The 57,671-nt window shown below is 64.4% G+C and carries 41 protein-coding genes (2 of these 41 only partly in view); 19 read left to right on the top strand and 22 right to left on the bottom strand.

Annotated elements, in window-relative coordinates; translation table 11 throughout:
• Positions 1–354, top strand: the end of a protein-coding gene (locus tag NTZ43_11220; protein MCX5767782.1) for an alpha/beta hydrolase. Its footprint begins 798 nt before the window's first position; the window shows 354 of its 1,152 coding nt (coding positions 799–1,152); the start codon falls outside the window, past its left edge; it ends in the stop codon at positions 352–354.
• 16 nt (positions 355–370) lie between these two features.
• Here NTZ43_11220 and NTZ43_11215 read toward each other — a convergent pair whose 3' ends face one another.
• From NTZ43_11215 to NTZ43_11205, 3 genes are read right to left on the bottom strand one after another with little or no spacing between them, the layout of a single operon-like run.
• On the bottom strand, positions 371–3,412 hold the full coding sequence (locus tag NTZ43_11215) for an efflux RND transporter permease subunit (GenBank protein ID MCX5767781.1): 3,042 nt from the start codon (positions 3,410–3,412) through the stop codon (positions 371–373).
• Entirely contained in the window at positions 3,409–4,452 is a 1,044-nt protein-coding gene (locus NTZ43_11210; GenBank protein ID MCX5767780.1) for an efflux RND transporter periplasmic adaptor subunit, read from the bottom strand. The genes NTZ43_11215 and NTZ43_11210 overlap by 4 nt, the downstream gene beginning before the upstream one ends.
• Positions 4,452–5,804 (bottom strand): TolC family protein, encoded by a 1,353-nt coding sequence (locus NTZ43_11205; GenBank protein ID MCX5767779.1) that lies wholly within the window; start codon positions 5,802–5,804, stop codon positions 4,452–4,454. Before NTZ43_11205 ends, NTZ43_11210 begins: the two co-directional genes overlap by 1 nt.
• A gap of 110 nt (positions 5,805–5,914) precedes the next feature.
• On the opposite strand from NTZ43_11205, the gene NTZ43_11200 reads away from it, so the two are divergent.
• The 3 genes from NTZ43_11200 to NTZ43_11190 are packed head-to-tail and all read left to right on the top strand — an operon-like array spanning position 5,915 to position 8,123.
• The gene (locus tag NTZ43_11200; protein ID MCX5767778.1) at positions 5,915–6,697 is read left to right on the top strand and encodes a TetR/AcrR family transcriptional regulator; all 783 of its coding nucleotides are present in this window, start codon (positions 5,915–5,917) and stop codon (positions 6,695–6,697) included.
• Positions 6,698–6,709: 12 nt separating this feature from the next.
• Complete coding sequence (locus tag NTZ43_11195; GenBank protein MCX5767777.1) at positions 6,710–7,375, top strand: high-affinity nickel-transport family protein; 666 nt, start codon at positions 6,710–6,712, stop codon at positions 7,373–7,375.
• A 31-nt stretch (positions 7,376–7,406) separates the two neighbouring features.
• On the top strand, positions 7,407–8,123 hold the full coding sequence (locus tag NTZ43_11190) for a hypothetical protein (protein MCX5767776.1): 717 nt from the start codon (positions 7,407–7,409) through the stop codon (positions 8,121–8,123).
• Positions 8,124–8,221: 98 nt separating this feature from the next.
• Here the strand turns inward: NTZ43_11190 and NTZ43_11185 are convergent, their stop codons facing one another.
• Positions 8,222–9,571 carry a citrate synthase gene (locus NTZ43_11185; protein MCX5767775.1) on the bottom strand — a complete coding sequence of 450 codons (1,350 nt, stop codon included), beginning with the start codon at positions 9,569–9,571 and terminating at the stop codon, positions 8,222–8,224.
• Positions 9,572–9,930: 359 nt separating this feature from the next.
• Here NTZ43_11185 and NTZ43_11180 point away from each other — a divergent pair, with 359 nt between their 5' ends.
• Together NTZ43_11180 and mgtA are read left to right on the top strand one after the other, a co-directional pair.
• Positions 9,931–12,009 (top strand): methyl-accepting chemotaxis protein, encoded by a 2,079-nt coding sequence (locus NTZ43_11180; protein ID MCX5767774.1) that lies wholly within the window; start codon positions 9,931–9,933, stop codon positions 12,007–12,009.
• Between the two features lie 194 nt (positions 12,010–12,203).
• A complete protein-coding gene (gene mgtA / locus NTZ43_11175; GenBank protein ID MCX5767773.1) occupies positions 12,204–14,855 on the top strand; it encodes a magnesium-translocating P-type ATPase in 2,652 nt (883 codons plus the stop codon).
• Between the two features lie 90 nt (positions 14,856–14,945).
• Here mgtA and NTZ43_11170 read toward each other — a convergent pair whose 3' ends face one another.
• Positions 14,946–17,012, bottom strand: coding sequence for a PAS domain S-box protein (locus NTZ43_11170; protein MCX5767772.1), 2,067 nt, complete (start codon positions 17,010–17,012; stop codon positions 14,946–14,948).
• Between the two features lie 224 nt (positions 17,013–17,236).
• Positions 17,237–20,656 (bottom strand): PDZ domain-containing protein, encoded by a 3,420-nt coding sequence (locus tag NTZ43_11165; GenBank protein MCX5767771.1) that lies wholly within the window; start codon positions 20,654–20,656, stop codon positions 17,237–17,239.
• Between the two features lie 249 nt (positions 20,657–20,905).
• Here NTZ43_11165 and NTZ43_11160 point away from each other — a divergent pair, with 249 nt between their 5' ends.
• From NTZ43_11160 to NTZ43_11150, 3 genes are read left to right on the top strand one after another with little or no spacing between them, the layout of a single operon-like run.
• Positions 20,906–24,190, top strand: coding sequence for a glycosyl hydrolase (locus NTZ43_11160; protein MCX5767770.1), 3,285 nt, complete (start codon positions 20,906–20,908; stop codon positions 24,188–24,190).
• A gap of 27 nt (positions 24,191–24,217) precedes the next feature.
• Positions 24,218–26,290, top strand: coding sequence for a PAS domain S-box protein (locus NTZ43_11155; GenBank protein MCX5767769.1), 2,073 nt, complete (start codon positions 24,218–24,220; stop codon positions 26,288–26,290).
• Positions 26,287–28,800 (top strand): ATP-binding protein, encoded by a 2,514-nt coding sequence (locus NTZ43_11150; GenBank protein MCX5767768.1) that lies wholly within the window; start codon positions 26,287–26,289, stop codon positions 28,798–28,800. Before NTZ43_11155 ends, NTZ43_11150 begins: the two co-directional genes overlap by 4 nt.
• Before the next feature lie 14 nt (positions 28,801–28,814).
• On the opposite strand, the gene NTZ43_11145 is transcribed toward NTZ43_11150, so the two are convergent.
• The 4 genes from NTZ43_11145 to NTZ43_11130 all read right to left on the bottom strand — a co-directional run bounded on the left by NTZ43_11145 (position 28,815) and on the right by NTZ43_11130 (position 38,228).
• Positions 28,815–30,221, bottom strand: coding sequence for a hypothetical protein (locus NTZ43_11145; GenBank protein MCX5767767.1), 1,407 nt, complete (start codon positions 30,219–30,221; stop codon positions 28,815–28,817).
• Between the two features lie 47 nt (positions 30,222–30,268).
• The gene (locus NTZ43_11140) at positions 30,269–34,000 is read right to left on the bottom strand and encodes a carboxypeptidase-like regulatory domain-containing protein (protein MCX5767766.1); all 3,732 of its coding nucleotides are present in this window, start codon (positions 33,998–34,000) and stop codon (positions 30,269–30,271) included.
• A 208-nt stretch (positions 34,001–34,208) separates the two neighbouring features.
• On the bottom strand, positions 34,209–37,526 hold the full coding sequence (locus NTZ43_11135) for a sialidase (GenBank protein MCX5767765.1): 3,318 nt from the start codon (positions 37,524–37,526) through the stop codon (positions 34,209–34,211).
• Between the two features lie 141 nt (positions 37,527–37,667).
• Positions 37,668–38,228, bottom strand: a complete 561-nt coding sequence (locus NTZ43_11130) for a hypothetical protein (GenBank protein MCX5767764.1) — start codon at positions 38,226–38,228, stop codon at positions 37,668–37,670.
• Between the two features lie 157 nt (positions 38,229–38,385).
• Here NTZ43_11130 and NTZ43_11125 point away from each other — a divergent pair, with 157 nt between their 5' ends.
• Positions 38,386–39,861 (top strand): pyridoxal-dependent decarboxylase, encoded by a 1,476-nt coding sequence (locus tag NTZ43_11125; GenBank protein MCX5767763.1) that lies wholly within the window; start codon positions 38,386–38,388, stop codon positions 39,859–39,861.
• Positions 39,862–39,928: 67 nt separating this feature from the next.
• Here the strand turns inward: NTZ43_11125 and NTZ43_11120 are convergent, their stop codons facing one another.
• The 6 genes from NTZ43_11120 to NTZ43_11095 all read right to left on the bottom strand — a co-directional run bounded on the left by NTZ43_11120 (position 39,929) and on the right by NTZ43_11095 (position 44,801).
• Complete coding sequence (locus NTZ43_11120; GenBank protein ID MCX5767762.1) at positions 39,929–40,426, bottom strand: EVE domain-containing protein; 498 nt, start codon at positions 40,424–40,426, stop codon at positions 39,929–39,931.
• A gap of 149 nt (positions 40,427–40,575) precedes the next feature.
• Positions 40,576–41,868 carry an aminotransferase class V-fold PLP-dependent enzyme gene (locus NTZ43_11115; protein ID MCX5767761.1) on the bottom strand — a complete coding sequence of 431 codons (1,293 nt, stop codon included), beginning with the start codon at positions 41,866–41,868 and terminating at the stop codon, positions 40,576–40,578.
• Between the two features lie 7 nt (positions 41,869–41,875).
• Positions 41,876–43,015 (bottom strand): glycogen-binding domain-containing protein, encoded by a 1,140-nt coding sequence (locus tag NTZ43_11110; GenBank protein MCX5767760.1) that lies wholly within the window; start codon positions 43,013–43,015, stop codon positions 41,876–41,878.
• A 15-nt stretch (positions 43,016–43,030) separates the two neighbouring features.
• On the bottom strand, positions 43,031–43,669 hold the full coding sequence (locus NTZ43_11105; protein ID MCX5767759.1) for a hypothetical protein: 639 nt from the start codon (positions 43,667–43,669) through the stop codon (positions 43,031–43,033).
• Complete coding sequence (locus NTZ43_11100; protein MCX5767758.1) at positions 43,666–44,262, bottom strand: isoamylase early set domain-containing protein; 597 nt, start codon at positions 44,260–44,262, stop codon at positions 43,666–43,668. Before NTZ43_11100 ends, NTZ43_11105 begins: the two co-directional genes overlap by 4 nt.
• On the bottom strand, positions 44,259–44,801 hold the full coding sequence (locus NTZ43_11095) for an RNA polymerase sigma factor (protein MCX5767757.1): 543 nt from the start codon (positions 44,799–44,801) through the stop codon (positions 44,259–44,261). Before NTZ43_11095 ends, NTZ43_11100 begins: the two co-directional genes overlap by 4 nt.
• A 204-nt stretch (positions 44,802–45,005) precedes the next feature.
• Between NTZ43_11095 and NTZ43_11090 the strand changes: the two genes are divergently transcribed.
• The 3 genes from NTZ43_11090 to NTZ43_11080 are packed head-to-tail and all read left to right on the top strand — an operon-like array spanning position 45,006 to position 47,525.
• On the top strand, positions 45,006–46,625 hold the full coding sequence (locus NTZ43_11090; protein MCX5767756.1) for an aldehyde dehydrogenase family protein: 1,620 nt from the start codon (positions 45,006–45,008) through the stop codon (positions 46,623–46,625).
• A gap of 14 nt (positions 46,626–46,639) precedes the next feature.
• Positions 46,640–47,230, top strand: a complete 591-nt coding sequence (locus tag NTZ43_11085) for a YggT family protein (GenBank protein MCX5767755.1) — start codon at positions 46,640–46,642, stop codon at positions 47,228–47,230.
• 13 nt (positions 47,231–47,243) lie between these two features.
• Entirely contained in the window at positions 47,244–47,525 is a 282-nt protein-coding gene (locus NTZ43_11080; protein ID MCX5767754.1) for a DUF167 domain-containing protein, read from the top strand.
• Positions 47,526–47,644: 119 nt separating this feature from the next.
• On the opposite strand, the gene NTZ43_11075 is transcribed toward NTZ43_11080, so the two are convergent.
• The 4 genes from NTZ43_11075 to NTZ43_11060 all read right to left on the bottom strand — a co-directional run bounded on the left by NTZ43_11075 (position 47,645) and on the right by NTZ43_11060 (position 50,377).
• Positions 47,645–47,830 carry a hypothetical protein gene (locus tag NTZ43_11075; GenBank protein ID MCX5767753.1) on the bottom strand — a complete coding sequence of 62 codons (186 nt, stop codon included), beginning with the start codon at positions 47,828–47,830 and terminating at the stop codon, positions 47,645–47,647.
• Between the two features lie 17 nt (positions 47,831–47,847).
• A complete protein-coding gene (locus tag NTZ43_11070) occupies positions 47,848–48,771 on the bottom strand; it encodes a hypothetical protein (GenBank protein MCX5767752.1) in 924 nt (307 codons plus the stop codon).
• A 53-nt stretch (positions 48,772–48,824) separates the two neighbouring features.
• Positions 48,825–49,469 (bottom strand): CPBP family intramembrane metalloprotease, encoded by a 645-nt coding sequence (locus tag NTZ43_11065; GenBank protein ID MCX5767751.1) that lies wholly within the window; start codon positions 49,467–49,469, stop codon positions 48,825–48,827.
• Positions 49,470–49,714: 245 nt separating this feature from the next.
• On the bottom strand, positions 49,715–50,377 hold the full coding sequence (locus NTZ43_11060) for an HNH endonuclease (GenBank protein MCX5767750.1): 663 nt from the start codon (positions 50,375–50,377) through the stop codon (positions 49,715–49,717).
• A 180-nt stretch (positions 50,378–50,557) separates the two neighbouring features.
• Between NTZ43_11060 and NTZ43_11055 the strand changes: the two genes are divergently transcribed.
• From NTZ43_11055 to NTZ43_11035, 5 genes are all read left to right on the top strand, one after another.
• A complete protein-coding gene (locus NTZ43_11055; protein MCX5767749.1) occupies positions 50,558–51,970 on the top strand; it encodes an amidohydrolase family protein in 1,413 nt (470 codons plus the stop codon).
• 126 nt (positions 51,971–52,096) lie between these two features.
• Positions 52,097–52,522, top strand: a complete 426-nt coding sequence (locus tag NTZ43_11050; protein MCX5767748.1) for a hypothetical protein — start codon at positions 52,097–52,099, stop codon at positions 52,520–52,522.
• A gap of 208 nt (positions 52,523–52,730) precedes the next feature.
• Positions 52,731–53,564: a copper chaperone PCu(A)C gene (locus tag NTZ43_11045; GenBank protein MCX5767747.1), complete on the top strand. Its 834-nt coding sequence runs from the start codon at positions 52,731–52,733 to the stop codon at positions 53,562–53,564.
• Positions 53,561–54,040, top strand: coding sequence for a copper chaperone PCu(A)C (locus NTZ43_11040; protein MCX5767746.1), 480 nt, complete (start codon positions 53,561–53,563; stop codon positions 54,038–54,040). The genes NTZ43_11045 and NTZ43_11040 overlap by 4 nt, the downstream gene beginning before the upstream one ends.
• Positions 54,037–54,639 carry an SCO family protein gene (locus NTZ43_11035; protein ID MCX5767745.1) on the top strand — a complete coding sequence of 201 codons (603 nt, stop codon included), beginning with the start codon at positions 54,037–54,039 and terminating at the stop codon, positions 54,637–54,639. Before NTZ43_11040 ends, NTZ43_11035 begins: the two co-directional genes overlap by 4 nt.
• Before the next feature lie 45 nt (positions 54,640–54,684).
• Here the strand turns inward: NTZ43_11035 and NTZ43_11030 are convergent, their stop codons facing one another.
• Positions 54,685–55,383 carry an ABC transporter ATP-binding protein gene (locus tag NTZ43_11030; protein ID MCX5767744.1) on the bottom strand — a complete coding sequence of 233 codons (699 nt, stop codon included), beginning with the start codon at positions 55,381–55,383 and terminating at the stop codon, positions 54,685–54,687.
• A 25-nt stretch (positions 55,384–55,408) separates the two neighbouring features.
• On the bottom strand, positions 55,409–56,653 hold the full coding sequence (locus NTZ43_11025) for an HlyD family efflux transporter periplasmic adaptor subunit (protein ID MCX5767743.1): 1,245 nt from the start codon (positions 56,651–56,653) through the stop codon (positions 55,409–55,411).
• A gap of 786 nt (positions 56,654–57,439) precedes the next feature.
• Between NTZ43_11025 and NTZ43_11020 the strand changes: the two genes are divergently transcribed.
• Positions 57,440–57,671, top strand: partial view of a TonB-dependent receptor gene (locus NTZ43_11020; protein MCX5767742.1) — the 5' portion only. The gene runs 2,129 nt beyond the window's last position; only the first 232 of its 2,361 coding nucleotides appear in the window; it begins with the start codon at positions 57,440–57,442; its stop codon lies off the right edge, out of view.

The raw sequence follows: 57,671 nt of genomic DNA, 5'->3' as shown, positions 1-57,671 counted from the left end.
GTGTACTCGTCGGCCAGCGATCGCATGCTCGCTATTTCGCACGTCGTAAACCACACGCCGCGCGTCGGTCAAACGGGCACCGCTCGCGTGCTGACGGATGCGGGCGTGGAAGTGGTGGATGTCACGCGCGCCGCTCGCTCGCGGGCGCCGTGGCCGGCGGTGTTCGACCCGCATCATGCCATGCGTCTGTCTGGCACGGCGCTGTACGATTTCTTTTACGGCGTGGTGCGCGGAGAATCTGCCGCCTGCCGTGTGTACGACGGGCTCGCCTCACGCGACGCAAGTGGCGTGTACCGCATGCAACCGGCGGCTGTCCCAACGGCCGCGACCAGCTGCGCCGCGACCGGACTGTAACGGACTCGGCGTGCCGCTAGGCTTCGCCTAAGGACGGCGGCATCAGCTTGTACATCACCGGCGTGACCACACGCGCCAGCAATGTTGAGCTCACCAGACCACCGATGATCACCCAGGCCATCGGGGAGTAGAGGCCTGACCCCTGCAACGCCAGCGGTAGCAGGCCGCCGATTGCCGTGCAGGTGGTGAGCACCACCGGCAGAAAGCGAATCTTTCCGGCTCGCTCCACGGCGTCGTCTACGCTGAGCCCTTGCTCGCGGAGCTGATTGGTGAAATCGACCAGCAAGATCGAATTCTTAATTTCGATGCCGACCAGCGCTACGAACCCAATCATCGCGGTGAACGAGAGCGTGTAGCCGCTCGCCAGCAACGCCGTTAATCCGCCCACGACGCCAAGCGGAATAACGCTCGCCACAATCAACATGCCGCGGAACGTCTTAAACTCGAGCACGAGAATGGCGAGAATACCAAAGATCGCAATGAGAATGGCGGTACCGAGTCCGCCAAAACTCCGGCGTCGACTCTCCACTTCGCCCGACGCCCGCCAGGTATACCCCACCGGCAACTTCCACTGCTCGAGCTTGGCGAGCAACGCCTGCGTCACACGATCGGTGTTGAACCCCGTGCGGGTCTGCGCCGTCACGGTAACGGAACGCTCGCCATCGTAATGCTGAATAACTGGCGGTGAACTTTCAAAGCGCAACGACGCGATCTGCGAGAGGGGCACGAGATTTCCCGCGACGCTCGTGACGTACGTTTTGGCGAGCGCATCCGCCGTCTGCCGTTCGCCGCGTGGGAGTCGCACCGTGACATCGTATTCTTGCCCATCGCTGTCGCGCAGACGGCCCGCCGAGAGCCCGGCGATGCCGAGGCGCACGGTGCGGTCTACCTCCACCATCGGAATGCCGAGGAGCCCAGCCTTGCCGCGGTCAACGTCCACGCGCAAATCCGTGCGCTTCACGCGCAGTGGGTTGACGACGGTCCGTGTGCCCGTGGTGCTGTCCATCTGGTGCTCGAGCTGTTCCGCCAGCAAGCGCAGGGTGTCGAGATCACGTCCGTGAATCCGAACCGCAATTGGCGCATCAATCGGCGGGCCATTCTCAAATTCCTTGACTTCGATGCGGGCGGACGGATATGCGTCAAACACGGCGCGCAAGGAATCGAGCATCGCCGGCGTCTGTCGTCCATCGTAGCGGTCGAGCAGCACGAACAGGTCGCCCACCGCCGTGTTTTCGTTTTGCGACAGGACGTTGTAGTAGATCACCGGATTGCCGCGTCCGATATTCGCGTATACATGTTGGATGCCGGGCCGACCGTTGAGTGCGCGCTCCACAAACCGGACCGCTGAGTCGGTCGTCGCGAGCGACGCCCCGTCTGGTCCGCGCACCGTCACCATGAACTGCGGCGTGCCCGCTTTGGGAAAGAGCGAAAATCCAATAAACGGCACCATACCCAGTGATGCCACCGCCAAGATCACGGCAGCAAACATCGCGGTTTTCGGCCGTGCAAGCGCGCGATGCAAAAAGCGCGAGTAGGTGAGTTCGATGCCACGGTTCAACAGCTGCAGCGCGCGGTTGCCGTGCGGATCATCTTGCTCACGCAAAATGAAACTCGCCAAGAACGGCACCACGGTCAGCGACACGAGCAGCGACGCGAGAATCGTGAACACCACCGCCGCCGGTAGCCCGCGAATGAACTCCCCCGCCCCCTCCGGCAACATGAGAATGGGGACGAACGCAAATACCAGCGTCGCCGTGGTTCCGAGTACCGCCACGAAAATCTGCTGCGTCGCGGCAATCGCCGCCTCGGCGCGCGAATATCCCTCGCGCAAGAAGCGTGAGATATTCTCCACCACCACAATGGAGTCATCCACTAACAAGCCGAGCGCCACCACGAACCCGCTGATCGAGATCTGGTTGATGCTAAAACCCGTGAGCTTGAGCAGCGTGATGCCGATGGCCAGCGAGAGGGGAATCGAGACCATCACGATGCCCGACGCACGCCATCCCAGTGGTAGCAACGTGATGATGACGAGCAGGATGGCAATGAGAAAGTCTTCACTCAACCGCCCGATGCGCGCGCGCACATTGGCGGACTGGTCGAAGCCGCGCCCCATCGCCATGCCGCGCGGCAAGCGTTTTTCGAACGTCGCGAGCCGCGCGTACACGGAATCGCGCACCGCCAGAATATTCTGCCGATCCTTCATATTCGCGGTGACCCAGACGGCGCGGTGGCCGTCGAAGCGCGCCGACACCGCTTGCTCCTCGTAGTCCCACGTGACCTGCGCCACATCGCCGAGGCGCACCACGGCTCCGCCGCCACCGCCAACGACCGTTTCGCGGACCTGCTCGATCGACCGATAGCTTCCGTTGGTTTTGACGTTGAACTTGCGACCACCGGCGTCGATGCTGCCGCCGGGAATGTTTGCACTCTCGCTGCCGATGGCGTTGAGGACTTGCCCGAGCGCGAGGTGCATCGTGGAGAGGCGACCCAGGTCAATGGCGACGCGCACCTCGCGACGCGGATACGCCCAGACCTGCGAGCGCTTGATGCCCGGCACCTTCTCTAACTCATCGCGCAGCGCGCGCGCTTGCCGGTCGAGATCCGTGTACGAGGCGCTATCGGATACGAGCGCGACTTGCGTGATGTTCACGTCCGACGGATCGAACCGCATCACGTCGAGGCGGGCGAGATCGGGGGGCAGCGACGCGCGCAGGCTATTCACCTCGCGCAGCACTTCGTCGTATTTCTTGTCCGCGTCCACCGAGAAATCGAACTCGATATTTACCAGCCCAGCCCCGTCATTGATAAACGTCTTGACCCGCGCCACATCGTCGAGCGCGCGCAGCCGTTTTTCAATGGGGTCAATAATCAACTGCTCCATGTCCGTGGGACCGGCGCCGGGATACACGGCCACGATCGTATAGTTCGGAAACGGAAACGACGGGTCTTCCGTGCGCGGAATGGTGAGCAGGGCGTTCAGCCCCATTGCCAGCAGGGCGATGAACGCAACGATCGTAAACGGCCGGTTCTTAACCGAAAACTCGGCGATCCTCACGGAGCGGTCTTCCCGGGCATCACCACGCGCTGGCCGTCACGCAGCCAAGCGCCGCCCGCCACGACGACCGTCGCGGTGGTGTCGAGACCGCCGAGCACCGCTACGCGGGCCCCGTCGAGCGCGCCGACGCGAATGCGGCGGCGCTGCGCCGACACGCCGTCGGGCGCGAGCACAAACACGGTCGCCGAGTCACCGTGCGCCTCAAGCAGCGCCTCCACCGGAACGGTGGGCACGAGTCCAGCACGAGGCGGCACGAGCTCCACGCGCCCCACCAGCCCACTCGCCAGCGCGCGCGCGGCGTCCCCGAGCGAGACCTCTACATCGTAGGTTCCCGTTCCCGGTGTGGCCGAGGCCGCGACCTGCGTCACGCGACCGGTGAATGTTTCACCGGGAATCGCCTCAAAGCGCACCGACGCGGCATCGCCCACGCGCACGCGCACCGCTTCGCGATCCGGAAGTCCGGCACGCAGCACCACCCCGCGACGGTTGGAACGAAAGAGCACCACCGGCGCACCGGGCGCCACCAGCTGTCCTGGCTCTGCCATCCGGCGCAACACCACACCTGCGAACGGGGCGCGAACCACCGCATACCGCCGATTGAACTCGGCGATCTTCACATTCTGCTGCCACACGTCGCGCTGCGTGGTGACGTCCTGCAGTTGTTCGAGCGTCGCCACGCTGTCCTTATACAGTGACTTGACGCGCGCAAAGTCGCGATCGGCCTTGGCTGCACCAAGCTTGGCCTTCTCAACTTCGGCGTTGATCTCGGTGTGAGCTAACTGCGCGAGCACCGCACCTTCGTGCACCGTCTGCCCCGGTTCGGCAGACACGGTCTCCACGACGCCGCCAATTTTAAACGCGAGCGGCAATTCTTCTTTGGCGCCGAGCGTTCCGGTGGCAAAGATCGTCGGTGCGGCAGGAGCCATCGCGACGCGCGCCACCGCCACGGATTGCGCGGACGATTGCGGGGGCGGTGCCGCCTCGGTGCGCGTGCACGACGCGAGGGCGAGGAGGGCGAATCCGGGGAGGAGTTTCAGCATCACGGCAGCGTCCTTGGGTACAGTGCGGCGGCGCGGTCGAGTTCGACGCGCCGCGCGAAATAATCGTAGCGGGTGATCAGGCGGTTGAGTTCGGCGGCGGTGAGCGCGGTGCGTACATCGAGAAGATCGATTTGCGGCGCCATGCCTTCTTCGTAGCGCCGGCGCACCAACTCCCACGAGCGGCGGGCGGCCGCGACGCGATCCTCGGCGGTGGTGGTGGCCTGCCGTGATACCAGCGCGGCCTGATGGGCCGTGCGAACCTGCAGTTCAATTTGCCGGTCCACGAGCGCCGACTGATTCCCCAGCCGATCGGCGTCGAATCCCGCCTGATGGGCGCGGGCGGCGTCCTGCGCGCCGTTAAACAGGTTCCAGCTTAGCACGAGCGACGTGGTCGTAAAATCGGCGTCGCGCGCGAACCGATATTTATTGCCCTGAATTCCGTAGTCGAGCGCCACCGCAACGGAGGGGAGAAAACTGGCGAGCGCGAGCCGGCGTGACGCGCGCGCGGCGCCTTGGGCAAAGGCCAGTTGCCGGCGTTCCGCGCGCGCGCTCATGGCGTGCGTGATCGCCGCGTCGAGTGAGGGAAGCGAATCGATACCGAGCGCAGCGTCGTCGAACTCGGGGAGCGGCGCGTCGAGCGGACGCTCCACGAGCAGGTTGAGATATTCCGTCGCGGCAGTGAGTTGACGCGCGGCATCGGCCTGCTGCTGTTGCAGTTCACTGCGCGACGCACGCGCACGGTAGAGGGCGTCTGGCGTTGCCTTGCCCGACTGCACGAGGCGGTCGGCCAGGCGCACGGCTTCTTCGGCGAGCGGGAGTGCCGCCGCATAGATGGCGACGGCCTGCTTGGCTTTTTGCGTGGTGAGGTAGGCGGCGCGTATGTCGTGCGCGGCCTGCCGCGTGGCGGCGTCGCGTTGCGCGAGTTGTGCGTCGCGCAGGCTGGTGGAAATTTGATAGGCCGCGAGGATGGCCGGCTGAAAGATCGGCTGCGCGATGCGCACCGACGTTTCCTGTTTGACCGGAAGCCGCAGGTCGAGGTTGGTGGGAAATTTCTCGGCGTGCATCAATTGATTGAGCGCACCGAACGCCGGATTGATGAGCGATCCAATATCAACGACGTTGCCGGCAACCTGACTGTAGCGCGCGTTGACCGTGGCCGACGGGAGGAACCGCCCGCGCGCTTCATCGACTTGGGCTTCGGCGCGCGCCGTGGCGAGTTGTTCCTGCTTCTGGGTGCGGCTGGCGCGGAGGGCATCGGTCACGAACGCGTCGAGCGATGCCTGCGCCGCCAGTGGGGCGGCGACGGCGGAGGCGACGAGCAGGACCGACGGGAGGTAGGAGTTGCGGAGCATTGGGGGCGTTGCTATTTCTAGAGTGAAAGCTCTACTTTGAAGTTGAAATTAGAGCGCTCGCTCTATTTGTCAATACTAGACCATTCGCTCTACTTCGACTCTGTTTCCCTATGACACCATCCCGCCCGAAAGCCACCCGAACGCCCAGCCCACAGGCCGCTGGTAGCGCCGTGGGCGCACGGTCGCCCCGTCGCGGCCGTACCAAGCCAGCTGGCCACTCGGGCAAGGCGGCCGCCGCCGAGAGCGTGCCAGCCGCCGAACTCGGCGCCCCACGAGCGCCCCAGCAGTCGCGCGGTCAGAAGCGTGTCGAGGAAATCCTCGATGCCGCCGAAGCCGTGATCGCTGAGGTGGGCGTCGAAGGCGCGACCACCAATGCCATTGCCGAACGGGCAGGGTCGTCGGTGGGATCGCTCTATCATTTCTTTCCGAGCCGCGACGCCATCATTCAGGCGCTGGCACGCCGGTTCCAAGGGTATGCCAGCCAGTCGAACGCACAGGCCATGCCGCCCGACGCCATCACGCTCCCGCTGGAGCAGCTGTTCGAACGGATTGTGACGGCGCAGGTGCGGCTCGTGGAAAAGCATCCGTCCTTTCAGATGGTGCATGATGCCGTCTGCCACGACCCGCGCGCCCTCGCCGACTTTCAGGCCATGCGCAACGCCATCATAGGTCAGGTGGAATGGTTTCTCGCTGCGCGCTACCCGCACATGCCCAAGCGTGACCGGCAACCCGTGGCGCGGCTGGCCGTCATCGTCGTGCACCACACCCTCGACGAAGCGCAACTGGTGCCCGTGGAGCTACAGCCGGCCATCCTGCGCGAGTTACAGCGCATGCTCGTGCGCTACTTCGAACCCCTCGATGCCAAGTACGGCGTACCCGCACCACGGCATTAGTTTTCACGCACGATGTTATCTGCTCTCTCCGCCGGCCTGCTCGGATTCCTCCTCGGGCTCAAACACGCCACCGACGCCGATCACGTGGTGGCGGTGACGGCCATTGTCGCGCGGGAGCGGACGTTCCGCCGCGCTGCTTGGATTGGTGGACTCTGGGGGATTGGGCATTCGCTCACGGTGTTTGTGGTGGGTGGCGCCATTGTCGTGTTTCGACTGGTGATTCCGCCACGCGTGGGGCTCGGCCTTGAGTTTGGGGTCGCGCTGATGTTGATCCTCCTCGGCTTCTCGAATTTGCGCGGCTCAAGTGCGGACGCAGCCTCCCACACTCACCCGCACCCGCACCCCTTCAATCCGCGGCGCCCGGTGATGGTTGGCATCGTGCACGGACTCGCGGGTTCGGCAGCGGTGGCGATTCTCGTGCTCACCGCGATCCCCGACACCTGGTGGGCGCTCGCGTACCTCTTGGTGTTTGGGGTGGGGACGATTGTCGGCATGATGGTTGTGACGGGTCTTCTCGCCGCGCCGGCCGTGTACGCGGGGGAACGGATGGTCCAGTTCCAGCGCGGTATCCGCCTTGCGGCAGGGACGCTGAGCGTCGTGTTCGGATTGCTCCTCGCGCGCGAGATCGTGATCAACGGCGGGCTGTTCCGTGCCGTGCCGCAATGGAGTCCGCGCTAGACCACTCCGCACGGCGTTACCTTTCGCCGCGATGCCGCGACGATCTCCTACGCAAAAAAGGACCACGCGACCGGCGGCCGCCGCGCCGACGATTTCGCCCGACGCCGCCCGCGCATTTAGCACCGCGTTGCGACGCTGGTTCCGCCGCAACTCACGCGCGTTACCGTGGCGCGAAACGCGTGATCCGTACCGCGTGCTCGTGTCGGAGCTGATGCTGCAGCAGACACAGGTCTCGCGCGTGGTGGACTTCTATGAACGGTTCCTGACGCGCTTCCCCACCCTGCAGACACTCGCGGACGCGCGTCCGGCCCACGTGATGGAAGCGTGGGAAGGACTCGGCTACTATGCCCGCGCACGCAATCTTCACAAGTTGGCGCGGCACGTCACCCGTGACGGCGCCGACGGCACGTTGCCGAATCACCCCGATGCGCTCGTGTTGCTCCCTGGTGTCGGCCGCTACACGGCGGGCGCAGTGGCGAGCTTCGCGTATGAACGGCGCGCATCGCTCGTGGACACGAACGTGGCTCGGGTGCTGGCGCGTGTCTTTGCGCCGCGCCTCAACCCCAAGCGTCCCCGCGACCTCACACGGCTTTGGGAGATCGCCGAGTCGGTGTTGCCACGCACGGGGAAAGCGGCGTGGACACACAATCAAGCGGTGATGGAGCTCGGCGCGCTGGTGTGTACCGCGCGCGTGAAGCACTGCGGCAAATGTCCGCTGGCGCGCCACTGTAAAAGCGTCGAACGATAAGTGCACGGAAACACACGAAGCGCGCCGGCAGTTGCCGGCGCGCTTCGTGTGTTGCGGTGACGGCGCGAACCGCGAGGAGCGGTTGGCGCGACCTTCGTTTACTTCAGGATCTTGTGCCGGTAGTCGAGATCCGTCTTGTACGGCCGTTCGGCGTTGCCCGTGTAGATCTGGCGGGGGCGGGCGATCTTCTGTTCCTTGTCGAGGAGCAGCTCTTCCCACTGCGACAGCCAGCCCGTGGTGCGGGCGATGGCGAACAGCACCGTGAAATAATCCGTCGGGAAATGCATGGCCCGATAGATCAGCCCGGTGTAGAAGTCCACGTTCGGGTACAGCTTGCGCTTGATGAAGTATTCGTCGCTGAGGGCGATGCGCTCGAGTTCCAGCGCGATCTCCATGTCGCGGCTCATGCCGGTGACCTTGAGCACTTCGTCGCAGAGCTTCTTCACGATCTTGGCGCGCGGATCGTAGCTCTTGTACACGCGGTGACCAAAGCCCATGAGACGGCTCTCGCCCTTGCCGCTCTTCACATTCTCAATGAAGGCTGGGATGTTCTTGACGTCGCCGATCTCCTCGAGCATGCGGAGCACGGCTTCGTTGGCGCCACCGTGCAGCGGGCCATAGAGCGCGGCCACACCAGCCGCGATCGCCGAATACGGATCGACATGCGAGGAACCCACGGCGCGCACCGCGTTGGTGGAGCAGTTCTGCTCGTGGTCCGCGTGCAGGATGAAGAGAATGTCGATCGCCTTGGCGAAGATCGGGTTGGCTTCGTACTTAGGCTCCGACATACGCGCAATCATCGAGAGGTAGTTCTCGGCGTACGGCAGCGAGTTGTCGGGATAGATGAAGGGGAGCCCCTTCACGTGACGATACGCGAACGCGGCGATCGTCGGCATCTTGGCGATCAGGCGCGTGAAGGCAATGTCGCGTTCGTTTTTGTCGTGAATGTTCTTGGCGGTCGGGTAGAACGACGACAGCGCCGCGACACCCGCCGTGAGCATCGACATCGGATGCGCATCGTAGCGGAACCCTTCGAGGAACCGCTTGATGTTTTCGTGCACATACGTGTGATAGGTGATTTCCTGCACCCATTGGTCGTATTCGACCTGCGTCGGCAGCTCGCCGTGACGCAGCAGCCACGCCACCTCGAGGAAGCTCGCCTTTTCGGCCAGCTGTTCAATGGGATAGCCGCGATAGCGGAGAATGCCCCTGTCGCCATCGATGAAGGTGATCGCGCTACGGCACGACGCGGTGTTCATGAACGCCGGGTCGTAGCCCATGATGCCGAAATCATCGGCATTCACTTTGATCTGCTTCAGGTCCGAGGTGCGAATGGTCTCGTCGGTGATCGGCGCGAAATACACTTTGCCGGTGCGCGAGTCTTTGATCTCGAGATGGTCGCCTGCGGGCGCGGTGCCCGCGGCTCCTTTGGTCGCTGATTCAGTCATGGCCGCCATGGTTCGAATGCCCAATGCTACGAGTGATCCAAGTCGGGAACTCGCAACGGTTCATGCGGTTACCGCTTGGACGTGAAAGATACTACGTGCTCGCGGCGGTGGTATCCGGAGAAGCGTAGGGAAGCGGGTCAGGGGTTGGACGATGGAGCGGTCAGGGAAATGCTGGTTACCGTCAAGTCTTTGCGCGACTTGCCGATACGGACGGTATCGAAGCACGGATACCGGCGTCGGCTGCAGGTGCGGTCATAGCTGTGTCCTCATTCGACAGGGTGCCCCGTTTGACCTATCAACGCATCCGCCGACCACGACCAGTAATGAACGCCGGGGCCTGCGGCAGAGGAGAATTGCACATGCAGTGGTTTCTGGATCTCCCGATTTCACGCAAGCTACTCGGCTCGTTTTTGGTGCTCGCCACAGTCGCCGTGGCGACGGGCCTGCTCGGCGTGCGCGGCATCAAAGCCGTGAGCGCCGCCGATGACCTGGTTGAGTCCAAGGTCACGCAGCCGATGAACGACCTCGCCTCACTGGCCAAGCTGCAACAGCGCTCGCGCATCAATGTGCGCGACCTTCTGCTTCCCGGCACTCCCGAGGACGACTCGAGATTCAAGGCTAATCACGAGGCCATCGCCAAGGAAATGGACAGCTTGAATGCGGTGTTCAAAGCCACCTTGATCACGCCGGCGGGAATTGAACAGTTCGCAGAGTACGAGAAGGCGCTGCTGATCAGCCGCAAAACAGAGTTGGAGGTCATCGCGCTGGCCGAAGCAAAGAAGGATCTCGAAGGGATCGCCCTGATGCGCGGCCGCGGGATAGGAGAACAGAAAGCCACTGAAACCGCCATCGACAAACTCCGCGCCTCCAAGCTCGCGGTGGGCAAACAGTACGCAAAGGATGGCGAAGCGGCGGCCACTCAGGCCGAATATTTCATGGCCGGTGCCATCGCGATCGCCTTCATTGCTTCTATTCTCATCGCGTTGTTCATCTCCCGCATCATCGCGGGCGGCATCGCGGAAGTGTCCGAGCGCTCCGAAGCCCTGCGCAGCCGACTGATTGCCGGCCTGACGCGGCTCGGCGACGGACTCGCGCACGGGGACCTCTCGCAAACAGTGAACGAGACGGTCGAGCCGCTGAAGGTCAAGTCAAAGGATGAGATGGGGTCGTTGGCCGTCACGGTCAACGAGATCATCGACGACTCGCAGCACCTCGCGACCTCGTTTGGCGAGGCCACGTTGCGCCTGCGCAACGTGATTACCGAAACGAACCGACTCATCGCAGAAGCCAACGCCGGCCGCCTGACCGTGCGCGCCGATGCCACGCAGCACGAAGGCGTGTACCGCGAAATGCTCGAAGGCACCAATAAGATGCTCGACACCCTCGCGCGTCCATTACAGGAAACCTCGGCCGTCCTCGGCCGGATCGCGGCCAAGGATCTCACGGCAACGCTCGAGGGCGATTACCGGAACGATCTTGCGGACCTCAAGGAAGCGGTCAACCAGGCGGTCGCCAACCTTGACGTGACGATGTCGGAAGTGGCGTCGGGCGCTGAGCAGGTGGCGGCCGCGTCATCGCAGGTGGCCACGGGGAGCCAGTCGTTGGCACAGGGGACGTCGCGTCAGGCCAGCGCGCTCGAAGAAGTGTCGTCGAGTCTCGCCGAAGTGGCGTCGATGAGCCGCTCCAACGCGGCCAACGCCAAGGAAGCCCAGACGATCGCCGATGGCGGGCGCGCCAGCGCCCACAACGGCGTGGAAGGGATGCGCAAACTGACGGAGGCCATGCACCGCATCAAGGGCGCATCGGACGCCACAGCAAAGATTGTAAAAACGATCGACGAGATCGCGTTCCAGACGAACCTCTTGGCGCTCAACGCGGCCGTGGAAGCCGCCCGGGCTGGCGATGCCGGCAAGGGGTTCGCGGTGGTCGCCGAAGAAGTGCGGAGCCTGGCCATGCGTTCGGCCGAGGCCGCTAAGAGCACGTCGGCACTCATTGAGGAGGCGGTTCAGAGCACGGCCACCGGTGTGGCGTTGAACGAAACGGTCCTCAGCGCGCTGAATGACATCGACAAGCAGGTGAACCGCTTGGGTGAGATGATGGCGGAGATTTCCGCCGCGAGCGCGGAACAGACGCAGGGTGTGGATCACATCAGCAAGGCGGTGGGTGACATCAGCCAGCTGACGCAGGAAGCGGCGGCCAACTCCGAGGAATCGGCGGCGGCGTCGGAAGAAATGAGTGCCCAGGCTGCGCAGTTGCAGTCGGTGGTGGGCGAGTTCACGCTGGCATCGTCGCAGGGGAAGAAGCCGGCGCAGGTTCGTCAGGCCGCGCCTCGCCGCAATGCGGCGCAGCCGGCCTCGACGGCTCCGAAGGCGAAGCCACGGGCGCAGGTGGCCACCGCGTTTGCGGCGGCCGATGCTGAGGCGCTCTCCTCGTTCTGAGGTCCGCGCAGGAATCGCTGCACTGACGCAAGATGCGGGACGCGCTGGGTTAGCAGCGACGTCGGCCCCCGTACTCGGAAGAGTACGGGGGCCGACGAGCTAGCGGGCGGTGACCGCGAACTGCGACGGCAGCACGGTTACGTGATTGCGACGTATGCAACGCACGAACGGTGGCAAACTATGTACAATACGGGATGACGAGTATTGGGTCACTTCTGCCCGGCACGCCTGCGCGGAGCGCCGCACCGTCCGGCGATACGCTGCGGCCTTTTGCGTTTCAGTCGGCCGATGACGTGCTCGCCACGCTGGAGAGCCGACGCGCGGGGTTGTCGCCCGACGAAGTCGAACAGCGGCGCGCCCAGTTCGGCCACAACGAAGTGGCGCACGAGAAGCCGCCGTCGTGGTTCGCGCAGTTCTGGCATGCCCTAGCCACGCCGTTCACGCTCGTGCTGCTGGCACTCGCCGGTGTCTCGTGGGCAACCGGTGACCGCGACGCGGCGCTGATTATTGGATCGATGGTCGCCCTCGCCACCATTCTGCGCTTCGCTCAGGAATATCGCTCCAACAAGGCTGCGCTCACGTTGCGCGCGATGGTGCGCACGAGCGCCCTCGTGGAGCGCGAGGAAGTGGACGACGAAGGGGTCTCCAAGGGATCCAAGCGCGTCGAGATGCCGATTGAGGAGTTGGTTCCCGGTGACATTGTGCACCTTGCCGCTGGTGACATGATTCCGGCCGACGTGCGGTTGCTTTCGGCCAAGGACGTGTTCGTCAGTCAGTCCGCCCTCACCGGCGAGGCACTCCCGGTCGAAAAGAGCGACGTGCCTCCCACGGACCTCACCGGCGCGGTCACCGATCTCCCGACGCTGTGCTTAATGGGGACGAGCGTGATCAGCGGAGCCGCCGTTGCCGTCGTGGTGAATACTGGTGGGCGCACCACATTTGGATCGATGGCGCGCGGACTCGTGGGGCAGCGCGTCACCACGGCCTTTGACATTGGCGTCAACAAGGTGAGTTGGCTGCTGATCAAGTTCATGGCGGTGATGGTGCCCATTGTGTTCGTGATCAATGGGCTCACCAAGGGGAACTGGCTTGAGGCGTTCTTGTTCGGCATGGCGGTGGCGGTGGGGCTTACGCCAGAGCTGTTACCGATGATTGTCACCGCCAATCTCGCGAAGGGCGCGGTGGCGATGTCCAAGCGCAAAACGATCGTCAAGCGTCTCAACGCCATTCAGAACTTTGGCGCGATGGACGTGCTCTGTACCGATAAAACGGGCACGCTGACGCAGGACCACATCATCCTCGAGCAGCACCTCAACGTGGTGGGCGAGGAGGATGACTCCGTCCTCGACCTCGCCTACCTCAACAGCTACTACCAAACCGGCCTCCGCAACCTGCTCGACGTGGCCATTCTCGAGCACGGCGAACTGCACGACATCCTCGGCGTCGACAACGTCTGGAAAAAGGTGGACGAGATTCCGTTCGACTTCGTGCGCCGGCGGATGAGTGTGGTGTTGGATCGAAACCGCGAAGTGCACGAGCTCATCTGCAAGGGCGCCGTCGAGGAGATTATTGGGTGCTGCACGCAGGTCCGCGACGAAGACCGCATTGAACCGCTCGACGCCGACGCGATTGAAGCGGCCAAGGAAGTCGCGCGGGAACTGAATGAAGACGGCCTTCGTGTGGTGGCGGTGGCGTACCGCGAGTTCCCGACGCGGCAGCATCCGTTCACGGTGGCCGACGAGTGTGAAATGATCCTCGCCGGCTTCATTGCCTTTCTCGACCCGCCGAAGGAATCCGCACGACCGGCGCTCGAAGCACTCCGCAAGAGCGGCGTGCGCGTGAAGATTCTCACCGGCGACAACGATGCGGTGACGGTCAAGATCTGCCACGACGTGGGGCTCGAGGCGGGCGAGGTGGTGCTCGGCACCGTAGTCAGCGCCACAAGCGATGTGGAACTGGAAGCGCTCGCCGATCGCACGACCGTCTTTGCGAAACTCTCGCCGCAGGATAAAACGCGCATTGTGCAAGCGCTACGGCGACGCGGTCACACCGTGGGATTCCTCGGCGACGGCATCAACGACGCCGGCGCGTTACGCGAAGCCGATGTCGGTATTTCCGTGGACACGGCCGTGGACATTGCCAAAGAATCGGCCGATATCATTCTGCTCGAAAAGAGTCTGATGGTGCTGGAGGAAGGCGTCATCGAGGGGCGCAAAACGTTCGGCAACACCATCAAGTACATCAAGATGGCGGCGAGTTCGAACTTCGGAAATGTGTTTAGCGTACTCGCGGCGAGTGCGTTCCTCCCATTTCTGCCGATGCTCCCCGTGCAGATGCTCACGCAGAACCTGCTCTATGATTTTTCGCAGGTGGCCATTCCCTGGGATGACCTCGACCCCGAGTATCTCGACGTTCCGCGCCAATGGAAAGCGGATGACATTGGGCGCTTCATGTTGTTTGTGGGGCCCATCAGTTCGGTATTTGACATCGCCACGTTCCTGTGCCTCTGGTACGTGTTCGGTGCGGACGGCCTCGAGCACGCGTCGTTGTTCCAAGCAGGGTGGTTCATTGAAGGGCTGCTCTCGCAGACACTGATCGTGCACATGATCCGCACGGAGAAAGTGCCCTTCCTCCAGAGCCGAGCGAGTTGGCCCGTGTTGGTGATGACCGCGCTCGTGATGACGGCGGGAATCGCGATTCCGTATCTCCCGCTCGGCGCGAAGCTCGGCTTTGAGCCGCCACCTGGGTTGTACTTTCTCTTCCTCGGCATGGTGCTTGGCTGCTATCTGATGCTCACGCAGATCGTAAAGCGCTGGTATCTGAAGAAGTTCAGGACCTGGCTCTAGGGCGCACCGACGTGGCACGCGTGGCACGCGTGGCACGCGTGGCTGGCGTTGCGCGCGAGCCGGAGCCACCGCCCACCGCGCCCACCGTTGCTAGGTTCGCGCCGCCACGATCCCCGAGATCGCCGAGATCAGGTCGAACGGCCGATACGGCTTGAGCAATACGTGGTGCGCGCGTAGGCGCTCCGTGGAGAGCATGGCAGCGCTGTCATAGCCCGTAGTCAGTAGCACGGTTGCCTGCGGATAGCGCGCCTGTAGCGCCGCCGCCAGTTCCACGCCGTTCATCTCCCCCGGCAGAATGAGGTCGGTGAACAGCACGTCGATGGCGACGTCGGTTTCGTGCGAGAGCTTCAGCGCGGCCATCGCGTCGGATGCCTCGAGCACACGGAAGTTGGCCTCGCGGAGCAGGCGCGCCGCCATATGCCGCAGGGCAGGCTCATCCTCCACGAGCAGCACCACCTCGCCGTGGCCGCGCATCGTCGGTTCCTTCTGCGCGGCCGCAGAGCCCTCGGAAAGCGACTGCGGGAACCAGAGCCGGAAGGTGGTGCCTTGGCCGAGTTCGCTCTCGACCGTCGCCGCGCCACCGTGCTGCTTGATCTCCGATGCGACCATCGCGAGCCCGAGCCCAGTACCATGTTCCGCCGATTTCGTGGTGTAGAACGGCTCAAAAATGTGCGGAAGGACGTCGGGCGCAATCCCCGCGCCGCTGTCGATGACGCTGACACACACCCAGTCGTGCAACGCTCCTTCCGGGCCGAGCGACGGTGGCGGCAGCGGAGAGACCGCGACGACGACGCGCAGGACGCCCCCCTCCGGCATTGCGTCGCGCGCGTTGAGCGCGAGGTTGAGCACCATCTGGTCAATGAGCCCGGCGTCGCCGTGCACGATGCAGGGGCCATGCGCGTTGACATCGACGCGGATGCGTTCGCCGAGCATGCGTCCGAGGAGCCGCGTGAGGGCCCGCATCGTTTCGGCGACGTCCACCTTCGCGCGCACCATGGCGCGCTTGCGCGAGAACGCCAGCAGGTGACGCGTCACGCTGGCCGCGCGCTCGGAGCTCGCGGCGATGTCGTCGATGAGGGACCGCGCGTCCTCCGAGAGGGTCTCGTCCTCCTGCAGCATGGACGCGCTGCCTATGATCACGGACAGCAGGTTGTTGAAATCGTGGGCGATGCCGCCCGTCATGTGACCGATCGCCTCCATCTTCTGCGCCTGCATCAGCTGTTCATACAGCCGGGAGCGCTCGGCGTCCGCCGCCAGCCGGTCGCTGACGTCGCGGGCGATGATCGTCAGCAGCGGCACGCCGTCGACGATCACGCTGGAGATGGACGCGGTGAGGAAGAAGCGCTCCCCGTTCGCTCGCAGCGCAGGAACCGCCTCCTCCTCGCCGCACATTCGGCGGACGGCGTTATCCGCCGAGAACTGACCGAGCCGCTCGTGATGTCGCGCCCGCGAACTCTCGGGGATGAAGCGCTCCAGCGACTGGCCGATCACGTCACTTGCCGCGCACGCGAAGATGCGTTCGGCCGCAGCATTGAACAGGAGAATTCTGCCGGAACGGTCGGTGGAGACAATCGCGTCGAGCGCCGTGTCAACGAGTGCGCGATAACGGGCAAGGCTCGCCGTGAGTTCGCGCTGGCTCTCCTGCGCCTCGGTGACGTCGCGGAGCACACCGTACATGCGAAGCGGCGTGCCGTCCGGCCGAACGACCTCGACAGCGTCGCCCTCGACCCATCGAACGGTTCCATCGGTGCGGGTGATGCGGAAAAGCTTGGTGCTCGCGCGGGCGTCGAACCGTCCCGCGTCCGACGGCTCGCCGACTGCGGCGGCCTCGAAATCGCGGCGGATATTGGCGGCCTGCATTTCGCGATCATCCGGGTGCGTCATCGCGAGATAGTCGGCGCCACGTCCGGTGAACTCGCCGCGCGAAATGCCGTAGATGCGCAGCATCTCGTCGTTCCAGACGGTCTCGTCGGTTACGGCGTCCCAGTCCCAGAACCCGAGCCCCGCGAGCTGGTGAGCCTGTTGCAGGCGCGCGCGCGAGAGCTCGCGGGCCGCCTCGTGGCCAAAACCGTCTGCGGTCAGTACGCGCCAGTCGCCCGGACCAGCATGGCGGTCGTCGTCGTGGCGTTTCGTCACCGGCTCGCGCGGCACCGTCATCTGCGGTAATCCAGTTCGTGCGCTCCATCGGGCGCGTGGAATGCCGAGGGGGGGGGGACTCGGCCGGACAATCGCAAGAAACTACGACGTCGCCAACTGACGCGCCGTCAGCGGAAACCCGTCCGCGGGTAGAGGCTTCCCCGACGCGCCAGCGGCGACGGGCGATGTGAGAACGGGGGCGCCGCATGCTGCGTCGCCCCCGTCTCACATTACGCGGCCAACGACTACGGCAGCGGCTTCACCCGCTTGCCCCACGTCGGCGATGCCGGCTCCTTGGTGGCGCGTTGCACCGGCTTCGCTGCCAACTGCTTGAGCGCTTCCTGAATGGCACGTTCGAGCTGCGGGTCGCGTCCGGCCGCCATATCCTTGGGCCAGTTCTCTACGTCAATATCTGGTGCCTGCCCGACATTCTCGACGTCCCACTTGTCGTCGCGCCGGAAGAAGCCGCCACGCGGTGCGATCATTGAGCCGCCGTCAATGAAGCCTGGTGTGTCGGCCGTGTGCACAAGGCCGCCCCACGTGCGCTTACCAACCAGCGTGCCGATCTTGCGGTTGTGGAACATCCAGGGCATGAGGTCGCCGCCGGAGCCCGCCATTTCGTTGATAATCATCACCTTCGGGCCCCAGATGCCGGCCGCCGGACTCGTGAACGGCATACGGTCACCGGCCACGTTGTTGAAGTAGCCGTCAAAGTCGCGCTGCAGTACGTCAATGATGTAATCGGCCGCCTGTCCGCCGCCGTTGAAGCGTTCGTCAATCACCGCGCCTTTGCGATCCTGCTGAGCGAAGTAGTAGCGATTGAAGCTCGTGTAGCCCGGCTGACCGGTGTTGGGCAGATAGACGTACGCGAGTTGTCCCTTGGAGAGCGAGTCCACCACGCGACGATTGTGTTCCACCCACGCGCGGGTGCGGAGCCCCTGATCGTTGGCGATCGGCACCACGGTCACACGACGCGCGCCCTCGAGCTGCGGCTTGTCGTTGAGACTCAGCACCACCTGACGATTCGCGGTGCCATCGAGCAGACGATAGATGTTATCCGGCGTCTTGAGCTCTTCGCCATTCACGGCCACGATGTAATCACCAACCTTTGCATCGAGCCCCGGTTCGCCGAGCGGCGCGCGGAGGTCGGGGTTCCAGCTTTCGGCATCGAAAATCTTGCTGATGCGGTAACGCCCCTGCTCAATGGTGAGATCGGCGCCCAACTGTCCGCCCGTGGACGCTGGCACGTCGGGCATATCGCCGCCACGCACGTACGAGTGACCGACGGCGATTTCCGAGCCCATCATATCAAGCAGATAATTGAGATCGGCGCGGTGGTTTACGAATGGCAACAGCTGACCGTAGAGTTGCTTCATACGCGGCCAGTCGGAGCCGTGCATGTTCGGCACGTACAAATAGTCGCGCTGGTTGCGCCACCCTTCATTGAAGATTTGCGCAAACTCGAGTTTGGGATCGATCTGCGCGCGCAGCGAGGCGTTGAGACGTCCAGCGCCCGCCTGCGGCGGCGTACGGTCGGCGTCGACGATAAACAGATTGGCACCGCCCCCCGCCCCGCCCGCAGCGGCACCGCGGCCACCGCCGCCGCCACCACCGCGATACAACAGTTTGTGCCCGTCGAGACTCACGTCATAGTCGGCAACGCCGGACACGAACGCCGTCGCGCGCCGATCACGCAGCTGATACCGGTGGAGGGTGTTCCCCGCCCCGCCTGCACCGCCACGTCCGCCACCACCACCGGCGGTGCCAGAGGCCGGCGTCGGTTCGAGGAAGTACACCGTGCCGGCAGCACCGGCCTTGAGGCGAGTGTATTGACGTTCGGCGATCCCCGGTACGGCGAGAATGCGATTGCTGATGCCGTCAAAGTCGATGTCCACCGTCACCGCCGCGCTCCGCGGCGTGGCCGGACGTTCGGCAGCGGTAGCGGCAGCGTCCGGTGCTGCGGCGCCCGCACCGGCGCCGCGTCCACCGCGTCCACCGGCTGCGCCACCCGCGGCGGCCGCAGGGGCGCCGATTTCTTCATCGCTTTCTGGCCCGAAGGGCGTCGTTTCGTTCTTCTTGAGCAGCGTCACGTAGAGCGCGAAGTTCTCCTCGTGATCGTAGTTCGACATGTCGAGCCACTGCGACTTGAGAGCGAAGTCGGTCGACGCGAAGAACCACAGATACTTGCCGCTCGCATCCCACGCGGGCCACGTCGCATCGGCGAGCCCGTCGGTGACCTGCTTGGCCTGCCCCGACTCGGCGTTCACTACCACGACCGCCTTGTACAACGAGTTCAGGTGCTTCACATACGCAATCCAACGCGAGTCCGGGCTCCACACCGGGTTCATGGTGCGCGACGGCACCATCCACGGATCTTCACCGACAATCTTCGCTTGGCCCGACGCCACGTCGAGCACCCAGAGTTTGAGGTCAGTGTCGGTGTAGAGGAGCTTCTTGCCGTCGGGGCTCCACGCTGGTGTGTAGTAGTGCTTGTGGTTCGGCAGCTTGATGATGCGAGGCGGCGAGATGCCGTCCTGCGGCTCAATCACCAGCTCGTACTCGCCCGACTTGTCGGAGAAGTACGAGATGAATTTGCCGTCGGGGCTCCACGCCGGATCGCGTTCGGCGGAACCGCTGGAGTTGGTGAGATTGCGCGCATCCCCCTTCTCCGCGGGAATGCTGAAGACTTCGCCCCGCGCTTCCACCGCGGCGCGCTTGCCCGTGGGGGAGATGGCCATCGCCGAAATGCGCGACGAGAGATCTTTCCACTCCGCCATCATCCACGGAAAGTCGCCATTCACGGTGATGTTCACGATGTGCTGCTTCCCCGTCTTGGGGTCGAGCTCGTGTACATAACCGCCCTGCTCAAACACCACCACGCCCGCGCCGGCGTCGAGCATCTTGACGTCGTAGTCGGCGAAATCGGTTTCCTGCTTCAGCTTTTTGGCCTTGGTGTCGTACGCCCACACATTGGCGACGCCGTCACGGTCCGAGATGAAATGCACGACATCCCCAACCCACGCCGGCTCCATGTCCTTGGAGTCCGTCCAGGGCGGCGACTCAAGTTCGAGTGACTTGAGGTCCACAATCCAGATGGGACGGTTCTTGCCGCCACGATAGTTGCGGCGTTCTTCGTCCCACGAGTTGTTCATGCGGTAGGCCACGCGCTTGCCGTCCGGCGAGATGCGCCCTTGGAAGGCGCGATTCATCGGGAGCGCTTCTTCTGGCCCGCCAGCGACGCTCACCGTGAAAAAGCGCGGTGCCGCCGTCGGCCCGTTCGTTTCGCGCGCGGAGGCAAAGAGCACCTTGGTGCCGTCGGGCGTCCACCCCTGCACGATATCGGCGGCGGTGTGCCAGGTGAGGCGCTTGGGCGTGCCACCATCAACGGCCACAACGTAGACGTCGGTGTTGCCATTGTAGGAGCCGCTGAAGGCCACCCACTTGCCGTCGGGGCTCAGCTTGGGATTCTCGGTCGTGCCCTGAAAGCTGGTGAGTCGACGAGCGAGCCCGCCGGCGCGCGGCACGGTCCAGATGTTCTGCGCGTAAGCAAAGGCAATGTGGTCGGCGCTCACGGACGGGCTGCGCAACATCCGCGTTTGGGCGGACAGCGCTGGGGTGAGCACCGCGACCGCCGCGAGGGCGAGGAACGGGCGCAAACGTAGCATCGGAGGACGGGGCAAGAGGTTCTGGGTGCGAACACGAGTGGAATGGGAAGCTCGCACGACGTCCCTATAGCATCGCGCCAGCCGCTCCCCACGGCTAGGGGGATTGACCGCGCCTGTCGGCGAAACCCCGACACTTGTACGCATGCCGCCGCCGAACCTCTCTGGGGGAGCGCATCCCGTCGCGTCTCATTGGTGTGGCCCGTACATTCCTATACCGAATCGACCGCGCTCCTCGGACCAATCGAACCCATGAATGCTCGTCTCCAGACACGGATCGCCGTAGCGGCCCTCGCCTGCTCCCTGAGCAGCACCATCGCCATGGCTCAGCGTCCGAAAGCTGCGGCCGCTTCCACCGCCGCTTCCACCGCGCCCTCCACCAGCTACTCGGCCGCGCTCTACACCGATCCCGGCGCGACCGCGTCGCGATTTAAGGCCATGCGCTGGCGCTTAGTAGGACCGTTCCGCGGCGGGCGTTCCGTCGCGGTGGCCGGCGATCCCTCCGATGCCCGCGTGTTCTGGTTTGGTGCCGTGAACGGTGGCGTTTGGAAGACCGCCAACGGCGGGCAAACGTGGCGCAACGTGACCGACGGACGCAGTGACATTTCGTCGGTGGGAGCGGTCACGCTCGCTCCGTCGGATCACAACGTCATCTATGTGGGGACCGGTGAGGCGCAGTTGCGCGAAGATCTCACCTACGGCACCGGCGTGTATCGCTCCACCGACGGCGGTGAGCATTGGCAGCATCTCGGACTCGGCGACACGCAGCACATCTCGAAGATCGTGGTGGATCCGCGTGACCCAGAGCGCGTGTTCGTGGCCGCGATGGGACATGCTTTTGGCCCCAACGCGGAGCGCGGCATCTTCCGCAGCGCCGACGGCGGCCGTCATTGGTCGAAGGTGCTGTTCCTGAATGACTCCACCGGCGCCATTGACCTTGCCATGGATCCCGGTAACCCGCGCATTTTGTATGCGTCAATGTGGAAGTTTCAGCGCACGCCGTGGGGGATGAACGCAGGGGCCGGACGCAGTGGCCTCTGGAAAAGCCTTGACGGTGGCGACACGTGGAGCGAACTGAGCTTCAATGCCGGCATCCCGCGCACGCCGCTCGGTAAAATCGGCATCGCGGTTTCGCCGACGCGGCCGCAGCGCCTCTGGGCCAGCATCGAAGCGCCGGATTCCGCAGGCGGCGTGTTCCGCTCCGACAACGGTGGCGCCACGTGGGAGCGGACGAGCGGCGATCAAAAGTGGGCGGTCCGCCCCTTCTATTACTCTGCGCTGACTGCCGACCCGGTGGACGAGAACACCGTCTACATCATGAACCTGCAGGTGTGGCGTTCGGTGGACGGCGGGCACGCCTTCTCGCAGGTGCGCGTGCCGCATGGCGACACCCACCAGTTGTGGATTGACCCCAAGGACCCCAAGCGGATGATCAACGCCAACGACGGGGGCGCGACCATCTCGTACGATGGCGGCACGTCGTGGTCTACGCAGCAGAACCAACCGACCGCGCAGTTTTATCACGTCACCACCGATCAGCAGTTTCCCTATCGCGTGTACGGCGCGCAGCAGGACAACTCGACCGTCTCGATTGCGAGCCGCAGTGATGACGGCGCCATTGGGATCCGTGATTTCTTTTCTGTGGCCGGCTGCGAGAATGCGACGATTGCCGTCGATCCGCGCGACCCGAACGTGACGTACGGCGGCTGCTACACCGGCATTCTCACGCGCAACGACCGTGCGACGCGACAGGATCGCGACGTGTCGGTGTGGCTCTCCAACTACGATGGGTGGGCCGCGCGCGACGTGCCCTATCGTTTTCAGTGGACGTTCCCGATTTTGCTCTCTCCGCATGACCCGAGCACGCTCTACGCGACCTCGCAGTTTGTGCACCGTTCCACCAACGAGGGCGCCAGCTGGGAGAAGATCTCGCCCGACCTCACGCGCCACGACGCCGCGACGCTCGGGCGTTCCGGTGGCCCGATTCACGGCGACATGACGGGCACGGAGTGGTATGCCACCATCTACGCGTTCGCAGAATCGCCGCGCCGCAAGGGCGTGCTCTGGGCCGGCAGTGACGACGGCCTGGTGAACATCTCCACCGATGCCGGCGCGCACTGGACGAACGTCACGCCGCGCGCCTATGGCGCGTTTACGCGCACGGCGGGCATTGAACCCTCGCACTTTGACGCGGCCACGGCGTATGTCGCGGCCAACCGGTATCAGCAGGACGACTTCCACGCGTACATCTGGAAGACCACGGACGAAGGACGCAACTGGACATCCATCAGCACCGGACTCCCGAACGGCGCGTATGTGCGTACCGTGCGCGAAGACCCCGTGCGACGGGGCCTGCTGTACGCGGGCACCGAGACGGGCGTGTATGTGTCGCTCGACGACGGGGCGCACTGGGAGCCACTGCAGCTCAACCTGCCGCGCGTCAGCGTGCGCGATCTCGCCGTGCACGGTCACGATCTCGTGGCCGCAACGCACGGGCGCGCGTTCTGGATTCTCGACGACATTTCGTCGCTCCGTCAAATGGCGGACAGCGTAACTACGGCGCGTGCGCATCTCTTTCAGCCGGCACCGGCCCTGCGATGGGTGACCGGCGGCGGACAGAGCGCCACCGAAGGGGAAAACCCGCGCGGCGGCGCGACGATTGACTACTGGCTCAAGGACACGCCAAAGGACAAGGTGCACCTACAGTTCCTCGACGCTTCGGGGACGGTGATCCGCACGTACGACAGCGAACTACCCCCCGTTGACTCTGTGAGCGCGCGGGCCGATTCCGCGACGCGCGCCACGTTGGCCGCACGAGGCGATTCCCTCGCCTTTGACGCCGCCGACTCTGTGGTGAGTGCGCGCGCGGGTAGCAATCGCTTCTCCTGGAACCTGCGGTATCCTGGCGCGACTGCGCTCAAAAACACCGTCCTCGACGAAGGGACGCTCGACGGACCGATGGCGCCGCCAGGCACGTATCGCGTGCGACTCATCGTGGGCGCGGATTCGCTGGTGCGAACCTTCGCCGTCGTGGCCGATCCGCGGGTGAAGACGACCGCCGCCGACCTCATCGCACAGTTTCAGGCCGCGCTCCGTGTGCGGAACAAGATCACCGAGTTGGCGGAGTCGGTGGGCCGCATCGAGGACACGCAGTCACAGATTGACGCGCGCGTCGAGCAGAGCAAGGATCAGGGATTCGCCAAGCGCGTCGCGGACGCGGCCACGCCATTGCGCGTGCGTTTCGAAGCGCTGCGCGACGAACTCACAGAAGTCAGCTGTCACGTGGACCAGTGCACGCTGGATCAGCCCATTCGCCTCTACAACATGCTGATCTCGCTCAACGCGCAGATTCAGTCGGGCGACTACGGTCCGACGAAGCAGCACGGTGACGTGTCCGTAGAGCTGGCGACCAAGGTTGGCGCGGTGCTCCAGCGCCTGCAACAGCTTGAGAATGCAGAACTGGCGGCGTTCAACAAACTGCTGCAGGACGTGGGGCTTCCGCCCATCTACCAGCGACCCCGCAAGACTATTCTATAGGAAACAACGGACCTTCTCATGCTGGCGGTGCCGCCCCCCCAGGCCGACTGCACTCGTGCGGATCCGCGCGATGCACACTGGCGCGCGACCGACTCCGTCGCCGTCCTGCTTGGGTTGCTCTATGTGGGATGGGTCGCGTTCGGCTGGAGGGGAAGCGAACAGACCGGCGTCATCGATAGCATACCCCACGTCTTGGTGGGCCTCGGCGTTGGCGCGCTCCAGTGGCGCATGGGCGCCATGCGAGATAACCTGCGCGAGCGCCTTGCGTGGCGACTCCTCGCCGTCGCGTCAGTTACGCGGATGCTCGCCGTCGCGTCGCTGGGGCAGATGCTGGCCCGACACTTCTGGCAGGCGTCACTCACGTTTGGCACGTTCACGACCCCCGCGTGGATCATCGCACTCACGTGGATATTCCAATTTTCCGGAATCACGGCGCTGCTCGTGTTTCCCGCCGCCGCGTGGCGCCGCGCTGACCGCCCGCGATTCGCCATCGATGCCGCCATTGTGACCGGTGGATTGGTGATGTGGGCGGTCGCGGCGAACACCTACCTGAGTACGCCCACTGAACCTCTGAACGACCTATCCGTCGTCGCGGGCGATGCGCTGTCGGTCGTCTTCGCTGCCGTCCTCTACCTCCGGAGCGGATCGGCACTCACGCGAGACGTCGCGGTCGCGTTGCTCGCGGCACACGTCCTTCAGCTCGTGCCGGAACTATGGCACGCGTCTCCAGCCGTCGCGTCCCATGCGCCGGCGGGCATCGTCTCCGGCATTTGGTGCGCCTCATGGGCCATCCGATGGGTTTCGGCCCGGTGGTCGCTCTACCTCCTCGCCACATCGCCGCAGAGCGCCGCGGGGGATGAGCGTGGGTATCGTAGCGGATTTCTTCCCACGGCGCTCGTGGCTGCGGCCCCCGTCGGGATGCTGTACGCGCTCGCGTCGCCAGGGCGAGCGGACGACGTCGTATTTCTGTATAGCAGCGTGGGACTGGCCATCTTGGTGGTCGCGAGGCAAGTCGTGGAACTGCAAGAGCACGATCGACTGCTCCGCAAGCAGGAGGACGAACACCACTGGTTCAGCGCGGTACTCCAGCACGCATATGACGTGCTCGCGCTCGTGGACAACGAGGGTCGTGTCGTCTACGCCAGCCCAGCCACCGCACAGTTTCTTGGCGCGAAGTCCACCGACGCAGCGTCGTCATTCTCGGACCTCCTGCACCCTGACGATCGGACAAAATTTGTGGCCATTCTTCAGTCGCCACATTTCGAACCGATCGAGCGAACCGTGCGTATGCGCGCATCAAACGGTGAATGGCGGGAGGCCGCGCTACGACTGCGCGACCTGCGCCACGAACCGAACGTCGGCGCGGTGGTCATCAACGGGCATGACGTGTCGCGTGAATTGCAAATGGCGACGCAACTGCGTGCGTCACGCGACGTCGAAGCACTCGGAGTTTTTGCCGGCGGCCTCGCGCACGATCTCAATAATTTCCTGATGGTGATTGCGTCGCATGTGGAACTGCTCATCAACGATCTTCCCGCCGCACGACGGGAGGCGCACGCCGACCTAATGGCCATCGGGACAGCGGCCCGGAGAGCGAACGTGCTCACGAGCGGACTCCTGAGCCTCAGCCGTCGTAAAGCGGTCCAACGCGAAGTGGTGAACATCGAGCAGTTCCTGCGCGAACGTATCACCCGGCTCGGCGCGGCCGTCGATGTCACCAGCGGCATAGACCGCCTTGGGGTCCGATCGGATGTGCCGTCGCTCCGCAACGCACTGGATGCGGTCCTCAACGATCAGGTGGCGCAACACGGACCGCTCGTTCCGTTTGTCGTGTCGATTGATGCGGTTGAGCTTGGTGGCGCGCACGCCGAATCACTGAACCTCGCGGCGGGGCCCTACGTGGCGGTGCGCATTGCCACGTCGTCGGCACACACACTCGAAGTGACCGGCCCATCCACGGGCAACTGGGAGAACGCACCAGACGATCTCAGCACGGTGCTGGTGCACGCCGCCGTGCGCGAAGCGGGCGGAGCCATCGAGGCCAAGAGCCGCGCGAACGGATCGAGTGTGACGCTCTTCCTGCCGAGTGCCGCGCGATGAACGGCTCCACCACCGCCTCGGCGCGGACACCGTCAGCTGGGTTTTCGCTGACGTTGGGCGACCAAGCATTCCTCGCCTTCGCCGCCTTGTATCTTCTGGCGTTGCGGATGATGGCGGTTCTGCCGCCTGTCGCGCGGGACATCGTGAACGTTGCGTTCTTTGGCGCGGCCGTGTTCACGATCGTCGCCCAATGGCAGAACGCGGACGATCCCAACCTCGATCCGGCCACGCGCCGCGTCTGGCAGTGGCTCGCGGCGGCGTCTGGGATGCTCTTCGTCAGTGGTGGCACGTGGACCACGTGGGCGGCTCTCCATCATCAGGCGGTAACGCCCGAGTGGAGCGATTGGCTCGCCCTCGCATATGTGCCCTTTGCGATCGTGGGGTATCGCTTGGTCCCGCGGGATCCGCGCGTGTCTGCGCGCGATCCGCGCGTCTTGCTCGACATTGCATTGCTTGTCGTCGGCGGCGTAACCCTCTCGTGGCACTTTTCCGTTCGCCTGCTGCTCGAGCGCACGAATGTACCGATCCGTGCGGTGGACGTCGTCAATATCATCGGCGACTGGGCGGTCTACCTCGGCGCCGCCGCCGCGCTTATCCGATCACGCAGCCGAATCTTACGCACCGCCATATCGATTAATCTCGCCGCCCATCTGTTTGCCACACTTTCCGACTACGCCTGGGTCAATGCCACGGCGTATCGCCCCGGCGATGCCATCGACGCCTTTTGGTTCGGGACGTGGGTGCTCCGATGGGCCGCCGCACGACATCAGTGGCACGCCGGTCGGCGTCCGAGGGTCGGGAACGGTGAGCGGTGGGATGGCACGTACCGCAGTGGCATCGCGCCGACGTTGGTGGTGGCATTCACCTACACACTGCTGGTGAAGGTCGTCCTGACGGGTGACGCGGATACGCGCGGCATCATCATTGTGGCGACGCTGCTCACGCTGCTCCTCCTCGTTCGCCAGCGCGCGGAACTCACGGCAAACCAAAGCCTGTCGCAAACCCATGTCGCCCTGACGAGGCGTTTCCAGACCTTACTCGCCAATGCAAGCGACTACATCATCGTCATCGATCCGCAACTCCGGCTTCGTTGGGTGAGCCCGTCACTCGGGTTTCTCTCCGCGGCCGAACGCGTCGCGCCGTTTGCCGACCTCGTGCATCCCGACGATCGCGCGTTCACGCTGCGCTGGCTCGTCCATTCTGAGTCCGACGAGCGCGCGCCGTCTCGGCAGTGCCGAGTGCGCGGCGCCGACGGGTGGATGGAGGTCGAACTACGGGTCGAAGACCGCCGCAATGATCCCAGCGTCGGCGGCTTTGTCATCAACGGGCGCGACCTCGCGGCCGAACACGCGTTGGAAGGGCGGCTCCGACACGCTGCCAAGCTCACGACGCTCCACGATATTGCGGGACGCATTGCGCACGCCTTCAACAACCTGCTGGCGATGATCTCTGGGCACGCCGAGTTGCTCGCGACCGACCTCGCCGACGATCCGAGCGCGAGCGCCGACATTGCAGCCATACGAGCAGCGGCTGATCGCGGCGCGGGAATCACGCGCCAGCTCCTCGGCTTCACTGGCTCGCATGTCATTCAGGCGGTGCAGCTTCCCGTGACCGCGACCATCGACGCGCTCGCGCCCGCGCTCGTGCGAACCCTTCCCCAAAACATCAGACTCGATCTCGCGCTGAACGCCCCTGACGCCCACGTGCTGTTCGATCGGTCACAGTTCGAGCAGGTCTTGCTCAACCTCGTCATCAACGCACGCGACGCCATGCCCAAGGGGGGCGTGATCCGAATTGCTGCGGTCGCTGAACTGTTTGACGCCGATCGCGACGTGGTCGTGATTCGCGTGCACGACGACGGGACTGGTATTCCGGCGGAGTCGCTGCATCACATCTTCGAACCATTCTTCACGACGAAGGCCCCCGGAATGGGCACCGGGCTCGGTCTCGCGATGGTCGACACAATTGTGCGGCGCGCGAGCGGGCGTGTGGCCGTAGAAAGCACCGAGGGCCGTGGCACCACCGTTTCGCTGCACCTGCCACGCACGACTGCCCCCGCGCAGACTATTCTGGAGGCTCCGACGGCGCCGTCCGCCGCCCCCCGCCGCGGGACGGTTCTGCTCGTGGACGACGAAACGGGTGTCCGTCGCGTCAGCCGACGTATGCTCGAGCGCGCCGGCTATGCGGTCATCGAAGCGGGGGGCGGAGCCGAAGCCATTGCGCTCGCCGCGCAGCCGGAGCTCGCGATCGACATTCTGGTGACCGACATGATGATGCCCGATGTGTCGGGCCACGACGTGATTGAGCGCTTCGTGACGTTGCGACCCGCCACGCCGATCATCGTCGTGACCGGCTTTGCGGCTGAGGGGATCGATCAGTCACCGCTGGATCCGGCCGTGAAAGCGATTCTCGCCAAGCCGTTCAACGCCAAGAACTTCATTCGTATCGTGAGTGCCGCTCTAACCGGAAAAGACGAACCGTCCGACCACGAGCGGTCGGACGGTTCGTAGGCGCCGCGCGCGCCTCACTTCATCTTCGCCACTTCGAGACGTACGCCAGCGCCATCGCGGACGCCCATGTACACCACGCCGTGACCAAAGCCGGCAATCACGCGACCCGCAGGCATCAGCACGCGATCGATCAACTCACCCTTGGCGTTGATCACATCGTACACGGAGCCGCCCTGCACCACCTTGGTGGTGCGCACCCACATATTGCCGTCGAGATCACCGCGCGCCGAACCGGCCTGGAACGGCGGTGCGTAGTCGGGCAGTTCGCTCGGGGAGACCATGTTGATCGGCGGCACATTGACCCCACCAAAGCCACCGCGGCCGCCTTCGCCGCCGCCCCGGCCATCGGTATGCGTGTCCGCACCGCCACGACCGCCTTCGCCGCCGCCGCGCATCGGCGGCATCGGACCGTCACCGCTGATCTGCACACGCAGCTGCTGCCCGCCTCCTCCGAGTCCCGCAACGCCGCCGCCCATCACTGCCGCGGCACCCGCCTGCATCGCACCGGCATTGCCCGACATCGCCGCCGAGCGAACCTTTTCCATCGCGACGCGCGCCGAGTCGAGGAATGCGATCTTGTCCTCTTCCGTCATCCGCTTCCAATCGAACGGCACCTTGGGCGTCGTCGCCTTGGTGCCATCCGGACGCGTCCACTCGATGTGGTAGTCCTGCCCGCGCAACACGGCCACCGATCCGTCGGAAAGGATTGCCCAGTCGTCAACCGTTGGCAACGGGTTCATCGTCACGTTCACCGACACACGGCCGGCATCGTCGCGCGACACTAACACGCTTGACTTCGGAACCTTCAGATACGCGAGCGTGTCCACCTTACGCGTCGCCAAATCCATGCGCATTAGCGGTGCCGAGTCTGGCATCGTGGGCTGCGGCGTGGCACCACTACTGTGATTGTGATCGCCCCCGGCCGCGGGCATCGACATGCGGAACGCCGGCATGCCGCGAAACAGCAGACGGCCGTCGCGGTCGGTGCCCGGCGTGCCATTGGGCCCACCGATCAGCAGCCCCGCCTCATTGGCGCGCGGCACACTCATCACGCGGGCAATCTTCCCCTGACCGTCGAGTACGAGCATAGAAAGCGACTGCGGGTCGACGAACAGCGTGGTGTCACCCTTCCACGGAATGAGGCCGCCCGCACGCGAGCTGTACGCGTTGGCGGTGGCGCTGGTCGTGTCGGCGATCACCGCGTACGAGGCAAGCGTCGTGTCGAACAGCACCACCTTACGCCCATTCAAGTCGTTGATGATGACGCGGCCATCGGGAAGCTGACGCGCCTGCGACACCGCGCCCAGCAGTTCCTTTGACACGTGCGTGACCGGACCGAGCGGACGCTCGCGCACCGGCTGCTGGGCCCCGAGGGCGCCCGCGAGGGCGACGGTGGCAAAGAACGTTCGAGCGAGAGGCATGGCAGTGTTGGTTGAACGGTGGTCGTAATGGTTGTTTTGCGAGCGCATCAGCGCATGATGATGAAGTGGCGTTCGCCGCCGTCGCCGACGGGCATGCCCATGCCGCCACCGCCGCCGAACGCGCTGCCGCCAGCGCCCGCCGTGCCGCTGCGGATCGCCGCGAGGTACCGCGGTTCAAGATAACTGGCCACGATGGCTGGCAGCTTGCGGCGCTGTTCCGGCGATAGAAGTCCCTTGGTACCTGGGGCGAGCTTGGTGAGCACATCCACCGTTCCCTCGCGGGCCCGACGGTACACGCGGTACGCCTCATCTTCGTCGTACTTGTCCGGAAGTGCAGCGAGCAACTTGGCGGCCGGGCTCCAGATGGAGTCGAGGCGCACCGTGTACCAACGATTGAGTGTCGCGAGGCTGTCGGCCTGCTTCTGCGTGAGGCCCAGGGAATCCGCCTGGCGTAGCATGGTGGCCATTGGATTGACGAGACCGCCGGCATTCGCATAGACCATTTTCAGAATCTGCTCGCTCATCTTGTTCCCCGCCGAACGGCGGCCAACATTGAGCTGCGACACCAACTGTTGTTTTTCGCGAGCCGGGCCAAGATCAAAGCGCATCATCGCCGTCACCACCACCGGCTGGCGGAAGGCGTTGGTGGCCGGGCTGGTGTTGCCAAAGCGCTGGTTGACTTCGTACTTGAAGCGCTGCGCCGTCGGGTCGTAGCCACGCACGTACAGCAGCTGATTATCCGGCGTCGCCGGCTGCCCCCATCCCTTCAGGTTGTTCTCGCCGTGCAACACCAAATCCGCCGCACCGAGCGGATTGTTGATAGCCAAACTGAGCGTGGCGCGCTGCGGCAACCCGAGTTTGAGCGGGTTAAACGAGATCGACATATTCGCTGTGGTCGTCCACGGACCTTCGCAGCTGTTGCGGTCGGCAATGCGCCCAAGCTGCCCCTGCAGACAGTTGCGCACATTGGCGCTGCTCTTGGCAAGCAACGACCGCATGGCGCTCGCCACCGTCGGATCGGGAGCCGTGGCGGGATTGTAGATGAAGGCACGGTCGTTGGAATAGCCGTCGCCGTTGACGTCGCCCGCGATCGTCGGCGTGAACGGTGATCCCGACTGTACGCGGCCGTTCCACGACACGCGCACGGCGTCAAAGAAGTTGTAGCCCACCGTGTACGTCACCTGATGATGCGCGTCCATCGACGACCGCCCCCACGTCACATCGAGCGGATTTCCGGCCGTGCTCGAAAAGCCGCGATACTGCTCGCGGAAGTTCGAGTACACGTACGCGAGGTTCCACGACCAGCTGGTATTGAACGTCACTGGAGAGAAACTCGCCTGCAACTGCTGACTCTCTGAGGTGAGATCGCTCCGCATCTCTGACACGCGGTTGTACAAACTCGTCACCCGCGCGTCGCGCGAGGCAATCGCGCCCGAGGTTGGCACAATGCTGGTGGGCTGTACGTACACGGGACGCCCAGCTTCGCTGGCCAGCGCAAACCGCTGCACGGGTGAAAAATTCAGATCCACGCCAGCGCCGGTCTGGTTCATGTTGCGCGAGTACGTACCCTGGAACGTGGCCTGAAACGTGTTATTGAGAATCGAACCGCTCCACGACAGCACGGAGCGAAGCGCACGTTGCGCGGCATAATCTTTGGAAAACAACGTCACGTTGGGCGCACTGTTGGCAAACACAGTCCCGGCCGATCCGTCAACACACGCCGACGGAATATTCGCCAAGCTCGTGCTGTAGGCGTCCCAGTTGGGCAACGGCGCCGCAGGTCCCATGCACGTCACCTGCTGCACCGCACTTGGCAGACCAGTGTTGTCGATCGCGTTGCCGACCAACTGCGTCTGCGGGGTGTTCTGGAATACGCCAATGCCGCCGCGCACCACCGCGCGCGGGCCGCGCATGGCACCTTCAAAACCCCCAATCTGCTGCGCCGTGCCGTAGGTCCACGAAAAACCAACGCGCGGACTCAGGTAGACTTTGTTCGGCACGTAATCGTTGCGCACGCCAAACGTCTCTTCGAGCTTCGTATTCCGAACGGGAATCCCTTCGTACTGATTGCCGTCCACGCGCAGACCGTACTGAATCTGCAAGTCACTGGTGCGGCGGTACGAATCACCGAGCGCGATGCCACCGATATACTGCGCACCTTCACGCTGACGCGGCGACAGATTGCGACTGAACACCGCGGGGCGTCCGGCCTGCACATCGGCCAGCGAGTTGAACGAGAACGAACCCAGCAGGTTGGTGGTCTGGTCCTGCGTGTAATCGTCGCGGCGCAGTTCGGTGGTGAGCTTAATGCGATGCTTGTTGTTCTCGCTAAACCAACTGAGCAGGTTCGAGAACTGCGCCGTCCCATTGCGCGACGATGCATTGAGAAACGCGCTGCCGCCGAACTGGACGAACTTCACGCCATTGGTGCCGTCGGCAAACGCCGAATTGACGAGCACACTTCCGCTCGGCAACGACAGATACGGCGTCCCCCAGTTCTTGGCCGAACTGTAAGAGAGCTGTGTTTCGCTGAGCACCCCGAATCCGAAATACGTCGAGTGGCGCCCCTGCACCATGCCGTTCCAGTTGGTGCGGTCGCCGCTGTGCGCCGGAAACTCGCCCGTGGCGTTGAGCACCGGCGTGTTCTTTCCCCACGAGCCCTGATACGTAAGGTTCCACGCCGTGCCGCTCCGCGAACCCGTTGGGGCCACATCAATCGTCCCCAGCACTAGCCCCTGATCACTCATACGGTTGCTCGGGATGCCCCCGAGCGTGGTCGGCACCTTGAGCTGATTCAGAATATTCGTGAGTCGTGTCACAGAGTCGGCGGAGATGCCGCTCGTTTGCAAACCAAGCGCGTCCGTGTTGAGCAACGTTTTGAGTTCGTTCGACCGCCGCCCAAGCTGATAGCTGAAGGTGTAGAACGATTCGTCGAGCTTCACCGGACCAGAGAAACGGCCGCTGAGCGACGCGTTGCTGTATTCCTGCCCCAGCGCGCGTGCCGCGCGGTCGGTCCACTGTAGCGCGGGCGAGTCGAGATTGAGTGACGCCGAGCGAATTTTGAAGTTCGACCCACCACTCGTGCGCACGCTGAACCGACCACCGCTCGACCCGCCACTGCTCACGTCCCACTGCGAGGAGTTGAGCGAACTCGAGAGCGCCGCGTCGCGCGGCAGGTCGCCGCCGCCGAACGCTGCGCCGTTCAGCGTCGTGCTGCTCTGATCGGCGGAGAGGCCGAGCACGGAGAAGCCCGACGGATCGCCGTCAGCGCCGGGAATGAGCGTCACGCCGGGAAGCGACGCCGCCATCGCGGCCAAGTTGCCGAGTTGGTCGGCCGCGAGCGCCGACGTGTTGACGGCCTTCTCCGTCCCGGAGATGTCTTTGTTGGCATCGTTGCGATCTACACGATCGCGAGAGCCGGTAATGCGCATCGCGTCGAGCTCCTGCGAGCGACTCAACTTGGCGTCGGCGATCAGGATATCCTGATCCGCCGTGCGCTTGACCTCAAATCGCTTCTGCGCGTAGCCGATCTGATTGAAGGTGACGAAATAGTCGCCCTCGCCATTCGGAAAGGTGACGGTAAAGCGGCCGCCCTTATCGGTACGGGCCTGCCGGTTCACCGCGCCAGAGATCGACGTGACAGTGACCCGCACCCCTTCGATCGGGACCGAATCTTGGTTGATCACCTTGCCGCGGATCACGTCCGTTTGGGCGGCGAGCGGCTTGGCGGCAATCAGGAATAACACGCAGAGCAGAAACTGCAGGCGGCGCAACGACACGGAGGGAGGGGCGGATAGTGGATAGAGCGGGGGGCGGTCCTCTGCCCCTGAGGCCCGTGGTTCCTGCGAGTAGTGAGACACCACGAGGCTAGTAAAAGGTTGCCGCCGGTCCCCCTCGGGGAACCGGCGGCTCCTTAACCTATATACGCAGCAGGTCGGAATCGGGTTCAAAATACCCTCAAATTCCCTGATTTCCCCACCCCCGCAGCTACGGCAGGATCGCCGGCACCGCCTTTTTGGCCAGAATGTCGGACAACTGTGGTCCCTTTGCCGCGTTGAAGGCCTTCACGTCCTTCTCCATCAGCTTCGTGAACGCGGCTTTCGCCACGCTCAGATCCTTTTCGAGCTCCCCGAGCGTGGCCGCCTGCGCGTCCGTCGGCCGATACTCAGCGCCGCCCGCCACGTCGCCGCCGCCCGTACCCACCTCGGCCGACAGCCAGATCAACCCGAGGTAGAGTTTGTGCCGTTCGGTGAACCACTTGTCGTCGCTGTGGAGCTCAGTGCGCGACAGTAACTGCAGCTCCACTTCGAGCGCTTTCGCCTCCACCTCCGCGAGTCGCGCCTTGGTGGCTGCGCTCGTGCCGTCGGCCGCAGTGAGATCCTCGATCTGCTTACGCAACACCTCAAGCCGGTTGATGAGATCCACCGTGCCATTAATGGCGCTCACCGCCCGCACCTGCGCCGACGTGGCCGCCTGCAAATCCGCGATGTTGCTCGGCAACGAGGGATCCTTGGCCACCGTGAATGCCTGCGTCGCCGTGGCGTTACCTGACACGATTTTCACGGAATACCGCCCCGGCGCCGCCAAGGCACCCGCGCGCTGCGGTTGCTGAATGCCCCAGTGATCGACAATGCGCGTGTCTTTGTTCTTGAAGCGCGGCTCGTCCCAAATGCGCGGGTTATCGGGCGGCGTCGTGCGCAACTCCGGCTGTTTGGGCCCTTCGTGCCGCAGATCCCACGTCACGCGATTGGTGCCGGCACGCGCCAGCGTCCGCAGGGTGCGCACCACCGTACCAGCCGAGTCCACAATCTCAATGGCGAGCGAATCGCGCGGCGCGTCCTTGAGCGTGAAGGTGACATCCGCACTTCCACCGCGCGCCGTGCGAAGGCCGGGACGCGGTTCAAAAATACGAATCGGGGCGTCGGCCACCTGCTTGTCCGATTGCTCCAACAGCGTGATGTCGCGCAGCACCCAGAGCCCGCGCCCATAGGTCGAGACGACCACATCGTGCTGGTGCTTGTTGATGGTGATCCACGACGCCGGCGCCGCCGGAAGCCCGGCGTCGAGCTTCGTCCACTTGGCACCATCGTTGAGCGAATAGAATATTTCGTGCCCCGTGCTCGCAAAGAGCATACCCTTGCGATTCGGGTTTTCGGCAATGCTCATGGCGTACGCGAGCGGATGATCCTGTGGAAGCCCGTCGCTGATGCGCGTCCACGTCTTGCCAAAGTCGGCGGTCTTGAAGATGTACGGCTTGCGGTCGTCCATCATGTGGTAATCCGCCACCACATACGCGGTGCCGGCATCGAAGCGCGACGGTTCAATGCGACGAATCGTGGCCCACGGCGCCATCCCCGTGACGTTCTTGCTCACATCGTTCCACTGCTTGCCGCCGTCGGCGGTGTACCAGATCTTGCCGTCGTTCGTGCCAGCCCACACCAAGCCGCGCTTGATCTCACTTGGCGCAATCGAAAAGACCACTTCGCCGTAGAACTGGCCGAGGTTGTCGCCGATGATGCCGCCGCTCGAGACGATGCGCGTGGGATCGTTGGTGGACAAATCGGGACTGATCACGTTCCAGCTCTGTCCGCCGTTCGACGTTTTGAAAATCACCTGACAGCCGTAGTACACGGTCTGCGGATCGAACGGATCAATGGCGAGTGGCGGCGTCCAGTGGCAGCGATACTTGGAATTGTTCGGTTCAAAGTCGAGCGTGTGCCGCCACGGACTCACCGAACGCACCTGCCCCATTTTATGATCGTAACGCGTGACCGTGTTTCCGTAGCAGGTGGCCCACACGACGTCGGTGTTGCCAGGCGTTGGAATCGTGAAACCCGATTCGCAGCCACCGAGCGGTCCCTGCCATGGCGATACGCCACCGCCTCGAGCCCCGAAGCCGCCGAAGTCTGCAGCCGCGTTGTCTCCGTCAGGGGCACTGGCCGCACCGCCACGCCCCGCCCCTGCTCCGCGCGCACCGCCGCGCCCATAGCCAGGCACATTGCTCACCGTCATCTGCGCCGCGCTCGAGGCGCGCACCGAGCGGCTGTCGTCTTGCTTGTTGCTGTAGATCCAGTACGGCATTTGGTCGTCGATCGCCACGTGGTACATCTGCCCCACGGGGAGCGAGAACTGATTGAAGCTCACGCCGTGATTGCGCGTGATGCCGGCGCCGCCGTCACCCGTGGTCACCCAGTGCGACGGATTGCGCGGATCCATCCAGATATCGTGGCAATCGCCACACCCGCGATCGCTGAGCGGCCACGTTTCGCCGCCGTCGTACGAGCGCTTGAAGGTGGAGTTGGCAATCAACACTTCGAGATCGTTCTGCGGATTGACGTCAATACGGATGTAGTAGCCCGCGCGCCCAATGAGCGAGCGATCCCAACTCACCACTTTCCACTTCTTGCCGCCGTCGTCGCTGCGCCACACGGAGCCCTGCGTGGGCGTTTGAATGAGCGCGTACATCCGCTTGCCGTTCGACGGCGCGATGGCCACATCCACTTTGCCGAGTGGCGACTTGGGCATCCCCGCCGCATCAGACTGCCGTGCCCAGGTGGAACCGCTGTCGTGCGAGACGTACACACCACTGCCCGCGCCGCCGCTGTACATGGCGTACGTGTGCATCACCACTTCCCACGTGCCAGCAATAAGATTTTTCGGATCGCTCTTGTCGATCGATAACCCAGAGCAGCCTGTGTTTTCATTGACAAAAAGCACCCGTTGCCAGTTGGTGCCGCCGTCCGTGGTGCGATACACGCCGCGCTCCTGCTGCGGCCCCGTCGCGCGGCCGAGTGCGCAGACGTAGACGATGTTGGGGTTGGTGGGATGCACAATGATTTTGCCAATGCGCCCCGTTTCCTTGAGCCCCATGTTCGTCCACGTCGCGCCAGCGTCGTTGGATTTGTACACGCCGTCGCCCATGACGTCGGCGTCGCGAATGGCCCACGCTTCACCGGTCCCCGCCCACACCACACGTGAGTTGGACGGTGCCACGGCGAGCGCGCCAATGGCCTGCGACGACTGGTCGTCAAAGATCGGCTGAAAAGTGCGCGCGCCGTCGGTGGTCTTCCACACGCCACCGGAGGCCGCACCGAAGTAGTAGGTCATGGAATCGCCGGGGATGCCCGCCACCGATGCAATGCGCCCGCCGTTGTCGGGTCCCACATAGTCGAAGCGCGGCGGCTGCACCGCCTGTGCGCCACCACTACCGCCGCGCCCACCGCCGCGCTGCGCGAGCGCGGGAACGGCGATACACGCCGACAGAACCAGCGCGGACACTACACGCACACACGAGAAAGCACGCATCAGATTGCCTCGGAATGGGCCGTTCGACGGTTTGAGCGACGGCAGAGAATGTACGGCATTGTCACAAACGCGGCACGGGCGCGCAGCCGGTGGCTACGCGCCCGCACCCGTACTTCCCCCTACCACCCACTCTGCCGCCCGTTATCTGGGCCAGAGCCAACCAAAGATCCCGGCGGTAAACAGCGCGTAGAGTAACCCGTCCGCCGCCGACGCGAGCGTGATTCGCCAGGCGCGACCGTACCAGATGGACGTCTGCGGCAGCGCCATGGCGTAGCAGCTGAAGGTCGTCACGCCGGCAAAGCGAAACACCTCGAGGTACGAAGCACCGGGCGGCAAGGCGCGCCCCGTCACATACGCGGCCAGCGTGCCGATCACGAGCGAATACACAAACCACGTCGCCAGTTGACTCGCCATGCCAAAATCGCCCGGTGGCAACATCGTCAGTATGAACCGTGGCCCCTGCTTGGCTTTCGCCTGGAACTCCGGCGACTTCATATCGGCCATCGACGAGGGCCGCGGTGCCATATAGTCACCAGCGCTCAGATTGAATGGGCGCAGTGCCGACATCACGTCCGCTTCCCGCTCCAGCGTGCGATAGTCGCTTTTGTGCCAGGGCAGCACCATGTGCACCAGCGAACTCAACACGAATACCGCCACAGCCGACAACACAATCGGCAACCACAGCGCGTGAAGACCTGTCATAAATCCTCCGACGGGGGGTGTTATACAGCCGACTCGGCGAACAGACTTCTGTAAACTACGTAACCTGTATGCTGGTGACAAATGGAAAGTCACGCCGACATGCCCCCGAGCCAACTTCAAGTCGCTTCGCCCCTGAACCATCGCTAGAGTTCCCGCCATGCAAACGCCCAACCACAAATCCGACCTCACGCTCGACCCCGCCAACTGGGACGAGTTTCGCGCCATCGCCCATCGCATGGTCGATGACGCACTCGACCACATGTCCACACTCAGTGAGCGCGCCCCGTGGACGCCGTTGCCGCCCGCCGTGCGTCAGGCGCTGACCACCGAGCCCGTGCCGCACACGCCGCAGGGCATTGAACGTGTGTACGCCGAGTTCGCCGAGCGCGTGCTGCCGTACACCAATGGCAATCGCCACCCGCGCTTCTTCGGTTGGATTCAAGGCAACGGCACGCCGCTCGGCATGATGGCCGACATGCTGGCCGCTGGCATGAACGCGCATCTCGCCGGGCTCGACCAAGCACCGAAGCTTGTGGAGATGCAGGTGATTGCCTGGCTCGCCGAGTTGATGGGATTCCCCAAAGATTCATCGGGGCTGCTCGTCAGCGGCGGCTCCATGGCGAACATCCTCGCACTCGCCGTGGCGCGCCACGCCACCTGTGGCTTTGACGTGCGCGAAGCCGGACTGCACAACAGTCCGCGACTCACCGTATACACCTCAAGCGAAATCCACAGCTGGGCACAAAAAGCCGTCGAACTGTTCGGCATGGGGAACGCTTCGCTGCGCCGAGTGCCGGTCAACGACGACCTGCGCGTGAATGTCGACGCCATGCGCACCATGATTGCCGCCGATCGCGCCGCCGGCATGCGTCCCATCTGCGTGATTGGCTCCGCCGGCACGGTGAACAGTGGTGCGATTGACGATCTCAACGCACTCGCCGATCTCGCCGCGAGCGAAAAACTCTGGTTCCACGTGGACGGTGCCTTTGGCGCGCTCGCCGCGCTTTCGCCAGCGCTCAAACCGCGCGTCGCCGGCATGGAACGCGCCGACTCCGTGGCGTTTGATCTCCATAAATGGGGCTATCTCCCCTATGAGATTGCCTGCTTTCTTGTACGAGACGCCGAGGCGCATCGGTCAACGTTCGCCGTTACGCCCACCTATTTGCGCGACGAAGGCCGTGGCGTGATTGCCGGCGGACTGCCCTTTGCCGATCGCGGCCCCGAGCTCACGCGTGGGTTCAAGGCGCTCAAGGTCTGGATGACGTTCAAGGCCGAAGGGGTGGCGCGCATTGCCGACGTGATTGAGCAGAACGTGGCGCAGGCCGTGGCCTTCGCAGAACGCCTCGCGCGCATTCCGCACGTCGTGGTCGTAGCACCGGTGTCACTCAACGTGGTCTGCTGGCGCGCGATTCCGCCGAACGCGACGGATAGCGAAGCCGACGATTTCAATAAAGAACTGTTGCTTCGTATTCAGGAAGGCGGTGTCGCAGTCCCAAGCGGTTCACAGCTCGGCGGACGCTACATCATTCGCGTGGCCTGCTCGAATCATCGCAGCACCTGGGCGGATTTCGAAACGCTGCTCGACGGTGTGGCTCGGATCACGCGCGAGATGCTGTCAGAACGCAGCGCTTAACATCCGTCAGAAAAACGACACGGGGGCGACGGCTGCTGCCGTCGCCCCCGTGTCGTTGCTACACCGCTTACTCGCCGCGCACGCCGCCCATCATGCAGATGGTGCGCCACTCCGCCGCCGTCACCGGCACCACCGACAGACGACTCACGCGAATGAGCGCCATCGTCGCGAGATCGGCGCGCGCCTTGATGGCTTTCAGCGAGACCGGCTGCGGGATTTTCGCGATCGCGCGCACATCCACCATCATCCAGGTGGGATTCGCCGCGTCGCTGTCGGGATCGAAGTGATCGTGACCGCGCGTCGTGGCGGTGTGGTCCGCGTAGCCCTCGCGCACCACTTCGCAGATGCCGGCAATGACCTGCGGATCGGCGTTGGAGTGGTAGTAAAAAGCCATGTCGCCCTTCTTCATGCCGTCGCGCATAAAGTTACGCGCCGCATAGTTGCGCACGCCGTCCCAGCACGTAGTGCGCGCGGGCGCCGCGAGTAGATCGTCAAACGAAAAGACCTCGGGCTCGCTTTTCACTAACCAATAGCGTCGCTCGCCTTTCGCGCGCGGCGAGAACACCGCGCCCCACGGCCCGCCAGCCGGCTGAGCCTTGGCGGCGGGCACGGCACGCTTCACAGTTTTCCCCGCTGCAACGGTTTTTGCCTTCGCGCCTTTCGCCTTCAGCGCCTTCTTTTTCGCCGCCATCTCACTCCTGAAAAGAACAACGCTTATACAATGCCTTTCTTGATCGCCTTCGTGACCGCATCCGCAAACGTGTCAATCTCCTCCACCATCGTGTACACGTTGGGCGTAATGCGAATGCCCCGAAACTCCGGATGCACAATGGGCGTGTTTACAATCTTGTACTTATCGAGAAGCCAGCCGCCGAGTTTACCAGGCTCAATCCCCTTCACATTGAACAAGCAGATGGCGCCGCTCTTCTCGCCGGTGAGCGGCGTCAGCACTTCCACGCGATCGCTCTCGGCAAGGAGTCGGTTGGCCCAACGATTTCGCAGATACCGCAACCGTGCAATCTTGCGTTCGGCGCCAATCCCGCGACTGAACGCGACGGCCGCGCTCACGGCATTGAAGTTGGCCTGCGGGTGCGTGCCAATCTCTTCGTACTTGCGAATGTTCGCCTGATTGGCGCTCACTGAGCCCATCAGCGACCAGAGCTTCGCAATCTTCGACTGACGCACATAGAGGAATCCGGTACCGATCGGCGCCAGCGTCCATTTATGCAAACTCGTGCCGTAGTAGTCGCAGTCGAGATCGTCGCGCTTGAACGGGAAGTGATTGAACGCGTGCGCGCCGTCCACAAACACCTCGATGCCAAGCGGGCGCGCCATGTCCACAATCTTGCGCACCGGCAAAATCTGGCCCGTGAGGTTGGTGATGTGCGTGACCTCAATCACCTTGGTGCGCGGCGTAATCGCCTGCCGGAACTGCTCGACGATATACTCGTCGCTCGGCGGCGGCACCTTGAAGGAGATCTGCTTGAGCACAATCCCCTCGCGGCGCACGCGCTGCTCCCACGAGGTGATCATGCGCGGATAGTTCTGGTTAGTGAGCAACACTTCGTCGCCGCGCTTGAGGTCGAGACCGAAAATCATGATCTCGTTCGCTTCGCTGGCGTTGCGCACGACGGCCATTTCTTCGGGGTCGCATCCGAATTCCTTGGCGAGATCGCGTCGCGTGCTCTCCATGCGCGGCTCGAGCACGCGCCACATGTGCTCCACCGGCAGCTCGTTGGTAAAGCGCAGATCGCGGAACAACTGCTCGAGCACATGGCTCGGCGTCGGCGAAATGCCGCCGTTGTTCAAGTTGATCATCGTGCGGTCGGCGTCGAAGGCGCGCTGGATCTGACTCCAGTACGTCTCGTCCTCCGCCACCTCGAGCGGCGACCGTTCGCCAGCAATCGCGTTCGCCTTGAACAATCGCGCAAAGGCATTGTCGCGCATCATCGGCAACGAGACACCCGCGCCGGCCAGGCTCTTCACGAACGTGCGACGATCGGTCATGGCATCCTCAGGGTACGATGATCAAGCCGTATTCACCACCGAATTCATCCTTCATCTTCGCCAAGTTCCCCGGCGAGCGCCACGCCCCGCCGTCGAACCGTACCGCCACGCGATGCCGTCCTGAGGGGAGCCGCACCTCGAGCTCCCAACCGTTGGCCGTGCGGTGAAGCGGCGCCGGCTCCCAGCCACTGAAATCGCCGGCAATATCCACCGACACCCCATCGGGCACGTTCACCGCTACGAGAAGGAGCGCGCCACCCGGTTGCGGTACAAGGCGGGCAAACGAGTTCACCCCTGGAACGTCGGCTTCACTGCGCGACGGCCGCCACGTGAGACGCACGGTAGCCGATGCGATCGTCGCGTCCGGTGTGCCGCGAACAGGGTCGGCCAGCACGCGCCCGCCCGTCAGCGCCAACGCCACACGGTCGGAGACAGCCCAACTGGCGCTCCAGAGCACGGCCTGCTGAGCGGCGTTCGTGGCGCGACGTCCCACACGCCACGTTTTCTGCACATCCGCCGTGAACGGACCGTTCACCCAGCGGAGCGAGGCCATGACATCGTCCACGTCGTAGCTCGACGCGTCGCGATTCAGAAATATTCCGGCCGCTTCAAACAGCGGCCAATCGTCGGTGCGCAGGTGGCTGCCCGACACAGAGGCCGTCCATCCACCGCCCTGTATCCACGCACCGCCCTCGACCGCCGTGCCGTGGCTCGGGTCGAGGTCGCGCAGTGTCTGCCCCTCTGCCAGGCTCATCCACGCGCCACCGGGGCCCCAGAGCACGCGCGGCCGAACCACACCGTACACGTTGCCGCCGCGACCCACGTTTGACACGCCAAAAATATTGAGTCCGGCGCCCCCCTCCAGCACAAACCACGCGCTGGGATCTGGGCGCCACGCCACGCCGCTCGCAATCTGGGCCGCCGACGAACGATCACCGGTGTTGGTGAGTGCGCCCGATACGAGAAAGGCGTAGCGCGGATCGGAGGAACGCCACGTGGCATTCACCACCGCGGCCTGACGCTCGTCGCGCGCGCGCTGCTGCACGCGCGCCACCCCGACGCCGACCTCGACTTCCTGCGGTGATTGGGCCTCGGCGGCGCGAACAGCCGCCAGCAAGAAAGCCCACGCAATGAAGCGTGGACTCATGCCATGCGTGTGGCCTTACCGAGGGCGAACATTGACGTTCGACACAGGTGGCGGCGGCGGCAAGAGTGAAAGGACTCCTCGGCCGCGCAGATCGAGCGCTACATCGGGCTTCAGCCCGGCAGCCACATCGCCCTGCACGTCCCGACCCAGTGCCGTAAGTTGCACACCGGTCGCGCCCCGCGCCATCAGGTCGAGCATCATTGCGGCGGCCTTTTTGGCGGGGACGCCACGGGCCACCAGCTCGGTAATCACACCGAGTTCCATCGCGATCGAGCGGTTGGGTGCCCGATCCCGCATCTGCTTGATGGTTTTTTCCGAGACGCCCATCGAAATCGCGTCTGCACCGGCGGCGAGTTCATCCACCGTCGCCGTGGGACCAAGCAGGTCGTACGCCGTCTTCATGCGCTTTTCGAGCGCGGCCATCGCCGAGCGGATGCTCTTAATTGTGGCCTTTTTGGCCACGCCTTCGAGCGCCTTGGAAACAAAGGGCTCCGCCGGCAGACGCAGCGACGAGGCGCTGACCAAATGGGCATTCACCACGTCGCGCGTGGCGTTATCGCGAATGAGCGAGAGCCGCGCGTCCTGCGCGCCCGCAACGCCCGCCGCCGCAACCAGCAGCGCGGCAATCGTCAGAAATGAAGTGCGTGAGGTCATGGCGTAGGTACCATCAGCACGGAGGCGTCGCCCCCGTAATCGTTGTCGCGCGCCTTGGGGGAGCGTGGGTCGGCGACCAGCGTCGTACCGTCGACCAGGAACGCGTACACATGGCGGCCGGGCTTTGCGAGCACCGTCGCCGCCCACGGACCATCCACTCCCACACGCGTCATGGGGGTAGCCGAGGGGTCCCAACTATTGAAATCACCGACGATGGTCACCGAGCGCGCATTCTTGGCGTCGTACACCATCGGCACCGGCACACCGCGCGAGGCGGCTCCGGCATCGGCGGCCGGCGTCAGCACCGGATGCTCCGACGTCTGCGTGCCAAGCGTCTCTGCGGCGCCCGTCATCGCGGCGCGCGTTACAAACCCAATGACCAGCGCGGCCGCCATCAGAAGCCCAGTTGAAGCCAGAGAGAGCGACGGTCGACGGAACCAACCCAAAACCGCGCGCGCGCGCGCCGGTCGCATGGACCGGTGCACCGCAGCCGCCGATGTGATTTCGAGCACGGCCATCGGATTCACCATCGGCAATGCCGACAGTGAACGCGCCGCTCTGTCAATCACCTCGTCCCGCTCGTCCGTGATCATTTCTCCACCTTGGTCAGCCGGGCGCGCAGCGTATCACACGCGCGCTTCACCCGCATTCGTAATGCCGAGAGACCGACTCCGGTCACTGCGGCGATGTCTTCGTATGACAAATCCTCGACGTGACGCAGCAGGAACGCTTCCTTCTGCTCCACCGGGAGCGTTTCCAAAATCACCCGCACTTCTTCGGCCCAATCCGCGCCGAACTCTTCTTCCTCGGGCGCCGCCGCCGCCGACAGGGGCAGATCGCCGTACTCGATCATCGACTGATGCCGCCGCGAACGAGCGTGGATCGTGCGGCACCGATTGGCCAAAATGCGAAAAAGCCACGGATCGAACCGGGCGTCTTCCCGAAACCGCGGGAAACTGTCGAACACCCGCACGAACGCATCCTGCACGGCCTCTTCGGCGTCCTGGTCACTCCCCAACATGTTGCGCGCAAACCGGAGACACCGCGGATAGTAGTACTCCACGATCTCGATGAACGCCTTCTCATCGCCGGCTCTGGCCCGCAGGGGAACGGCTGGATCGATCTCGTTCACGCTGTGCCTGGTCTGGAATGCATTCCGGACGTTACCCAGCCGTCGAACAAGGCGCCACCCGAAGCCCCCCCGCGCCATGCGCCCCACACTTCATTATCTATTACCCCGTGGGCGCGGGCGGCGTCACCAAAGCCCCCTCCGCTCGCCTCCGGGGCGCTATTGCGGCACTTTTCTGACATTCCTTTGGCCGAGCGAGCGACGCAGATGACCTCCACCTTGCCCCCGACGCTAAGCAACAGTGAGACCACAGCTTCCCCCCCTTCGTTAGGGGGGCGGCCCGTTGAATCCCGCGACCCGGCCACCGGCGAGCTCTGGCGGTCATTCCCCACCACCTCGGCGGCTGACGTCGAGGCCGCCGTCGCCCGGGCCAGACAGGCCCAGCCGGCCTGGGCGGCCACCCCCCTGGGTGACCGGATCCAGATGCTGCGGCGCTTTCACGACGTGCTCTACCGCCGCCGCCACGAGGTGGCTGACATCATTACCCGCGAAAACGGAAAACCGCTCGCGGAGGCACTCAGCACCGAAATCACCATCGCGATGGACTTCGCGAATTTCTACGCCGCCGAGGCCCCACGGTTCCTCCGCGGCAAGTGGCGCACCGGCGCGACCATGGGGATGATGCGAAAGCGGGTCAAGATTCTGCACGACCCCTACGGCGTGGTCGGCATTATCTCGCCGTGGAACTACCCGTTCATGCTGGCGACGGTCGAAATTTTCCCCGCCCTCGTCACGGGCAACACCGTGCTCCTCAAGCCGAGCGAGTTCACCCCGTCGTGCGGCGCGATGATCGGCACGCTCTTCGCCGAGGCCGGCGTGCCGGCCGACGTGCTGACGGTGCTACAGGGCGATGGCTCCACTGGCGCCGCACTGTCTGGCGCGCCGGTCGACAAGATTTTCTTTACCGGCAGTGTGGCGACTGGGCGCAAAGTGGCGTCCGCCTGCGGCAACCGACTGGTGCCCTGCTCGCTCGAACTCGGCGGTAGCGACGCCGCGATCGTGCTTGCCGACGCCAATGTGGCGCACGCCGCGCGCGGCATTCTCTGGGGCCGATTTAGCAACGCGGGCCAAACGTGCGTGGCGCCAAAGCGTGTGTTTGCCCACGCCGACGTGTACGACGAACTCGTGTCGGAGATGTCGCGGATTGTCGGCGCGCTGCGGGTGGGTGCCGGTTCGTCGGTGGACACCGATGTCGTGGCGGTCATTCGCCCGTCATCGGTCACGACGCTCACCGAGCAGCGCGACGATGCCATCGCGCGCGGTAGTCGCGTTGCCGCGAGTGCCGCAGCACCGGTGGGATCCACGGGCAGCTACTTCGCCCCCACGGTTCTGGTGGACGTGCCGGCCGACGCGAAGGTGCTGACCGAAGAAACGTTTGGTCCGCTGCTTCCCGTGGTAAAGGTTCGCGACGACAACGAAGCCGTGGCTCGCGCCAATGCGAGTAATTTTGGATTGTCGGCGAGCGTGTGGAGCCGGAACACCGCACATGCCGCCGCCGTGGCCGCGCGCATCGAAACCGGCAGCGTGACGCTCAACGACGCGATTGTTTCGCCTGGTATGGTAGAAGTGCCGCACGGCGGCGTGAAGTCGAGTGGCATCGGTCGCACGCACGGCATAGCGGGGCTGGAAGAGTGCGTACGTCCCAAGGCCGTGATTGCCGATCAGTTCACCGGCTGGCGACAGGCGTGGTGGTTTGGCTACTCGCGCGAGCATGCAGACGGGCTCGACGCCTTTGTGCGCCTCGCCCACAGCAAGAGCGTACTCGAACGACTCGCCGCCATTCCCGCTGTGGTCCGGCTGTTGTTTTCGCCGCGACGCCCCCTGTAACCGGAGAACGCATCGTGGCTGGCGTTGTGCAAACTCTGGATCTCACGCTCGGTTTCATTCGCGGCGGTTTTTTTGTCGTCGCACTCGTGCTCGCCGGTGTGTGCGCGCTCGACTGGCTCGTGCGCGCCCGCAAGGTGAATCAGTTCAGTGCGCTCGCACGGTTCATGCGCGGCACGGTGGACCCGCTTATCGCTCCTATCGAAGCACGCGTGGTGCGCGCGGGCGGGGTCCCGCAGGCCACACCGTGGTGGGCGCTGGTCTTCGTGATCCTCGCCGGCATCGTGCTCATTTCGCTGCTCGAGTTCATCCGCAACCAAGTCGCGTTCCTGTTGTTCTCCATCGACAGCGGACCACGCGGTATCTACCGCGTGCTGGTGGCGTGGTCGTTTGCGATTCTGCAGCTCGCGCTCATTGTGCGCGTGATTCTCTCGTGGGTGCGTGTGCGCCCAGGGCACTGGATCGTGCGCTGGAGCTACAATCTGAGCGAGCCGCTTCTGCGTCCGCTCCGCCGCCTCATTCCGCCACTCGGCATGATGGACATCACGCCGATCATTGGCTATCTGCTGCTGAACCTGCTGCAGAGTTTCTTCCTGCGACTGTGGTAGCGCAGGCGCCGTCATGCTGACGGTGACGCCGCGCGGGGACGCCGTGCGTTTTGCCGTGCGCGTGCAACCCAAGGCCAGCCGAGTGGGCGTGGATGGGTTGTACGGCGACGCGCTGAAGGTGCGCGTGCATGCACCACCTGTGGACGGCGCCGCGAACGCCGCGGTGATCGAGGTGATTGCCGACGCGCTGGGCGTGCCCAAGCGCGCGGTCCGCATTGTGAGTGGCGACAGCTCACGATCGAAAGTGGTGGAGGTGGACGGCGTGAGCGTGGCGCAGGTGCGGGCGCTGGAATGAGCGCGGCCGTGCATCGGAAGAAACGCCAAGCGGGGCGACGGCAGATGCCGTCGCCCCGCTTGGTTTACGCTCTGCTCCGCTCAACTACGTGCTGCGTCCTGCGTCCTGCGTCCTGCGTGCTACGCCTTGCCCACGCGCCGCATGTACAGCCACGCGGCACCCAATGAGACGCTGGTGCTGATGACCATAACGGCGACGGAGTCTCTGATCCGCGTATTCCCACTCAGCGACATCAGCCCATACACTGCGAGAAAATTCCAGACCGCCGAAAACACGAACTCCGATACCTTCGCCAACTTGGGCATCGCACGTCCTCCGAGATTTAGATGGCAAAAAACTGAAAAAGACTCGCCCCGACTGCTACCAAGGCCGCAACCGCGCCCTTCAACTGCCACGGAATCGGCAGTCCCTGCATGGCGCGAAGCGCCGCCGCGGCGCCACCGGCGTCAGCACTCACAAAACGGGCAAAGCGGTTCCAGTCGCTGCGCGGATCTGCCATCACATTCATCGCGAGCGCATCGCCACCCACCGAACCCCAGTAGCCGGAACTCCCCGCCGCCACCGACGCCGCCGCATACACAAGCTCCGCGCTCTCAAGCGAACCGGCCGCATTCACGGCGCGATTGATGGCGCCATCCATGTCACTCGGCGAACCTGCACTGCCGATTTCATTCGCCATCCGCTCCACAATGCTGATGGCTGCGGCTTCATCGTCGAACGTCGCCGAGCTGAACGGCGCGACGTCCGCCGCCACGGAGCGGGCCGTCGCCGCGCTCGCAAACAGCGCCATCGGCTGCGCGATCGCGCGGCACTGCGCCGTCCGGGGCGCAATGTCGCTCGCCATGAAGAACGCGCGCTCCTGCGATGCCTCAAAGCCGCCGTGTTGCGCCGTGGCGGCAAGATTGCCCTTGATCACCGCTAACACCCAGTTGCAGTCATGGCGCATCGCCTGCGCGGCAACAGGATCGGACGCTTTCACTGCGGCGTACTTCTGCAGCGCGAGATTCAACAACCGGTTGTGCTCCTGCCCTACCCACCGCGACCGCGACGGAATGCGGCGCCACACCGTGGGATCTTCGTTGGCCACTACGTCGGCGCTGCGCGGACCAATAATGGACGAGAGATCTGGCGTCGGCGCGGGACCGACCGGACTCGCGGGCGAACGCGTATCGCTGCACGCCACAACAGTCGCGGCGGTCAACACGGCGACAACAACGCCGACAATGGCAAAGCGTTTGGTATTCATGGCAATGGTTCTCCCTTGCTGCTGGATGGAGGCCGCCCGTGGCGGCCCCTCCGTTACCAGCAGTGGGCGACGGCAGCGTCGTACATCGCGTGCGCCAGCATCGGGGCGAGCAACGAGCGATCGCCGAATGCCAACGAACCGAAGACGAGCCCCGCCGCGAACCGCGCGGCGATGAGCGACCACCCCAGGGCGGGCCTGGTGATGCCCCCGTGCGCGAGAGCGAATGTCAGCGACACAACCACCAACGTCACGCCCGCGCGCACGCGGACGCGCCCGACCAGCTCCGCGACCGCCGCACTGACGGTCTCCGTGAGCAGTCCCCGGAATGCGAGCTCCTCGGTCAGGGCCGGCAGGAGCGCGGTGAGCATCAGCCATTGGGCACGCGCGCCGTCGATCAGGGGCGTCGCCGAGCTGGTGCGAGCGGACAGTAGAACCACGAGGGGGACGCCGGCGAGGACGAAGCGCACAGCACCCCGCATCCACGCACGGGAGTTCGCCATGTGCATCGGCCAGCCCGCACTGCGGCGCACGCACCAAGCGGCGGCCTGCACCACCGCGACAAATGCAGCAGCGCACAGCAGTTGCAACGTCGCGGAATTCGCCGAATGAAGCTGGTTTGCAAGCGATCGAATGATGTACGGAGCCACCACCACAAGCGGCACCACCAGCGCGCCACCCATCAGAACCGGCGCCCGCACACCGAACCTCTCTCGCACCTCCCGCTGCACTCGCCACTCCCCACGACCATCGGCACGCTCGCACATGACGCGCATCCCCCCGTTTCACTCGGCGGGATCGCAGACCCATTCCGAGCACGGACGGGAGGATAGTGCGAACTGGGGCGCGGCGCGGCATCGAATACACGCTGGCCGAATCTGAACGTTGCCGTCACACCAACGTCACTCGCGCACGAGTCGGCAGGCCGCCAACTGCGCGAGGCTCGTTACTTGGCGCCGCCTCGACCGCGGCCGCCACGACGGCGCCGACGTTTTGCAGGAGCCGCAGCGGCTGCGGGCGCCTTCACGACCGGCTTTGCCGGCGTACGCGCGCCAACAGTCCGAATCGGTTTGCGCGGTGGGAGCGGCTCCGCATCGCTGTAGGGAGACGGCTCCCCGTACGGCGACTCCCCGCCATCATGCGGCTGCGCACCAAAGAGCTCCTTCGCCGACTTCTTGCGCGGGCGCTTCGCTGGCTTTGGGGTCGGCAATACAACTTCGTCCCCAACCATCGGCCGGAGAATATCGAGAATGCCGTCGCTCAGATGCTGCCCGTACATAAAGAGGTGCCGCGCACGCGCCCGTCCGCCGAGTACCCAGGCGAGGAAGGATTTGTCGGCTTTGGCGGTGTTGCACGTTTTGCAGGCGAGCACAAGGTTGTCGCGCCGATCATATGCCGACTGGCCTCGGCGCGGCGTCACGTGGTCGAGCGTCAGTGTGAGCGCAGGGAAAGTGCGGCCACAGTACGCGCACACCGGACCATGCGAGTGGAGCAACCACTCGCGCGTTTCGGCGTAGGCCGCGCGCCCCGTGGGGACCGACGTGTGTTCGATGCGGGGTTTTCCGCCGCCACCGCCGGAGCGCCGGCGGCGTTTCTGAGGAGTCGCCATTAAATGAACAATACTGGGTTGGGCTTTCCGCCGCGAACAGTCGGCCCTTCGCACCACGGAGAGTACCGAGGAGCGGGAGCACGCATTCGGCGGTAAGTTTCTCGCAACTGCCGGACTCGTGCCATTCGCACGCCAGAGAATCCCGCGCTGTCGCTCCCGCCATCATTCGGAGATTGTCGTATGCGTCGTCGTCTTGAGCTCCACGCGCTTTCGCTTGTTGCGCTCGCCACGCTCACCGCAACCGCTGCCGCGCAGACGCCACGCACGGAACGCTGGCGGTGGCTCGACTCAAGCACCGCCACGAGTAACGACCCGCGCCGCGTTCCGATGCCGCCCGGTTACTACGCCCCCACCGGCAGCATCGTCCTCACCGGCGGTCGCCTCTGGGACGGCACCGGCGCTCCGGCCCGGAATGCGACGGTCGTAATCACCGGCAACCAGATTGCCGCCATCCTTCCGCCCGGTAGCACCAACTGGCCCAAGGACGCACGCGTCATCGACGTCGCTGGCAAAACCGTCATGCCGGGGCTCATCGACCTCCACACGCACATCGATTATCGCAACCCAGGCAACTCCGATGCGCAAGCCTTCAGCTTGGCCGACGGCGCGTTGCGCGGCGTCGAGCGGCTGCGATACTACATCGAAGGGGGCATCACCACCATTCGCGACACGGGCTCCGATCGCGAAACCCCCTTTGTGCTCAAGCAGTGGATCACCGAAGGGCGGCTCGCCGGACCACGCATTTTTGCGGCGGGCTCACTGATCGTTGGCCGCGGCGGTCATGGCGGCGAAGTCGAGATTGACGGCGCGCGCGCCCTCCCGAGCGTGCGCGAAGCATCCGGAGCCGATGCGTGGCGCGACGCCGTACGCGATCAGGTGCGCAAAGGCGCCGATTTCATCAAAGTGGCAAGCCACTTCTCCGACGAAGAAATCCGCGCCGCCGTCACCGAAGCGCACGAACTCGGCGTGAAGATCATCGCCGACGCCGAGACGTTCTACATCGAGCGGGCCGTCCGCGCGGGCGTCGACATGATCGAACACCCGCTCCCCCGCACCGACGAAACGATCAAGCTGATGGCAGAGCGCAAAGTGGCCTCAGACCCAACGCTCATCCCGTACTCGATCATCTTCCGCCTGAGCGGTGGCTACTTCGGCTCCACCAGCCGCCGCTTCACATTCTCTGACTCCGCAAACTTTACGCTCGTCAAGAAGATGAAGGACGCGGGCATTACGCTCGGCATCGGCACCGACCTCGTCTCCGACTGGTATCGCTACCTCCCGTGGCCCTATCACGAGGAGATGCGCCAGTTCGTCCGGCTCGGTTACACCGTGCCCGAAGTCCTCGGCATTGCCACGCGCGTGAACGCGCAGTTGCTCGACATGGGCGACAAACTCGGCACCCTCGAACGCGGCAAACTCGCCGACGTGCTCGTGGTGGCTGGCCGTCCTGATGTGGTGTTGGATGACATCGCGAATGTAGACCTCGTCATTCGCGATGGGCGCCTGCAGGTGCAGCGCGGGCAAATCGTGGTGCCGCGACATGAACCGGTGCCGCCGCCGAAGGCTGGGGGCAAGGAACCGAAGGTTCCGTAACGTGCGGTAACCACGTCCGAGGGTGGCGATAACGAATCGTGGCGCCGAAATACTGACGGGTTAGCGAACCGCGTAGCGACTGGTCGGGAGTTGCACGCCCCATTGAGGCGAGTAGCTTCAGAGTACATGCTCCGACGCTCCCGTTCGCATCGCGTCTTTAGCACGCTGTTGAGCGCATTCTTTGCGCTGTTCAGCGCGATGCCGAGCGCGTGGCGTCCCTGCCCAATGCACGGCGCCGCCCATACGGCAGGGCAGGCAGTGAATGCTAATCACACGGCGAGCATGCCCTGTGATCACGAAATGGGGGCGGGATCAGCAAAGGCGCCGATGCCTACGCGCCCAGGGACGCCAATGCCGGCGCACCCCTGCGACTGTCCCACGAACTGTTGCGGTGCGCCGACCGTGGCGCTCCTCAGTGTGATCGGCCTGCTGCCAACGCCGCCGGTCCGCGACGCGGACGCGACGAGCATCGAGTCCGCACCACGCCGTGCACCGTCGCGCGATCGGCTGCTCCCCTTTGCGAACGGCCCACCCGCCGCGCTCGCCGACTGACGCCTCGCGTCAGTCCACCGTACTGCTCATCGGTCACGTAACGAAGCGGTGCCTGCGCTTGGCATACGCCGTTTCCGTGACAGCACACCTCTCACAACGCTCGGCGGCGCGTGGCGCGGCCGACGGTTAATCCGGTGTCGCATATATGAATCGTTCGTCCGTAGCACGCGGGCCGACGCGACGGAGACTTTTCCGGCGTAGCGGCGCCGTGCTCTGCACGCTGCTCACCGTTGCGTGCGCGCCAGCGGGTGGCGGCGTGACAATTGAGCAGGCGGTGCTCGTACTACCGATCGGCGGCGCGCCGGCGGCCGTGTACTTCACGGCGCACAACCGGGGCGCCGCCCCTGATACGATCCTCGGCGTCGCGGTCGACGTTGCCAGCCAGACCACGATGCACACGCAGCAACAACACCGCATGCCGTCCAGCGGCGGATCGCTTGCACTCATGACCCCTGTCGAAGCGGTGCCGATTGCCTCGGGGGAAGCGCTTCGCTTTTCCCCCGGCGGGTTTCATGCCATGGTCGAAAACTTTCGTCGGCCGATCGTGCGAGGCGACACCGTGCGGGCAACGGTGCGACTCTCCGGCGGGCGGGCGACGTTCTCCGTTGCGCACGTCGTGACCTACGACGATCTCGACAGTGCGCTTGCCCCCACTTCCACGGCTCAACCCATGCGAGCCGCCTTCGCTCGCGCGTTCGCCGCCGTGAGCGGTCGAACACGGAACACCGCTCCGGCTCCATCCGTCGCGGAGGGACGCACGCTGTATTTGGCAAACGGATGCGCCACCTGCCACGGCCCCACAGGCCAGGGCGACGGCCCTATTGGCAAAACACTCGACCCTCAACCGCGCAATTTTCGTGACAGCGCTGCATTCAAGAATGGAACCGACCCTGCTGCCGTTGCCCACACGATTGCCGTGGGCATCGCACAAGGCGGAGCCATGCCGCTCTTCGCACACCTCACCAACGACGAGCGACTCTCGCTCGCGCTGTATGTGACGTCGCTGCGCCATACGACCTACGAAAGGAAATCCCAACCATGATGCCGACCGCCCGCCTCTTCCACGTCGCGCTCCTTAGCGCTACCGTCGCGCTCGCGAGTAGCGCTGCGCCCGCCATCACCAATGCCCTCCTCGCCCAGAACACCGCCATCACCGCCCACGATGCGTGGGCGCGCGAAGCCGCCGCAGGTCGCACAGTGACGGCCGTCTTTGTCACCGTCGAGAACAGTGGCGCGACACGCCGTTCCATCGTGAGCGGAAAGACCGATGTGGCCGACACCCTCGAACTCCACGAGATGAAAGCCAACGGCTCCATGATGCAAATGTCACCGGTCAAATCGATCGACGTCCCCGCACACGGCAAAGTGGAACTCAAGCCAGGGAGCCTGCACATCATGCTCTTCGGCCTCAAGAAGCCACTCACGACGGGTGACACCGTGAAGATGACGCTTACGCTTGATGACGGCACCAAGCTTTCCGTCGCGGCGCCGGTGCGAAAGATGGAAGGGATGAAGTGAGTCGCCGCACGCGGTGGTGGTGGGTGACGCTGGCCCCACTCCTCCTCGTCGTCGCATGGGTCGCCGTGTCGCGACTGGGCCAACCGGCCCAGTCGCTTCCGGTGCAGTCCACGGGCGGCGACTTCACGCTCACCGACCACAACAGCACGCCGTTCGCGTTAACATCGCTCCGCGGCAAGGTGGTGCTCATCTTCTTTGGGTACAGCCTCTGCCCCGACGTCTGCCCCACGACACTCTCCAAGCTGTCGTCCGTCGTTCGCCGGCTCGGCGATGAGCGCACGAAGATCACAACGCTCTACATCACCGTCGATCCCGAGCGCGACACACCCGAAGTCCTCAAGGTGGACCTCGCCAGCTTCGACCTCGACGCGGTGGGGCTGACGGGCTCGCGCGCCGACATCGATCGTGTGCTTAAAATGTATGGCGCCAGTTATGAAATCGTCCCGAAACCGGAATCCGCCGCACGGTACTCGGTGACGCACACCACCACCCTGTACGCACTCGACACAAAAGGACGGGTGCGACTCCAGTTCCGCTACGAGGCCAGCGTCGACGAGATCGTCGCCGGCCTCAAGGCCATTCTTGCGGCGGAACCGTAAGCATGCCGCACCGCGCTATTCGAAGCGCAGTGCGCCAACACCCACTCAGACTGCCGCAGTCTCCACCACGCGCCCATCAAAAAGCCGCACCTCACGGTCCGCGTGCTCGGCATACCGCACGTCGTGCGTCACCATGCAAATGGTGGAGCCGTTCGCGTGCAATTCGCGCAACAAGGTCATCACCGACTCGCCATTGCGCGAATCCAAGTTGCCGGTGGGCTCGTCGGCGAGCAGAATGGCCGGATCGCCCGCCACGGCGCGCGCCACCGCCACGCGCTGCTGCTGACCGCCGCTCAGTTGCCCAGGAAAATGCTTGGCGCGATGCGACATCTCCACCCGCGCCAACGCCGCGGCCACGCGATCCTTCCGTTCGCTCTCGGGCATGTCGCGGTACGTCAACGGCAGCTCCACATTCTCGGCGACGGTGAGATCGCCAATCAAATTGAACGCCTGAAAAATAAATCCGATCTGCCGATTCCGTACGCGGGCTCGCTCCAGCGGCGTCAGTCGCGCGACGCGCTCGCCGGCGAGCGTGTACTCGCCGCCCGTCGGCGTGTCGAGCAAGCCGAGGATTGAGAGCAAGGTGGTCTTGCCGCAGCCAGACGGCCCGCTGATGGCAACGTATTCCCCCTTCGCAATCTCGAAGTTCACGTCCGCCAGCGCATGCGTTTCGAGTTCGTCAGTCAGAAACACCTTTTGGATTCCCTCAAGGCGAATCAGGGTGGAGCCTGGGGTCGATGCCATCGTCTAGTTCCGTTGAAGGTCAGGACTACTTGAGGCGCAGACGAGCCGCATTCGCGTACTGCGACATGTCGGATACGATGATTTTGTCTCCCACCTCGAGCCCGCGAATGATCTCGATAACGTTTACCGAGCTTCGCCCCAGCTCCACCGACACGCGCACGGCCGCCCTGCCGCCGTCCACCAACTTGAAGAGCGAGGCCGTGCCAGCGCCTGTGCCAAAGGACGGACGGCCGCTGTACATGACGTTGGTGAGTTTCTCGATCACAATGGTGCCATCCACACTCAAATCGGGCACGGCGCCTTTTGGCAATGCACCGTCCAGCGACACATCCACCGTCACGGTGCCATTCTGCGCGGACGGATCTTTGCGCGTCACATGCCCGGCCACAATGCCATTGCGCGTGTCCACGCTCGCCTTCTGGCCGATAGCCACATCCTTGGCCTGCCCCTCAGGAATGCGCAAGACGGCTTTCAGCGTGCCAGGTTGCACCACTTTCGCGAGCGTCGCGCCTGCCGGCACCCACTGCCCGAGTTGTAACGTGAGATCTTGCAGCACGCCGCCCTCAGGCGCCCGTACCATCAATGACCGCAACCGCTCCTGCTGATTGTCCGCAATCGCACGGAGCTGCACCACCTGACTCGCCTGCGTCGCGATCTGCGAATCGATGGCCTGCTCCATCAGCTTCAACCGCGACTGCTCCACCCGGAGGCGCGTCGTGTATTCCTCGGCGAGCGCGGTGCGGTTGGCGAGTTCAAAACTCGACACCAGCTTGCGCTTGGACAGCGAGTCGGCAGCCATCGCTTCCTGTGTCGCACTCACATATTGCGTGTGCGTGGTGGCCACCACGCCCTGCTGCGAGAGGAGTTGCCCGCGCAGATTGGTCTTTAAATTCAGCAACTCAATCTGCGCTTGCCGCACCTGCTGCTCGGCTTGCATCGTTTGAATCTGCAAGTCGGGGTTGCTCAACTCGAGCAACAATTCCCCAGTGCCCACATGCTTGCCACTCTCGCTCGCGAGCCGTTCCACACGTGCGCTCGCCTGCGCTGTGATCCAGCGAATGTGCTCCGGCACCAGCGTGCCGGGGCCACGCACGTCGCGCACCACGTCGCCTTTGCGTACGCTGTCAATCAGCACCGCCGAGCGGTCCACGCTCTGCGAGGCGGGGCCGAGGCGCATCAGCCACACGCTGACAAGCACAAGCGCAACGACACCAGCCGCGATCAACCGGTTGCGGCGTGTCTTGCTAGGCGGAGTTCGAGCGATGTCCATCTTAGAGAAGAGAGCGTTTCATAACCTCGAACCCGCACGCAGGCTGCGTCGAGAGACGCATTCGGTCGCGACGACGGGAGTACCGAACTCGCTGCGCGCCCGGCATCAGCTACTGCCGCGTGACGCTGTACGTTGCGCCGGGAGGGGCTCCGTTGGGTCGTTGACCTAACGCGGTCGCACGGCCACCGCCTGCGCGCGAGCGCCTCGAAGCCAGCCGGTGACAGACGCGCGGGTTATGTGTACATTCCGCCGTGATGCGGTCCCGGAGCCTCCTCCAGCGTGTGCTGTTCTTGGCGCTTGCCATCGTGCAGATGGGAGCGCCCGCGCTGGCGTCCGTGGCCGACGCCTCTCTTGCGGCGCGGACGACTGACGTCGCGTTCCGGACGCACGTCGAAGATCACACGCATCCTCGGTGCGCGGCGACGCATGCCGACGACTGCGTGCTGTGCCAGCTCCTGTCGCATGGCGCGGCGACACCGGGCGAAGCTCCCGCGCCGCGAGTCCCCCGTCGCGCTCTGCTCCTCGGCTCGACGCAAGACTGTGTCGCCTTCGCAGGGCCGCGCGCACGCGCGGCCGAACAGCCCCGGGCCCCGCCGACCCTGGCCTGAGCACCGCCGGATCGCGAGCCATGGCGCTCGCCACTGGCCCCTCGCAGCTCGTCCCTGACACCTCGCGGTCACGCGGAGGTCGGTCGGGCGTGCTGTCCACGCATCTCCGACTATTCGCGAGCCGACCGGCGCCGCAGTTGCGCCTCGGCCTCTCCACTATCGCATCGAGGATTCTCCCGTGAACCTCCGTCACTCCATTCGGGCACTGCTGCCCCTTGTCCTCCTAGTGCTCACGTCCACCGTTGCCCGCGCCTCCGCCCATTCGGCGCCCGGCGCTCCGATGGCCGACCTGCACGGAACTGTCACTGACAGCGCGTCGGGCTCACCCATCGGGTCGGCCGAGATCGCGGTGACGCGTGACGGCCGCGTGGTGGCCGCTACGCAATCCGACGCCTTCGGTCGATTCCTCG

It is taken from the genome of Gemmatimonadota bacterium (genome assembly GCA_026387915.1).
In the GTDB taxonomy this organism is placed as follows: Bacteria; Gemmatimonadota; Gemmatimonadetes; order Gemmatimonadales; family Gemmatimonadaceae; genus Fen-1231.
The sequence above is the reverse complement of the archived record's forward strand: the minus strand, read 5'-3'. Positions and strand labels throughout refer to the sequence as shown.

Bases quoted from the DNA above. Each gene is read 5' to 3' on its own strand.
- NTZ43_11210 (MCX5767780.1), bottom strand. From the start codon at position 4,452: ATGCTGAAACTCCTCCCCGGATTCGCCCTCCTCGCCCTCGCGTCGTGC.
- NTZ43_11205 (MCX5767779.1), bottom strand. From the start codon at position 5,804: ATGCTCCGCAACTCCTACCTCCCGTCGGTCCTGCTCGTCGCCTCCGCC.
- NTZ43_11200 (MCX5767778.1), top strand. From the start codon at position 5,915: ATGACACCATCCCGCCCGAAAGCCACCCGAACGCCCAGCCCACAGGCC.
- NTZ43_11195 (MCX5767777.1), top strand. From the start codon at position 6,710: ATGTTATCTGCTCTCTCCGCCGGCCTGCTCGGATTCCTCCTCGGGCTC.
- NTZ43_11190 (MCX5767776.1), top strand. From the start codon at position 7,407: ATGCCGCGACGATCTCCTACGCAAAAAAGGACCACGCGACCGGCGGCC.
- NTZ43_11185 (MCX5767775.1), bottom strand. From the start codon at position 9,571: ATGACTGAATCAGCGACCAAAGGAGCCGCGGGCACCGCGCCCGCAGGC.
- NTZ43_11180 (MCX5767774.1), top strand. From the start codon at position 9,931: ATGCAGTGGTTTCTGGATCTCCCGATTTCACGCAAGCTACTCGGCTCG.
- mgtA (MCX5767773.1), top strand. From the start codon at position 12,204: ATGACGAGTATTGGGTCACTTCTGCCCGGCACGCCTGCGCGGAGCGCC.
- NTZ43_11170 (MCX5767772.1), bottom strand. From the start codon at position 17,012: ATGACGGTGCCGCGCGAGCCGGTGACGAAACGCCACGACGACGACCGC.
- NTZ43_11165 (MCX5767771.1), bottom strand. From the start codon at position 20,656: ATGCTACGTTTGCGCCCGTTCCTCGCCCTCGCGGCGGTCGCGGTGCTC.
- NTZ43_11160 (MCX5767770.1), top strand. From the start codon at position 20,906: ATGAATGCTCGTCTCCAGACACGGATCGCCGTAGCGGCCCTCGCCTGC.
- NTZ43_11150 (MCX5767768.1), top strand. From the start codon at position 26,287: ATGAACGGCTCCACCACCGCCTCGGCGCGGACACCGTCAGCTGGGTTT.
- NTZ43_11145 (MCX5767767.1), bottom strand. From the start codon at position 30,221: ATGCCTCTCGCTCGAACGTTCTTTGCCACCGTCGCCCTCGCGGGCGCC.
- NTZ43_11135 (MCX5767765.1), bottom strand. From the start codon at position 37,526: ATGCGTGCTTTCTCGTGTGTGCGTGTAGTGTCCGCGCTGGTTCTGTCG.
- NTZ43_11130 (MCX5767764.1), bottom strand. From the start codon at position 38,228: ATGACAGGTCTTCACGCGCTGTGGTTGCCGATTGTGTTGTCGGCTGTG.
- NTZ43_11125 (MCX5767763.1), top strand. From the start codon at position 38,386: ATGCAAACGCCCAACCACAAATCCGACCTCACGCTCGACCCCGCCAAC.
- NTZ43_11115 (MCX5767761.1), bottom strand. From the start codon at position 41,868: ATGACCGATCGTCGCACGTTCGTGAAGAGCCTGGCCGGCGCGGGTGTC.
- NTZ43_11110 (MCX5767760.1), bottom strand. From the start codon at position 43,015: ATGAGTCCACGCTTCATTGCGTGGGCTTTCTTGCTGGCGGCTGTTCGC.
- NTZ43_11105 (MCX5767759.1), bottom strand. From the start codon at position 43,669: ATGACCTCACGCACTTCATTTCTGACGATTGCCGCGCTGCTGGTTGCG.
- NTZ43_11100 (MCX5767758.1), bottom strand. From the start codon at position 44,262: ATGATCACGGACGAGCGGGACGAGGTGATTGACAGAGCGGCGCGTTCA.
- NTZ43_11090 (MCX5767756.1), top strand. From the start codon at position 45,006: ATGACCTCCACCTTGCCCCCGACGCTAAGCAACAGTGAGACCACAGCT.
- NTZ43_11080 (MCX5767754.1), top strand. From the start codon at position 47,244: ATGCTGACGGTGACGCCGCGCGGGGACGCCGTGCGTTTTGCCGTGCGC.
- NTZ43_11075 (MCX5767753.1), bottom strand. From the start codon at position 47,830: ATGCCCAAGTTGGCGAAGGTATCGGAGTTCGTGTTTTCGGCGGTCTGG.
- NTZ43_11070 (MCX5767752.1), bottom strand. From the start codon at position 48,771: ATGAATACCAAACGCTTTGCCATTGTCGGCGTTGTTGTCGCCGTGTTG.
- NTZ43_11060 (MCX5767750.1), bottom strand. From the start codon at position 50,377: ATGGCGACTCCTCAGAAACGCCGCCGGCGCTCCGGCGGTGGCGGCGGA.
- NTZ43_11055 (MCX5767749.1), top strand. From the start codon at position 50,558: ATGCGTCGTCGTCTTGAGCTCCACGCGCTTTCGCTTGTTGCGCTCGCC.
- NTZ43_11050 (MCX5767748.1), top strand. From the start codon at position 52,097: ATGCTCCGACGCTCCCGTTCGCATCGCGTCTTTAGCACGCTGTTGAGC.
- NTZ43_11040 (MCX5767746.1), top strand. From the start codon at position 53,561: ATGATGCCGACCGCCCGCCTCTTCCACGTCGCGCTCCTTAGCGCTACC.
- NTZ43_11030 (MCX5767744.1), bottom strand. From the start codon at position 55,383: ATGGCATCGACCCCAGGCTCCACCCTGATTCGCCTTGAGGGAATCCAA.
- NTZ43_11025 (MCX5767743.1), bottom strand. From the start codon at position 56,653: ATGGACATCGCTCGAACTCCGCCTAGCAAGACACGCCGCAACCGGTTG.